This window comes from Streptomyces humidus (assembly GCF_014649655.1).
Classification (GTDB): Bacteria; Actinomycetota; Actinomycetes; order Streptomycetales; family Streptomycetaceae; genus Streptomyces; species Streptomyces humidus.
In genome coordinates, this window is the sequence record NZ_BMTL01000015.1 from 1 (window position 1) to 55,378 (window position 55,378).

52 protein-coding genes and 2 pseudogenes (1 of these 54 cut by a window edge) are annotated in these 55,378 nt (G+C 72.5%); 28 read left to right on the forward strand and 26 right to left on the reverse strand.

Annotated features, from left to right (window positions below):
- Positions 1-45 precede the first annotated feature (45 nt).
- On the forward strand, positions 46-570 hold the full coding sequence (locus tag IE239_RS18645; RefSeq protein ID WP_434095671.1) for an aldehyde dehydrogenase family protein: 525 nt from the start codon (positions 46-48) through the stop codon (positions 568-570).
- Between the two features lie 92 nt (positions 571-662).
- Here the strand turns inward: IE239_RS18645 and IE239_RS18650 are convergent, their stop codons facing one another.
- From IE239_RS18650 to IE239_RS18660, 3 genes are all read right to left on the reverse strand, one after another.
- Positions 663-1,250 (reverse strand): TetR/AcrR family transcriptional regulator, encoded by a 588-nt coding sequence (locus IE239_RS18650; RefSeq protein ID WP_190150492.1) that lies wholly within the window; start codon positions 1,248-1,250, stop codon positions 663-665.
- Positions 1,251-1,392: 142 nt separating this feature from the next.
- Positions 1,393-1,878, reverse strand: a complete 486-nt coding sequence (locus IE239_RS18655) for an SRPBCC family protein (RefSeq protein ID WP_190150493.1) — start codon at positions 1,876-1,878, stop codon at positions 1,393-1,395.
- A 127-nt stretch (positions 1,879-2,005) separates the two neighbouring features.
- Positions 2,006-3,412, reverse strand: a complete 1,407-nt coding sequence (locus IE239_RS18660) for a flavin monoamine oxidase family protein (protein WP_190150494.1) — start codon at positions 3,410-3,412, stop codon at positions 2,006-2,008.
- 348 nt (positions 3,413-3,760) lie between these two features.
- Between IE239_RS18660 and IE239_RS18665 the strand changes: the two genes are divergently transcribed.
- The 4 genes from IE239_RS18665 to dhaM all read left to right on the forward strand — a co-directional run bounded on the left by IE239_RS18665 (position 3,761) and on the right by dhaM (position 8,418).
- Positions 3,761-5,959, forward strand: coding sequence for an MMPL family transporter (locus IE239_RS18665; RefSeq protein ID WP_190150495.1), 2,199 nt, complete (start codon positions 3,761-3,763; stop codon positions 5,957-5,959).
- A gap of 402 nt (positions 5,960-6,361) precedes the next feature.
- Positions 6,362-7,354 carry a dihydroxyacetone kinase subunit DhaK gene (gene dhaK / locus IE239_RS18670; RefSeq protein WP_190150496.1) on the forward strand — a complete coding sequence of 331 codons (993 nt, stop codon included), beginning with the start codon at positions 6,362-6,364 and terminating at the stop codon, positions 7,352-7,354.
- 46 nt (positions 7,355-7,400) lie between these two features.
- Positions 7,401-8,000 (forward strand): dihydroxyacetone kinase subunit DhaL, encoded by a 600-nt coding sequence (dhaL, locus tag IE239_RS18675; RefSeq protein WP_190150497.1) that lies wholly within the window; start codon positions 7,401-7,403, stop codon positions 7,998-8,000.
- 7 nt (positions 8,001-8,007) lie between these two features.
- A complete protein-coding gene (dhaM, locus tag IE239_RS18680) occupies positions 8,008-8,418 on the forward strand; it encodes a dihydroxyacetone kinase phosphoryl donor subunit DhaM (RefSeq protein WP_190150498.1) in 411 nt (136 codons plus the stop codon).
- Between the two features lie 492 nt (positions 8,419-8,910).
- Here dhaM and IE239_RS18685 read toward each other — a convergent pair.
- A pseudogene (locus IE239_RS18685) lies at positions 8,911-9,609 on the reverse strand (glycoside hydrolase family 75 protein); the annotation flags it as partial.
- Between the two features lie 324 nt (positions 9,610-9,933).
- On the opposite strand from IE239_RS18685, the gene IE239_RS18690 reads away from it, so the two are divergent.
- The 3 genes from IE239_RS18690 (at position 9,934) to IE239_RS18700 (ending at position 13,086) form a co-directional block, all read left to right on the forward strand.
- Complete coding sequence (locus tag IE239_RS18690) at positions 9,934-10,344, forward strand: cupin domain-containing protein (RefSeq protein ID WP_190150500.1); 411 nt, start codon at positions 9,934-9,936, stop codon at positions 10,342-10,344.
- 125 nt (positions 10,345-10,469) lie between these two features.
- Positions 10,470-12,020: a hypothetical protein gene (locus IE239_RS18695; protein WP_190150501.1), complete on the forward strand. Its 1,551-nt coding sequence runs from the start codon at positions 10,470-10,472 to the stop codon at positions 12,018-12,020.
- A gap of 526 nt (positions 12,021-12,546) precedes the next feature.
- Entirely contained in the window at positions 12,547-13,086 is a 540-nt protein-coding gene (locus IE239_RS18700) for a hypothetical protein (RefSeq protein WP_190150502.1), read from the forward strand.
- A 104-nt stretch (positions 13,087-13,190) separates the two neighbouring features.
- Here the strand turns inward: IE239_RS18700 and IE239_RS18705 are convergent, their stop codons facing one another.
- Positions 13,191-14,042, reverse strand: a complete 852-nt coding sequence (locus IE239_RS18705; RefSeq protein ID WP_229878178.1) for a LysR family transcriptional regulator — start codon at positions 14,040-14,042, stop codon at positions 13,191-13,193.
- Between the two features lie 81 nt (positions 14,043-14,123).
- Between IE239_RS18705 and IE239_RS18710 the strand changes: the two genes are divergently transcribed.
- Entirely contained in the window at positions 14,124-14,618 is a 495-nt protein-coding gene (locus IE239_RS18710) for a cupin domain-containing protein (protein WP_190150503.1), read from the forward strand.
- Between the two features lie 109 nt (positions 14,619-14,727).
- Positions 14,728-15,087 carry a DoxX family protein gene (locus tag IE239_RS18715; protein WP_190150504.1) on the forward strand — a complete coding sequence of 120 codons (360 nt, stop codon included), beginning with the start codon at positions 14,728-14,730 and terminating at the stop codon, positions 15,085-15,087.
- 111 nt (positions 15,088-15,198) lie between these two features.
- Here IE239_RS18715 and IE239_RS18720 read toward each other — a convergent pair whose 3' ends face one another.
- The 4 genes from IE239_RS18720 to IE239_RS18735 form a co-directional block, all read right to left on the reverse strand.
- Entirely contained in the window at positions 15,199-15,756 is a 558-nt protein-coding gene (locus IE239_RS18720; protein WP_190150505.1) for a PadR family transcriptional regulator, read from the reverse strand.
- Between the two features lie 29 nt (positions 15,757-15,785).
- Entirely contained in the window at positions 15,786-17,801 is a 2,016-nt protein-coding gene (locus tag IE239_RS18725) for an NADPH-dependent 2,4-dienoyl-CoA reductase (RefSeq protein WP_190150506.1), read from the reverse strand.
- Between the two features lie 130 nt (positions 17,802-17,931).
- Positions 17,932-18,300, reverse strand: a complete 369-nt coding sequence (locus IE239_RS18730) for a hypothetical protein (RefSeq protein WP_190150507.1) — start codon at positions 18,298-18,300, stop codon at positions 17,932-17,934.
- Between the two features lie 133 nt (positions 18,301-18,433).
- Positions 18,434-19,336: a hypothetical protein gene (locus IE239_RS18735; protein WP_229878179.1), complete on the reverse strand. Its 903-nt coding sequence runs from the start codon at positions 19,334-19,336 to the stop codon at positions 18,434-18,436.
- Between the two features lie 242 nt (positions 19,337-19,578).
- On the opposite strand from IE239_RS18735, the gene IE239_RS18740 reads away from it, so the two are divergent.
- On the forward strand, positions 19,579-21,672 hold the full coding sequence (locus tag IE239_RS18740) for a SpoIIE family protein phosphatase (protein WP_190150508.1): 2,094 nt from the start codon (positions 19,579-19,581) through the stop codon (positions 21,670-21,672).
- A 207-nt stretch (positions 21,673-21,879) separates the two neighbouring features.
- Positions 21,880-22,617, forward strand: a complete 738-nt coding sequence (locus tag IE239_RS18745) for a hypothetical protein (RefSeq protein ID WP_190150509.1) — start codon at positions 21,880-21,882, stop codon at positions 22,615-22,617.
- Here IE239_RS18745 and IE239_RS18750 read toward each other — a convergent pair.
- Positions 22,610-23,425 carry a putative protein N(5)-glutamine methyltransferase gene (locus tag IE239_RS18750; RefSeq protein ID WP_190150510.1) on the reverse strand — a complete coding sequence of 272 codons (816 nt, stop codon included), beginning with the start codon at positions 23,423-23,425 and terminating at the stop codon, positions 22,610-22,612. The genes IE239_RS18745 and IE239_RS18750 overlap by 8 nt on opposite strands.
- Positions 23,426-23,674: 249 nt before the next feature.
- On the opposite strand from IE239_RS18750, the gene IE239_RS18755 reads away from it, so the two are divergent.
- From IE239_RS18755 to IE239_RS18780, 6 genes are all read left to right on the forward strand, one after another.
- On the forward strand, positions 23,675-24,154 hold the full coding sequence (locus IE239_RS18755) for a MarR family winged helix-turn-helix transcriptional regulator (protein ID WP_190150511.1): 480 nt from the start codon (positions 23,675-23,677) through the stop codon (positions 24,152-24,154).
- A 53-nt stretch (positions 24,155-24,207) separates the two neighbouring features.
- Positions 24,208-24,813: a sulfite oxidase-like oxidoreductase gene (locus tag IE239_RS18760; RefSeq protein WP_190150512.1), complete on the forward strand. Its 606-nt coding sequence runs from the start codon at positions 24,208-24,210 to the stop codon at positions 24,811-24,813.
- On the forward strand, positions 24,806-25,603 hold the full coding sequence (locus IE239_RS18765; protein ID WP_373308115.1) for a ferredoxin reductase: 798 nt from the start codon (positions 24,806-24,808) through the stop codon (positions 25,601-25,603). The genes IE239_RS18760 and IE239_RS18765 overlap by 8 nt, the downstream gene beginning before the upstream one ends.
- A gap of 314 nt (positions 25,604-25,917) precedes the next feature.
- Positions 25,918-26,505, forward strand: coding sequence for an Rv1733c family protein (locus tag IE239_RS18770; protein WP_190150513.1), 588 nt, complete (start codon positions 25,918-25,920; stop codon positions 26,503-26,505).
- Positions 26,506-26,591: 86 nt separating this feature from the next.
- Positions 26,592-27,560, forward strand: a complete 969-nt coding sequence (locus IE239_RS18775; protein ID WP_190150514.1) for an acetylxylan esterase — start codon at positions 26,592-26,594, stop codon at positions 27,558-27,560.
- A gap of 159 nt (positions 27,561-27,719) precedes the next feature.
- Positions 27,720-28,886 (forward strand): serine hydrolase domain-containing protein, encoded by a 1,167-nt coding sequence (locus IE239_RS18780; RefSeq protein ID WP_190150515.1) that lies wholly within the window; start codon positions 27,720-27,722, stop codon positions 28,884-28,886.
- 175 nt (positions 28,887-29,061) lie between these two features.
- On the opposite strand, the gene IE239_RS18785 is transcribed toward IE239_RS18780, so the two are convergent.
- Positions 29,062-29,877 carry a class I SAM-dependent methyltransferase gene (locus tag IE239_RS18785; protein WP_190150516.1) on the reverse strand — a complete coding sequence of 272 codons (816 nt, stop codon included), beginning with the start codon at positions 29,875-29,877 and terminating at the stop codon, positions 29,062-29,064.
- Positions 29,878-29,882: 5 nt separating this feature from the next.
- Positions 29,883-30,446, reverse strand: coding sequence for a PadR family transcriptional regulator (locus IE239_RS18790; RefSeq protein ID WP_190150517.1), 564 nt, complete (start codon positions 30,444-30,446; stop codon positions 29,883-29,885).
- A 77-nt stretch (positions 30,447-30,523) separates the two neighbouring features.
- Between IE239_RS18790 and IE239_RS18795 the strand changes: the two genes are divergently transcribed.
- Positions 30,524-30,931, forward strand: a complete 408-nt coding sequence (locus IE239_RS18795) for a nuclear transport factor 2 family protein (RefSeq protein ID WP_190150518.1) — start codon at positions 30,524-30,526, stop codon at positions 30,929-30,931.
- 2 nt (positions 30,932-30,933) lie between these two features.
- Here IE239_RS18795 and IE239_RS18800 read toward each other — a convergent pair whose 3' ends face one another.
- Positions 30,934-31,824, reverse strand: coding sequence for a hypothetical protein (locus tag IE239_RS18800; RefSeq protein WP_190150519.1), 891 nt, complete (start codon positions 31,822-31,824; stop codon positions 30,934-30,936).
- Between the two features lie 474 nt (positions 31,825-32,298).
- On the opposite strand from IE239_RS18800, the gene rho reads away from it, so the two are divergent.
- Together rho and IE239_RS18810 are read left to right on the forward strand one after the other, a co-directional pair.
- Positions 32,299-33,438, forward strand: coding sequence for a transcription termination factor Rho (gene rho / locus IE239_RS18805; protein WP_190150520.1), 1,140 nt, complete (start codon positions 32,299-32,301; stop codon positions 33,436-33,438).
- A gap of 125 nt (positions 33,439-33,563) precedes the next feature.
- Positions 33,564-34,418, forward strand: a pseudogene (locus IE239_RS18810) (D-alanyl-D-alanine carboxypeptidase family protein); the annotation flags it as partial.
- Positions 34,419-34,606: 188 nt separating this feature from the next.
- Here the strand turns inward: IE239_RS18810 and IE239_RS18815 are convergent.
- On the reverse strand, positions 34,607-36,151 hold the full coding sequence (locus tag IE239_RS18815; RefSeq protein ID WP_229878180.1) for a glycosyltransferase 87 family protein: 1,545 nt from the start codon (positions 36,149-36,151) through the stop codon (positions 34,607-34,609).
- A complete protein-coding gene (gene mptB, locus IE239_RS18820; RefSeq protein ID WP_229878181.1) occupies positions 36,148-37,554 on the reverse strand; it encodes a polyprenol phosphomannose-dependent alpha 1,6 mannosyltransferase MptB in 1,407 nt (468 codons plus the stop codon). The genes IE239_RS18815 and mptB overlap by 4 nt, the downstream gene beginning before the upstream one ends.
- A 150-nt stretch (positions 37,555-37,704) precedes the next feature.
- Between mptB and IE239_RS18825 the strand changes: the two genes are divergently transcribed.
- Positions 37,705-37,884: a hypothetical protein gene (locus tag IE239_RS18825; protein ID WP_190150635.1), complete on the forward strand. Its 180-nt coding sequence runs from the start codon at positions 37,705-37,707 to the stop codon at positions 37,882-37,884.
- A gap of 74 nt (positions 37,885-37,958) precedes the next feature.
- Here the strand turns inward: IE239_RS18825 and IE239_RS18830 are convergent, their stop codons facing one another.
- The 11 genes from IE239_RS18830 to IE239_RS18880 form a co-directional block, all read right to left on the reverse strand.
- Complete coding sequence (locus tag IE239_RS18830; RefSeq protein WP_190150521.1) at positions 37,959-38,897, reverse strand: glutaminase; 939 nt, start codon at positions 38,895-38,897, stop codon at positions 37,959-37,961.
- Between the two features lie 47 nt (positions 38,898-38,944).
- The gene (aspA, locus tag IE239_RS18835; RefSeq protein ID WP_190150522.1) at positions 38,945-40,369 is read right to left on the reverse strand and encodes an aspartate ammonia-lyase; all 1,425 of its coding nucleotides are present in this window, start codon (positions 40,367-40,369) and stop codon (positions 38,945-38,947) included.
- 345 nt (positions 40,370-40,714) lie between these two features.
- Positions 40,715-41,731, reverse strand: coding sequence for an asparaginase (locus IE239_RS18840; protein ID WP_190150523.1), 1,017 nt, complete (start codon positions 41,729-41,731; stop codon positions 40,715-40,717).
- A gap of 43 nt (positions 41,732-41,774) precedes the next feature.
- On the reverse strand, positions 41,775-43,214 hold the full coding sequence (locus tag IE239_RS18845) for an amino acid permease (RefSeq protein ID WP_190150524.1): 1,440 nt from the start codon (positions 43,212-43,214) through the stop codon (positions 41,775-41,777).
- Positions 43,211-43,888 carry a FadR/GntR family transcriptional regulator gene (locus IE239_RS18850; protein ID WP_190150624.1) on the reverse strand — a complete coding sequence of 226 codons (678 nt, stop codon included), beginning with the start codon at positions 43,886-43,888 and terminating at the stop codon, positions 43,211-43,213. Before IE239_RS18850 ends, IE239_RS18845 begins: the two co-directional genes overlap by 4 nt.
- A 163-nt stretch (positions 43,889-44,051) precedes the next feature.
- Complete coding sequence (locus IE239_RS18855; protein WP_190150525.1) at positions 44,052-44,888, reverse strand: undecaprenyl-diphosphate phosphatase; 837 nt, start codon at positions 44,886-44,888, stop codon at positions 44,052-44,054.
- A gap of 106 nt (positions 44,889-44,994) precedes the next feature.
- A complete protein-coding gene (gene crcB, locus IE239_RS18860; protein ID WP_190150526.1) occupies positions 44,995-45,360 on the reverse strand; it encodes a fluoride efflux transporter CrcB in 366 nt (121 codons plus the stop codon).
- Positions 45,357-45,737, reverse strand: a complete 381-nt coding sequence (locus tag IE239_RS18865) for a DUF190 domain-containing protein (protein ID WP_190150527.1) — start codon at positions 45,735-45,737, stop codon at positions 45,357-45,359. Before IE239_RS18865 ends, crcB (IE239_RS18860) begins: the two co-directional genes overlap by 4 nt.
- On the reverse strand, positions 45,734-46,189 hold the full coding sequence (gene crcB, locus IE239_RS18870; protein ID WP_190150528.1) for a fluoride efflux transporter CrcB: 456 nt from the start codon (positions 46,187-46,189) through the stop codon (positions 45,734-45,736). The genes IE239_RS18865 and crcB (IE239_RS18870) overlap by 4 nt, the downstream gene beginning before the upstream one ends.
- 264 nt (positions 46,190-46,453) lie before the next feature.
- Entirely contained in the window at positions 46,454-48,022 is a 1,569-nt protein-coding gene (locus IE239_RS18875) for a glycoside hydrolase family 53 protein (RefSeq protein WP_190150529.1), read from the reverse strand.
- A 104-nt stretch (positions 48,023-48,126) separates the two neighbouring features.
- Positions 48,127-50,148: a beta-galactosidase gene (locus IE239_RS18880; protein ID WP_190150530.1), complete on the reverse strand. Its 2,022-nt coding sequence runs from the start codon at positions 50,146-50,148 to the stop codon at positions 48,127-48,129.
- A 231-nt stretch (positions 50,149-50,379) separates the two neighbouring features.
- On the opposite strand from IE239_RS18880, the gene IE239_RS18885 reads away from it, so the two are divergent.
- From IE239_RS18885 to IE239_RS18910, 6 genes are all read left to right on the forward strand, one after another.
- Entirely contained in the window at positions 50,380-51,711 is a 1,332-nt protein-coding gene (locus tag IE239_RS18885; protein WP_190150531.1) for an ABC transporter substrate-binding protein, read from the forward strand.
- On the forward strand, positions 51,708-52,634 hold the full coding sequence (locus IE239_RS18890) for a carbohydrate ABC transporter permease (RefSeq protein WP_190150532.1): 927 nt from the start codon (positions 51,708-51,710) through the stop codon (positions 52,632-52,634). The genes IE239_RS18885 and IE239_RS18890 overlap by 4 nt, the downstream gene beginning before the upstream one ends.
- Positions 52,631-53,536, forward strand: coding sequence for a carbohydrate ABC transporter permease (locus IE239_RS18895; protein ID WP_190150533.1), 906 nt, complete (start codon positions 52,631-52,633; stop codon positions 53,534-53,536). Before IE239_RS18890 ends, IE239_RS18895 begins: the two co-directional genes overlap by 4 nt.
- Positions 53,537-53,538: 2 nt before the next feature.
- Positions 53,539-54,567 carry a LacI family DNA-binding transcriptional regulator gene (locus IE239_RS18900; protein WP_373308116.1) on the forward strand — a complete coding sequence of 343 codons (1,029 nt, stop codon included), beginning with the start codon at positions 53,539-53,541 and terminating at the stop codon, positions 54,565-54,567.
- A 242-nt stretch (positions 54,568-54,809) separates the two neighbouring features.
- Positions 54,810-55,160: a VOC family protein gene (locus IE239_RS18905; RefSeq protein ID WP_190150535.1), complete on the forward strand. Its 351-nt coding sequence runs from the start codon at positions 54,810-54,812 to the stop codon at positions 55,158-55,160.
- 74 nt (positions 55,161-55,234) lie between these two features.
- Positions 55,235-55,378 carry the start of a MarR family winged helix-turn-helix transcriptional regulator gene (locus tag IE239_RS18910; RefSeq protein WP_190150536.1) on the forward strand. It continues 249 nt past the right edge of the window, so 144 of the gene's 393 nt are visible here — the first part of the coding sequence; it begins with the start codon at positions 55,235-55,237; its stop codon lies off the right edge, out of view.

Here is a 55,378-nt window from a genome sequence, read left to right on the forward strand (position 1 = left end):
CCGCGAACGCCTCCAGGTCCTCCCGGACCCCGGCCATCTCCTCAGGTGTCACACCATCCCAACGACACCCGCACACCAACAGACACGCCACCCACGAGTGAAGCTGACCAAGCTCTAATAGTGCAGCCGACCATCCTGGTCGACGTGCCGGAGGACTCGCCGGCGGTGCAGGAGGAGACCTTCGGACCGACCATGACCGTGGCGAAGGTGCGGGACATGCACGAGGCCGTCGAGCTGACCAACGCGACCGCCTACGGTCTCGGGAACACCGTCTTCGGCAGGCGCCACGGCATGGCCGTCGCCGAGCGGGTCCGCTCGGGCATGTCCGCGGTCAACGGCGTGATCAGCTTCGCCGGCATACCGGCCCTGCCCTTCGGCGGCGTCGGCGGATCCGGCTTCGGCCGCATCCACGGGCCCGACGGCCTGAAGGAGTTCACCTTCGCCAAGGCGATCGCCCGGCAGCGGTTCAGGCCGATGCTCGCGCTGACCACCTTCGACCGCACCGAGAGGACCGACAGGCTGTTCGCTCGGGTGATCGGCCTTCTCCACGGGCCCAGGACGTGGAGATAGGACCGGCAGCCGGTGTCCCGGCGCCCGGGGCGGTCCGGCGGCAGACCCCGCCGGGGCGCGGCCGCGGTGCGGCATCGTGACCGGGCGCGACCTCAGGCCATGGCCAGGACGGCCGAGACCAGGGCCCGCAGACAGGCGCTCTCGGCTTCCTCGTCCGGCAGGGAGAGGTGCTGCATCGTCAGTCCGTCGAAGCCGGCCAGGAAAAACCTCGCGATCGTCCCGGCGGGCTTGCCGAGCTGGTGACCGGTGCGCTCGGCGGCCTCGTCGACCAGCTTCGTCGTCACCGCCAGGACCTCGCCGTAGTGGCTCTGCAGCGCCTCTTTCAGGTGTGGCGTACGCAGGGCGAGCATGCTCAGCTCGGTGAGCAGCTGGTGTGAGGCGGGTTGTTCGAGCACGGTACGCCAGAGCGCTTCGGCGAGCGTGACGACGGTGTCCTCGAAGCTCGCGTCCGCGGGCGCGGCACGTGTCACCTGCTCGACCAGGTCGTGGGTGAGCTGTTCCATGACGGCCCGGTACAACTCCTCCTTCGTGCCGAAGGTGTAGTGCACGGTCGCCTGTGCCACGCCGAGCTCGGCGGCGATGGCACGGGTGCTGCCGGCCGCGACGCCCTCCCTGGCCATAAAACCGATGGCCGCCTTGATCAGTTGTGGGCGGCGCTCTGCCGCGGATACATGAGCCATGACACGGATCCTATTCGACTCAGTCTGCCGAACAGGTCGCTCGACAAAGCGGCGGGCACATCGGGGTGCTGCCTGCTGACGGCGGCTCCCGGGCCGGGGCCGGACGGGCGGGCCGGCCCAGGCCCGGGAGCGTTCGCGCCCCTCAGAGAGCGTTCCTCGAAGTCTCGGAACGGAGCAGGGTGTTGAGGTCGGCCATGGACGCGCGCATGCCGGCGCGCATCGCGGGCTGCTGTATGGAGTCGAGGAGGAGTCCCAGCGGACCGAGAGCGATGGCGTACTCGACCTGGTAGAGCATCTCCGTGACCTCACGGCCGTCGATGCTCTGGGCCGGGCGGAACTCGAAGACGACGGTCATGTCGCGGAGCGGGGCGAAGCCGGTGCCGGTGTCGACGCGGCGCTTGAGAGGCTCGATCTCCCTGACGGTCCAGACCGAGTCGGTCCTGAGCGGGCCGAGGGTGCGGTTGCGCTCGGCGTAGGTCTTGCCGACCGTGGCGACGCCGTGGTGGTCGGTGACCTCGATGGCTCCGGCGACCCACTCGGCGTACCGGTCGGTGCGGGAGACGACGTCCCAGACCCGCCCTATGGGGGCGTCGATGACGGCGGTCTCGGCGACGACGAAACGGTTCATTGCAGGGTTCCCTTGCTCGTGTGTGCTTCTTGCCTGCCGGTGCTTCTTGCTTGCCGGCTTCGTGCGTGTCGGCTTCCTCGGTGCCGGCTTCCTGCATGCCGGCTTCTCGCCCGTCGGCTTCCTGGGCTCAGCTCTGGTGGAGGAGTTCGGCGGCGGTGTGTCCGCCGGAGCGGACCGCGCCGTCCATGTAGCCGTTCCAGTAGGGGGAGAACTCGGCGCCCGCCCAGTGCACGCGGCCGTGGGGGCGGCCCATCCACCGGCCGAAGTCGCTGAGCACGCCGGGTGCGGCGACGGAGGTGGGTCCGCCCTGGGTCCACTGCTCGGCGGTCCAGTCCTGCTCCAGGTAGTCGGCGGTGTCGAAGGCGCGGTCTCCGACGACCCGGGCGAAGCAGCGCAGGACGGCGCCGCGGCGCTCGGCGGCCGGACGATGCGCCCACCTGCGCCATTCCCTGCCGCCGAGGAAGCCCATGAGGACGCCCGGTCCGCCGTCGGGCGGAGTGTTGTCGAACATCTCGCGGATGGGGGAGCCGCCGCGCAGCAGGCCCATGCCGGACAGTCCGTCCTCCCGCCAGAACGGCTTGTCGTAGACGGCGACGCACTTCATGAGCGTGCCGAACGGCAGCCGCTGGAAGAGCTGGTCCTGCTGGGCCGGCAGCAGCGGGTCCCACACGATCCGCGACGCCACCACGGGCGGTACGGCGACGATCACCCGGTCGGCCCGCCACTCGCCGGCGTCGCAGACCACCGTGACACCGGTGGAGTCCTGGCTGACGCGCCGCACCGGTGCCGAAAGGTGGACGCGGCCGTCGAGTTCCTCGGCCAGCCGCCGCGCGACCAGCTGCGAGCCGCCGACGAACCGGCTGTCCTGGGCGCCGCCGGTGGTGCCGGTGCCGCGCTCCATCGTGCCCGGATGCGTCTCGTCGCCGAACGTCGAGACGTACCAGAGGCTGAACAGCGCGGAGGCGTCACGGGCCTCCCCGCCGTAGGCGGAGTTCAGGAACATGTTGATCATGTCGACCGCGTCCCCGGTGATCTCGGCCTTGCGCAGCCAGGTCTCGTAGGTCATGCCGTCCAGTTCGCGGGCGTGCGGGGCTTTCCAGGGGGCGGCCGGGTCCACCTTGGCCGCGGCCTGGCCGATGCGGGCCAGGGCGATGCCGATGTCCGGCAGCGCGAACAGGTCCGGCGGGGTGTGTCCCGTGAACCGCCTGGTCCTGCCGTCGTTCACGTAGACGGCCTCGCCGGGGACCGCGGCCCGGTAGGTGGCCACGCCGACCTCCTTGGCCAGCGCCAGGATGTGGTCCTGGGTGGGACCGACGAACTGTCCGCCGATCTCGGTGACCCGACCGTCGCCGAGGTCGTGGTTGAGCAGCCGGCCACCCACCCGGTCCCGGGCCTCCAGCACGGCCACCGACTTTCCCGCCGCCACCAGTTCCCGCGCCGCCGTCAGACCGGCCAGCCCTGCGCCGATCACCACCACATCCGTCCTGCGGGCCCGGTGCGGCGTGGCGATGTCCCTGGTCTGCGTGCTGCTCATGATCACTCCTTGTCATGGGGGTCCCCGCGCCGCGGGGGTATTCCGCGGGGGAAAGCGGCACAGGTCCGTGACCTGGCTCTTCGCCAAGCCGGTGTGCTCCGGTGACCGCAACCATACAGACGACATGGTCAAGTGACAATGTCGAGCGTCTCAGTTGGATGATTTGTTCGAACGACTTGAGCAGCTGATAAAGTCGGTGCCCGAAGCAGCTCGGACGCCGCCCACGGCAACGGGATGCCTCGTGCCCGCAGCCGCTCGACGGCGCGGGCCGCCCGCCCCGCGTCTCGTCCCGCGTCCGCGACGTGACGTGACGTCCGGGAAGTCCCCCACCGACCTTGGGAGTTCGCCATGGCAGTCCTGCTCCATCGGCTGGGCCTCAGCGCCTACCGCCATCGCAAGCTGGTGCTCGGTGTCTGGCTCGTGGTCCTCGCCGCGCTCATCACGTGCGCCGGCGTCTTCGGCGGCAAGCTGGACGACCGCTTCGCCGTTCCGGGCACCGAGTCGCAGCGCGCGTTGGACACACTCGGCAGGACACTGCCCGAAGCATCCGGAACGGGCGCCCAGATCGTCTTCACCGCACCCGCGGGGCACCACGTGACCGAGGCCCGCTACACCGCCGTCATCGCCGCGACGGAGGCTGCGGCCGCGAAGGCGCCCCAGGTCAAGGCCGTCATGGGCCCGGACCTCTCAGGGGCCGTCTCGGCCGACCGGAGCACGGCGATCGTGCAGGTGCAGTACTCGGTGCAGCGGGCCGAGGTGCGCCCCTCGTCCCTGGACGTGATCGAACGGGTGGCCGACGCGGCCGAGAAGAACGGCCTCAGGACCTCGGTCGGCGGCAGTGTCTACGGCAGCAACGGCGTGCACATAGGCCCGTCCGAGATCATCGGTGTCGCCGTCGCCCTGCTCGTCCTCGTCGTCACCTTCGGCTCCCTGCTCGCCGCGGGCATGGCCCTGCTGCCCGCCCTGCTCGGAGTGGCCGTGGGACTCGCCGGACTGCTCGCCCTCACTCCGGCGGTCGGCATCTCCTCCACCGCCGTCACGCTCGCCCTGATGCTGGGGCTGGCCGTGGGCATCGACTACATCCTGTTCATCCTGTCCCGCCACCGCCAGCAGCTCGCCCGCGGCGTCGATCCGCAGGAGTCCGTCGCGCTCGCCAACGGCACGGCCGGCAGCGCGGTGGTCTTCGCCGGCAGCACCGTGATCATCGCCCTGGCCGCACTCGGCGTCATCGGCATCCCGTTCCTGACCGTGATGGGTCTCGGCGCCGCCGGAGCCGTCCTCGTCGCGGTCCTGGCCGCGATCACCCTGCTCCCGGCCCTCGCCGGGTTCGCCGGCGCCCGGTTGACCCCGAAGTCCGGCAGCAAGGAGGCCCGGCGGGCCACTGATCCCGACGGATCCGCCGGCAGTTCGGCCCTGGGCGCCCGCTGGGTGCGGACCGTCGTCGCCAAGCCCCTGCTCACCCTCCTGGCGGCCGCCGGAATCCTCGTCGCACTCGCGCTCCCGGCGGCGGACCTGCGCCTGGCGCTGCCGGACAACGGATCGGCCCCGGTCGCCTCCACCGAACGCAAGGCGTACGACACGGTCAGCGACAAGTTCGGCCCCGGCTTCAACGGCTCCCTCCTGGTGCTGACCGACACCGGCGGCCGGCCCGGGGCGCAGGCGGGCGCAGAGGCCGCCCGCCGGCTGCGGGACCTTGAGGGCATAGAGGCGGTGCTGCCGCCGCAGCCCACCCACGATCCCGCGCAGACCGTCGTCCAGGTCATCCCCGAGACCGGTCCCGACAGTGCCCGCACCGCCCGGCTCGTCCGCGACATCCGTGCCGCCGCCCCGGACATCCGCCGGAGCACCGGAGCGACCGTCGCGGTCACCGGCGCGACCGCCGTCAACATCGACGTCTCCGACCGCCTCAGCGACTCCCTGCTGCCCTTCATGGCGATCGTCGTCGGCCTGAGCCTCGTCCTGCTCACCATGGTGTTCCGCTCTCTGGTCATCCCCTTCAAGGCAGCCGTCGGCTTCCTGCTGTCGGTGGCCGCCTCGCTCGGCACGGTCGTGGCCCTGTTCCAGTGGGGCCGGCTGGCGGACGTCCTCGGCCTGCCCCACACCGGTCCCGTCGTCAGCTTCCTGCCGATCATCCTGATCGGCGTGCTCTTCGGACTCGCCATGGACTACGAGGTGTTCCTCGTCTCCGGAATGCGGGAGGAGTGGGTCCGCACCGGCGCGGCCCGCGCTTCGGTGATCGACGGGGCGCGGCACAGCGTCCGGGTCGTGACCGCGGCCGCCCTGATCATGTTCACCGTCTTCGCCGGCTTCTTCCCGCTCGACGACGCCCTGATCAAGCCCATCGCCTTCGCTCTCGCCGTCGGCGTGGCCATCGACGCCTTCGCCGTCCGCCTGACCCTCGTCCCGGCGGTCCTGGCCCTCGCCGGGCGACACGCCTGGTGGCTCCCCGCCTGGCTCGACCGCGTCCTGCCGGACCTCGACGTCGAGGGCACGAGCCTCCACAAGGCGCCGAAAGCGGAACACAAGGAGCCCGAGACCGTCTCCTGAACCGGCGGGGCGCCCGGCGGATCCGCACGGCGCCCCGAGGCGTCCGGGCCCGGAGGCGGCGCCGGCCCGGGGCGGGTCGGCCGGGGGGGCGGCCCGGTCGAGGCCCTCATGGGCTCTCTCACGTGCCCTTCGCTGCCGCAAGGCAGATACTGCCGACAGGAGCAGATCAGCCGATACGCACCCGATCGCCCGACCGCCCTGACGGCCTGTCACCATTGTCGGCATCAAGTCAGCGCCGGTACCGCGGGAACCCGCCCGCGACCGCCACGGACAGCGACGGACAGGCACGGACGGGCACGGACAGACACGGAAGCCGAGGTCAGAGCCCCCGTACCCCTTCTGAACAGCGAAGAAGCAGGACAGGACAGGCACCCCATCCGCCGGCCGATCCAGGAGATACCCATGAAGATGCTGATCAACGTTCCCGAGACCGTCGTCGCGGACGCGCTGCGCGGTATGGCGGCGGCTCATCCCGAACTGACCGTCGACGTGGAGAACCGGGTGATCGTACGGCAGGACGCTCCGGTGGCCGGGAAAGTGGCGCTGGTCTCCGGCGGCGGCTCGGGGCACGAGCCGCTGCACGGCGGATTCGTCGGGCCCGGGATGCTCTCCGCCGCCTGCCCGGGCGAGGTGTTCACCTCGCCGGTGCCGGACCAGATGGTGCGTGCCGCCGCGGCCGTCGACAGCGGAGCCGGTGTGCTGTTCATCGTGAAGAACTACACCGGTGACGTGCTCAACTTCGACATGGCGGCCGAGCTCGCCGAGGACGAGGGCATCCAGGTCGCCAAGGTTCTCGTCAACGACGACGTCGCCGTCACCGACAGTCTCTACACGGCCGGACGGCGCGGTACCGGCGCGACGCTGTTCGTGGAGAAGATCGCGGGGGCCGCGGCGGAGGAGGGGCAGCCGCTGGCGCGGGTCGAGGCGCTGGCCCGGCAGGTCAACGAGGGTTCCCGCAGCTTCGGGGTCGCGCTCAGCGCCTGCAGCACGCCGTCCAAGGGCAGCCCGACCTTCGACCTGCCGGCCGGTGAGCTGGAACTGGGCGTCGGCATCCACGGCGAGCCCGGGCGCGAACGGCGGCCGATGATGACGTCCGGCGAGATCGCCGACTTCGCCGTCCAGGCGATCCTCGACGACCTCACCCCCCGCAACCCCGTCGTCGTCCTGGTCAACGGCATGGGCGCGACGCCGCTGCTGGAGCTGTACGGCTTCAACGCGGAGGTGCAGCGGGTGCTGGCGCAGCGCGGCGTGGTCGTCGCGCACACGCTCGTGGGCAACTACGTGACCTCCCTCGACATGGCCGGCGCCTCGGTGACCCTCTGCGAGGTCGACGAGGAGCTGCTGCGGCTGTGGAACGCTCCGGTGAGGACCGCCGGCCTGCGCTGGGGCGTCTGAGGCAGGGGCAGACGCCCGGACCGTACCGACCATGCAAGGAGACCCAGTGCTCGACACCGACTTCTTCCGCCGTTGGATGACGGTGACCGCCGCGTCGGTGGACCGTGAGGCGGACCGGCTCACCGCCCTCGACTCGCCCATCGGCGACGCCGACCACGGCAGCAACCTCCGGCGCGGATTCACCGCGGTGACCGCGGCGCTGGAGGAGGAGTCGCCGGAGACGCCGGGCGCCGTCCTGACGCTCGCGGGCCGCCGGCTGATCTCGACGGTCGGCGGGGCCTCGGGTCCGCTGTACGGCACGCTGCTGCGGCGGACCGGCAAGGCGCTGGGCGACGCGGCGGAGGTGGACGAGCGGCTGTTCGCCGAGGCGCTGCGCGCGGGTGTGGACGCCGTGATGCAGCTCGGCGGCGCCGCCCCCGGCGACAAGACGATGATCGACGCGCTGGTGCCGGCCGTCGACCGCCTCGCCGACGGCTTCGGCGCCGCCCGCTCCGCCGCCGAGCAGGGCGCGGAGGCGACGACGCCGATGCTGGCCCGCAAGGGGAGGGCCAGCTATCTCGGCGAGCGCAGCATCGGCCACCAGGACCCGGGCGCGACCTCGTCGGCGCTCCTCATCGCCGCGCTGGCCGAGGCCGAGGGGAAGTGAGGCGCCCATGAGCAACCGGGAACCGGTCGGGGTCGTGCTGGTGTCGCACAGCGCGCAGGTGGCCGAGGCGGTGGCCGAGCTGGCGCGGGCTCTGGCGGGCGGCGGCACGTCGGTGCCGGTCGCCGCGGCGGGCGGCACGGAGGACGGCGGGCTGGGCACCAGCGCCGACCTGATCGCCGCGGCCGCGGCTTCGGTGGACCGGGGCGCCGGGGTCGCGGTCCTCGCCGATCTGGGCAGCGCCGTCCTCACGGTCAAGGCACTGCTCGCGGAGGGCGACGAACTGCCCGACACCGCTCGTCTGGTGGACGCCCCGTTCGTGGAGGGGGCAGTGGCCGCGGTGGTCACCTCGGCGGCAGGCGCCGACCTCGACGCGGTGGAGGCGGCGGCCGGGGAGGCGTACACCTACCGCAAGGTGTGACACGGACGGCCGATGCCCCGGCCGGGTGCTCCCCCGTCGTGGAGGAGCGACCGGCGGGGCCGGCATGGTGCCTCGCCCGGCGGCGGCCCTGTCGGTCGCGGTCGGTCGCGGTCGGTCGCGCCTCGGCCGCGCTTCGGCCGGGCTCGGCCCCTGGGCGTCATGCGCGTCCCGGACGGAGCCGCTGTCCGGCCGGCTCGGCGCCGGGCGAGGGGCGGCCGCGTCGGACGGTCGCCGCCGGTCTTCTCACCAGTCCCCGTCGTCCTGTCCGGGTTCTTCGTCCTTCCCGGCGTCCGTGGCGGCGTGCGTCCCGGCGCCCTCGGCCTGGCCGGTCAGGGTCTCGTCCGCGCCGTCCGGGAGACCGGAAGCCTCCTCGGCGTCCGGTCCCGCCGCGGCCGCCCAGTCGTCCTCGGCGGTACCCTCCTTCGGCGTCGGGCCGGCGTCGGCCGCCGGCTTCCCGGACGGCGGGGGCGTGGCCGGCCCGCCGGTCTCCGCTCCCCGTGCGAAGGTCCGCGCCAACCGCTCCCCCACCGCCACCGCGGACGCGTGGCTCTCGATGGGCGTCGCCCGGGAGTTCTTGAAGACGATGTACGTGACGCCGGAGGGCGCGCCGCCGCCGTGCGGGTCGGAGCGGATGCCGAGCGCCTTGGCGGTGGCGTAGGACGCCTCGCCGATGATCTCGCGCGGCCCGACGTCGCCGACGACGGCGTACTCGACCCGGTCGCCGTAGACCACAGCCGCGACCGATCCCCCGCCCACCCCGTGCGCCCGGTGGTCCCACAGGGCGCTCACCCCGGGCACCACGATGTAGGGCAGCGCCTCGGCACTCAGATAACGGCCGTCTGACTGCTGGTAGGCGGTGGCCTCGGAGAACAGCGGGTCGGTGCTGCTGTTGCACCGGGCGCTCGGGCGGCCGTCGCAGTCGATGTCCATGTCGGCCGTCCAGAAGACCGCCTCGTCGGTGCCGCAGACCGGGACCGTGGCGGGCGTGCCCTCGTCGGTGCGGTAACGGCCGGATGAGACGGGCTTGCAGTCGCGGACCCGGGCCAGCAGGTCGGCGGCGCGCACCGAGCCCTCCTGCCGGGACGGGGAAGCTCCGGCAGCGCCCGGCGACGGGCGCGCCGCGACGGACGGGGTGGTCGGGGCCAGCAGGGCCAGGCCGGCCGCGGCCAGCGTCAGCGACTTGACGCGCACGATGTGGACCCTCTCGTGAGGACGTTGACGGACACGCAGAACAATCTGGTGTCGACCCCACCACGGGGCCACTTCGAGGGGGCCGTACGGTGCACGACGCGCGGTACGCGGCCACCGGGAGGCCTGAGGGCAGGTGACGGCAGGTTCGTTGACCGCGCAGGTCAGGGCTCGGTTCGGGTTGTTCCGTCGACACGGCCCGACGCGGCCGGGCGGGCCCGCGCCGGTCGCGTTCGGCCTCCCGCCCCGGCGGTCGCCCGGCACGGCGCGGGGACGCCCGGGTCGGGCGCGGAGTGCTCGTGCGGCCTGCTGCTACCTTGCCGGACCATGAACGACAGTGTGTACGTGGGCCATGCGGGCAAGGACGCGGCCCTGGACCGCGGATGGCTGCTGGGCCACTTCAAGGACACCTCCGATCCCCGGCACAGCGAGGCCGTGGAGATCAAATGGGGCCTCCACCCCAGGGGCGACGAGCGGGGCGAGTGGGTGACCGGTGAAGAGCGCACCGCCCTGCTGGTCCTCATCAGCGGGCGCTTCCGGGTGCAACTGCCCGGACGCAGCGTTCTGCTGGCCCGGCAGGGGGACTACGTCGTGTGGGGCCACGGCGTCGATCACTCCTGGTTCGCGGAGGAGGAGTCCGTGGTGCTGACGGTCCGCTGGCCCTCGGTCCCCGGCTACGGGGTGAGCGACGAGCACGGTTCCGCCTCGAGGGAACGGCCCCTGCCCCGGTTCGGGTGAGCGAGGCGGGTTTTCCGGCCGACGCGCTCGCCTGCCGCATACCGTGACCCCTGCCGAGCGCCCTGCCCGTGACGCCGGGACCGGCGCGGGCGTTGGGCACATGGGAAAACGGGAGGAAGTGCAGAATGACGGAGGCCGTGGCGAGCGAGCCGGACGAGCGAGTCCCGGGACGACGGTGGACCGTGCGCCTGGACGCCGCCGAGCGAGGCAGTAACGCGGTGCGTGTCACGTGCAGCCGCCCGTCCTGTGCGCCCCAGCGGCTGCCGTCCCCGGCCGCCGGCCGTGCGGCCGCGGTCAGCCATCTGAAGGCACACCTGAAAGCCACTGCGGGTCCTCGCGAACGTGCGTACTGCGCGTGCCGGGCGGAGAGCTGCCACACCCACATCCGTTCCGCCGACCGGCAGGCGCGCGCCCAGCCCTGGCGGTGCGGCGGGGCGGTCGTCCTGGCCGTGCTCACCGACCGGGAGGGCCGCTGGTGGCAGGTGCTGGAGTGCTGTTCACGCTGTGCGGCGGCCACGCCGGGCGCGCAGATCGTCTCCCCCGCGCAGGCCCCCACCCCGCAGGCCCCCACCGCGCCCGCCCCGGCCACCGCCGGCCGGCCGGCGACCACGGCTGCGGGCGCGCCCCGCTTCTCCGACGCCGCCGCGCCCGACGGCGGCCCGCGCCCGGTGCCGTCTCCCCGCTCCGTCCCCGCACGACGCAGGCGGACGACCGGGAAGATCGCTCAGCGGGTCGTCCCCCACGACCTGCAGCCCGTCGTCCTGCGTGACGAACTCGTCGAACTCGGCGATCTGTTCCGCGCCTACCAGCAGCGCGCCGAACCCGACCTGGCGCTCCTCGCCGACCTGCACGAGCGCAAAGCGCGCGCCTTCCACACCTGGGCCGAGGTCACCGGCGACGTCGATCTGGGGCTGGAGGCCCGGCGCGCCGAGCAGGCCTCCGCCGCCGCCCGCGCCCAGCACCTGCAGCGCGTCGGCGGCGGCCCGGTCGGCGACGGGCCGGCCGTGGCCCGCCTGCTGACCGTGCCGGCGCAGTGGCAGCACGCGCGCTCCGTCCTCGCCCACGCGGGCGACCACAGTCCCCTGCCGGGCCCGGAGGCACGGCTGCTGACCGTGATGCTGACCCTGCGCACCGCGCACACCGGCGCCGGCAATCTCGTGGGGCAGGACATCACCGCACTGGGCCTGACCGACCCGGAGGCCCTGGTGGAGCGGCTGACCGGCTGCGACTGGCTCCGCGTCCCCGGCACGGCCGCCGACCTGCTCGCCTCCCGGCCGGAGAACCCGACCCCGGTCACCGTCCCGTCCCTCGTGCCCGGGGAGGACGGCGACGGACCGTTCGCGTTCGGCAAGAAGGTGCGGCCCAAGCTCAGCGGCTGGGCCCAGAAGGTCGTCTCCGACAAGAAGCTCCGCAAGGCCAAGGCCCCCGCGGGCGCCCGGCTGCTCGCCCTGACCCTGGCCGCCCTGACCCTGGCCGACGGACGACTCGGGCCGGGCGGCCGGGGCGTCGGCCTGGAGTCGCTCGCGGCCTGGTGCCCGGTGGATCCCGGCGAGTTGCCGAATCTGGTGGACCTGCTGAGCGCGGCGGACTGGGTCGCCGAGGCCGCCCTGACCGACACCTGCCTCACCGGCCGCCTGACCGAACGCGTCCTGCCTCTCACCTGCCCCCTCCTCTAGCGGGGACGCTCGGGCCGGGCGGCTCCCGTGGCGGAACCCGGGGGCCCGGAGGGCGGCAGGAAGCCGGGGGCCCGGCGGCCGTCTCAGCCTGGGCCCCCGGGCGACTGCGGCGCGGGATCAGCGACGACAGCGGTCCGCGCCACCGGCATGAACTTCCGAGCCCTCAGGGAGAGTTCAGCCGCGAGGACCTTCAGCATACGTAACGTCCGGGTGCGGTCGCCAACGGCGGCCCCCGCCAGGTGATGGCCGCCTTCTTCGCGAAGCCGGTGGCGGGGGTCGGGCGCCGAATGCGGCTGCGGGCCAGGCTGCCGGACAGGGCCCGGGGCGGGTTCGCGGCGGGGCGGACGGGCGGGCGTGAGCGGGGGCCGTATGGGCCGTCCGAAGGAATCCGTCACCTGCCCGGGGGCCGCCCGGGTGCGGGGCGGACGGAGGGCGCATTGGCTGACCGTGAGGCAGCACGGGCGTACCCGACCCTCGGCGGCGCAAGGGATGTACCGCCAACCGTGCCGCCGCCGGAGGACATCCGATGCGCACTTCCCGTCTCCTCGTCCGCTCAGGGCTGACCGTGGCAGCCGCCGCCGCACTGCCCCTCACCCTGGCTTACGGGCCGGCCGCCGCCCGGGCTTCGGGCATCTCCGTCAGCACGACAGGCTCCACGGTGTCGGTGGTGACCAGCGTCTGCACGCAGACCAACGGGAGCTGGGGCACGGCGGCGCTGCTCGCCGGCGGCCAGGCGAGCTTCTCCCAGGGACGTCAGGTGGCCCTGTCGGGGACGACCGCCGGGCAGTCCGCCGCCTGGTCGGCCGTCTCGCCGGGCACCTACACCGTCGTCGTCATGTGCTCGCGCGGCGACACCGCGGGCACCCAGTCCGTGATCGTCTCCGCCCCCTCCACCCCGACGATCTCCGCTACGGCCTCGCCCTCGCGGGGAGTCATGGGCGGGCTCGGCGGCGCGGCCCGCGAGTACGGCACCGTCACCATGGCGGTGGGCGGGGCGCTGGTGGGGGCGGGCGTCATCGCGGCGGCCTGGTTCCTGCGCCGCCGCTCGAAGCCGCACCGGCTCTGAGGGGGACCGCCGAGGTCTCCGAGGACGCCGAGAACAGGTCGACAGCGGGGAACTGCTGCGGCGTTCGCTCGGGTCATGAGTCGCGGCGGCGCCGTTGCCGGTGGTCAGTGGCGGTACGCGGCTGTCGCGATCTCGATGAAGGATCGGATCAACGGGTTCGTGTCGCCCTTGTTCCACACCGCCACCACCCGGCTCGGCGGCATGTCCGTCAGCGGGACCATGGCCAGCTGCGCGGGCAGGTCGTGCCCGAAGGGGGCCAGGCCGACCGTGCCGTTCCACAGCACGGCCTGCAGACATTCCTGGACGGCACGCACCACCGGGCCTTCGCGTGGACTGCCGCCGTGCCAGTACGACTGCCAGACGGGATCGGTGCCCCGGGGGAACCGGAACCAGCGGCGGTCGCTCAGCTCGGCCAGCCGCAGCCCGTCGCGGCGGGCCAGCGGATCGTCGGCGCGCAGCACCACGCCGACCGGATCGGTCCGCAGGACACGCACCGTCAGCGCAGTCTCGTCGAACGGCGCCCGAGTCAGTGCGACGTCGACCAGTCCGGCGCGCAGCCCGCAGGTCGGGTCGGTCAGATCGGTGTCGCGGATCCGGATGTCGATGGCGGGGCGGTTTCGGCGGTAGGCGGCGGCCAGCCTGGCCACTCCGGGGTCGGTGCCGTCGCCCAGGATGCCGATGGTGAGGGTCTCGGCGCCGGCCGCCGCTCTCACGCGTACCCGGACGCGGTCGGCATGGTCGAGCAGGGCCCGCGCCTCGTCGAGCAGGACGGTGCCCACCGGGGTGAGCGTGACCCCTGTGGGCGAGCGGGCGAACAGCAGGGCGCCCGCGTCGGCCTCCAACTGCTTGATCGCCCGGCTCAGCGGCGGCTGACTCATGTGCAGTCGGGTGGCGGCCCGGCCGAAGTGGAGTTCTTCGGCGACCGCCACGAAGTAACGCAAGGTCCGTAGCTCCACGCTGCAACGATACCGATGAGGTATCGGCGCTGCGGGACGGGTCTTGGACACCGGCGGGGTCCCGGCGGTGCACTCGTCCACATGACCGCAGAAACGAAGAGCAGCGAGCCGCACGACCGTCCCTCCGTGTCGGTGGTGGGGCCCCACGACGGCGAGACAATCGTTCTGGGCGCCACGCGCATGCGTGTTCTGGAGGACGGCAGCCACACCGGGCACCGCCTCGCGATCGCCGAGTCCGTCCTCGCCCCGCACACGCAGGGTCCGCCGCAGCACCGCCACGGCCGACACGACGAGGGCTTCTACGTCCTCTCCGGCACCGTGCGGTTCACCGTCGGGGACGACGACCACGACGCCACCGCGGGGACGCTTGTCATGGTTCCGCCCGGCACGCCGCACACCTTCGCGAACCTGACGGACCGACCCGCCGTCATGCTCAGCACGTTCACCCCCGACCTGTACGTGCAGTACTTCCGAGACCTCGCGGAGGTGCTCGCCGACGGGCGGCCGTTGACGCCCCAGGCCAACATCGACGCGATGAGCCGCTACGCGACCCGGCCCGCCACCGACCCCGCCTGAAGGATCTCGCGTCCGAACCCCCGGACGACCGACCGGCCGGCCCCAGGGCTTCCCTGGCACTCGGCGCAATCGACGGGCCCTGCGAACCGGGGCCCCATGAACGGGAATCATGAACATCGCCTACTGGATCGTCGCGGGACCGCTCGCGCTCTTCTACTTCTACGCGGGCACGCTGAAGGTCATCCGCAGCCGCGATCAGCTCCGACCGATGATGACGTGGGTCGACCGCCTGCCCTTGCCCGCTCTCAGGGCGCTGGGGACGGTCGAAGTACTCGGCGCGACCGGTCTTGTCCTGCCACCGCTGACCGGCACCGCTCCCTGCCTGGCGTCGGCCGCAGCCATCGGCTTCGTACTCCTGCAGGCCGGTGCGATCGCCGTTCACCTGACCGGCGACGACCGTCGCATCGTCCTCAATGTCGGACTCACCGCCGCCGCGGCCGTGACCGTCTGGTCGGCCACCAGGGCGTGATCGTGGCTCGGTCCTCGACCGACGGCGGCGACCGTCAGGTCACCGTTCCACGGCCGCTGTCGCGACTCCCGATCACGCGAGGTCGCCCGTCCGGTTCCCGTCCGAGGCCCGTCAGCTCCCCCGGGGCCGGTCCTCCGCGTCGGGCAGCCCGGCCAGGGCCTCGGTGAGCCAGTGCGTCCAGAAGGTCTCCAGCTCGATGCCGGCGCGCAGGACCAGGTGCTGCAGCCTGGCCTGCGCGCTGTCCTCGCCGGGCGGGAAGTCGCGCTTCTCGATCTCCTCGTACTCGGCCAACTGCCTCCGGTGCAGCTCCAGATGGCGGCGCAGGTCGGCCTCCAGGCCCGCGGTGCCGACGACGGCCGCGGCGCGCAGCCGCAGCAGCATGGCGTCGCGGTGCGGCTTCGGGTCCTGGGCGGCCGCCGTCCACCGCGCGAGTTCGGCGCGGCCCGCGGGCAGGACCTCGTAGGCCTTCTTCTGCCCGCGGGCCGGCTGCTCGGCCGGCAGGGCGCGGATGTGGCCCTCGGCCTCCAGTCGTCCCAGTTCGCGGTAGATCTGCTGGTGCGTCGCCGACCAGAAGTAGCCGATCGACCTGTCGAACCGGCGGGTGAGATCCAGCCCCGACGACGAGGGACGCTCGAGCAGGGCGGTGAGGATCGCGTGCGGGAGTGACATGGAGTCATCCTAGGGACGCGCCCGAGGCCCTACAGGGCGGCTGCCAGCTCCGTGCCCTGCTGGACGGCGCGCTTGGCGTCCAGCTCGGCGGCCACGTCCGCGCCGCCGATGAGGTGCACGGATCCGCCGGCGGCGACCAGGGCGTCGTACAGGTCGCGGCGCGGGTCCTGGCCGGTGCACAGGACGATCGTGTCGACCTCCAGGACGGTGCTCTGCTCGCCGACGGTGAGGTGGAGTCCGGCGTCGTCGATGCGGTCGTAGCGCACGCCGGGGACCGTCGTGACGCCGCGGTGCCTGAGCTCGGTGCGGTGGATCCAGCCCGTGGTCCTGCCGAGGCCGGCGCCCACCTTGCCGGTCTTGCGCTGCAGGAGGTGGACCGCTCGCGGCGGGACGGGGTGTTCGGCGGCGGCGAGGCCACCGGGGCTCCGGTAGTCCATGTCGACGCCCCACCGGCGGAAGTAGGCCGCCGGGTCCTCGCTCGCCTTGTCGCCGCCGTCGGTGAGGAACTCGGCGACGTCGAAGCCGATGCCGCCCGCGCCGAGGATCGCGACGCGGTCGCCGACGGGCGCGCCGTCGCGCAGGACGTCGAGGTAGCCGACGACGCTCGGGTGGTCGACGCCCGGGATGTCGGGGGTGCGGGGGGTGACGCCGGTGGCGACGACGACCTCGTCGTAGTCGGCCACGTCCTCGGCGGCGACGTGCGTGTCGAGCCGTACGTCCACGCCGTGTGCGTCGAGCTGGTGGCGGAAGTAGCGCAGCGTCTCGTCGAACTCCTGCTTGCCGGGCACCTTGCGGGCGACGTTCAGCTGGCCGCCTATCTCGCTCGCCGCGTCGAAGAGGGTGACGTGGTGGCCTCGTTCGGCCGCGCTGACCGCGCACGCCAGACCCGCGGGCCCCGCGCCGACGACCGCGACGCGCTTGCGCAGCCGGGTGGGGGCGAGGACCAGCTCGGTCTCGTGGCAGGCGCGCGGATTGACCAGGCAGGAGGTGATCTTCCCGCTGAAGGTGTGGTCGAGGCAGGCCTGGTTGCAGCCGATGCAGGTGTTTATGGCCTCGGGCGTGCCCGCCGCCGCCTTGTTGACGAAGTCGGGGTCGGCGAGCATCGGGCGGGCCATGGACACCATGTCCGCACAGCCGTCGGCGAGCAACTGCTCTGCCACCTCGGGGGTGTTGATGCGGTTGGTGGTGACCAGGGGCACGGAGACCGCGCCCATGAGCTTCTTCGTCACCCAGGTGTAGGCGCCGCGCGGCACCGAGGTGGCGATGGTGGGGATACGCGCCTCGTGCCAGCCGATGCCGGTGTTGATGATCGTCGCGCCGGCCGCCTCGACCGCCTTCGCGAGGGCGACGACCTCGTCGAGGGTCGAGCCGCCGGGCACCAGGTCGAGCATGGACAGCCGGTAGACGACGATGAAGTCCTCGCCGACCGCCTCGCGCACCCGTCGGACGATCTCCAGCGGGAAACGCGTGCGGTTCTCGTACGAGCCGCCCCAGCGGTCCGTACGGTGGTTGGTCCGGGCCGCGATGAACTCGTTGACGAGGTAGCCCTCGGAGCCCATGATCTCGACGCCGTCGTAGCCGGCCTGCCGGGCGAGGCGGGCGGCGCGGGCGTAGTCGTCGATGGTGCGCTCGACGTCGGCGTCGGTGAGTTCCCGGGGCACGAAGGCGCTGATCGGCGCCTGCAGGGGGCTCGGCGCGACCAGGTCCGGGTGGTAGGCGTACCGGCCGAAGTGGAGGATCTGCATCGCTATACGGCCGCCCTCGCGGTGCACGGCGTCGGTGACGATCCGGTGCTGCTCGGCCTCCGCGTCCGTGGTGAGCTTGGCGCCGCCCTCGCCGGGCCGGCCCTCGTCGTTGGGGGCGATGCCGCCGGTGACGATGAGGCCCACTCCGCCGCGTGCGCGGGCGGCGTAGAACTCGGCCATGCGCTCGAATCCGCGCTCGGCCTCCTCGAGGCCGATGTGCATCGAGCCCATCAGGACGCGGTTGGGCAGCGTGGTGAAGCCCAGGTCGAGCGGGCTCAGCAGGTGGGGGTAACGGCTCATGGCAGGCCTCCGTGCGCGGCGGTTGTCCCCTAGTTCTAGAGGACCGCACCCGGGTTATGCAACTAGTTGCACAATAGACTCGGCCCATGTGCCGCAGGTCACCGTCTCGACGGCGTGCCCGTTCCCGTGCTCACCGGCTCTCGAGCAGCACGTGCAGCTCGCACTCCTGGTCGCCGGAGGCCGAGGACAGGTCGCGCACCGAGAACACCGAGTCGAGCGTCGAGCGGAGCCGCTCGATCGCCCAGTAGCCGCCCTGCGCGTCGGCCTCGACGGACGACGAGAGCCGGGCGGGCTCCGCGCAGTCACGCGCCTCGGTGACCTCGAAGGTCCCGAGCCACACCATCGGGCGCGACTCGTGCAGTTGCTGCGGATCCTCGTCGCTGCCACGGTCGGACTCGAAGCACGCATTGAGCGCGTCGAACACGATCCGGGCGTCCTCCTTGCTGCATCCGCTGATCTCGACGGAGACGGACTCCTCGTGCGATCGCTCGCGATCCATCGTGATCGCTCCTCTCGTGGGGTGGCGCGGCTGCGCGGGTTCCCCGCGCACCGCTCCACATCCCCAGAAAAGCACCCCTTTCCGTGCGGGACCAGCGACGGGCCGGCGACGCGTGCGGCCGCCGGCCCGGGGCTCAGCCGCGGGTGAAGCGGTACGTCTTGCTGTCGGTCAGCACACAGAAACCGGGTGAGACGACGATGACGCGCAGGGTGCCGCTGCGACGGTCGTAGTCGACGCCCTCCGCCTCGAACGCCCCCGAGCAGGAGCTGCGCAGCGGAAGCTGACGCAGGGCCGTGACATGGCCGGTGACGTCGGAGCCGCCGTTCGGCTGCGCGGACAGGTCGATCTGCAGCAGGGGTTTGGTGATGCCGAAGAGGGTGCCGGCCGGGTCGTCCGAGGAGCACAGCAGGGTCGTCGGTCCGGTGAAGTCGCAGCCCTGGACATCGCGCACGGCATGGTCGAGGCGGACGGTCGACGCCTGCGGCAGATCGGCGGACGGCGAGGTGCTCGCGTTCGCGCCGGGGGTCGGGAAGACGAGGAACCGGGTCATGGTGCCCCACTCGCCCGAGAGCATCCACTGGCTGTCCGGCGTGATCGCGACCCAGGAGTTGTTCAGGGCCTCACCAGGTGCGAGCGCGTGGACGTACTCGGACCAGGCGCCGCCGGGCGCCTGCACGCGGTACATCTTCGCGCCGTTCGAGTCGCTCTGGTAGGGCTCGACGTAGTAGCCGCCGTAGGAGGCGTCCGGGTCTCCGACGTGGTTCCAGCCCCGGACCGACAGGGACAGGGGGATGGTGCCGATGCCGGTGTAGCGGTTGGCGCTGCCCGCCGGGACCTCGACCGAGGTCAGCCCCTGGCTCTCGGTCAGCGGATCGGCCCGGTCGGAGCCGATCTCGGTCCAGGCGTCCGCGGCCGCGGCCGGCGGGGCCGCGGACAGGGCTGTGACGGTCGCGACGGCCAGCGCGACGAAGGAGGCGCGGGCGATGCGGGCTGCGTCGGCCAGGGCGACGCGGCGACGGACGGGGGGCAGGGGCATGGGTCTCCTCGTGCGGGGGGGGGCGGGACGCGCTCGGCGCACAGTCTGGCCCGCGATGATGGTCATGTACAGACCAACTACATGGACGGCGGCGGACCCTGAGGAGAACGGCGCGCCGAGCCGTACTGGAGGACCATGGGGAGGGGAGTCCGGCATGGGAGAAACGGGTTGAGCGCCAGAGAACAGGGGGAGTCGACATGGGGGACGGCGTGCCGCATCGACGCGCGGAGGCGGTGCGTGGCATGAGGGCAGACGGATCGTCCGCAGCCGACAACGCCGGCCCGACCGGGCCGGCCGACAACGCGGGCCCGGTCGGGCCCAGCGGGCTGCTGGACGTGCTGAACGTGGCCTCGGTGGTTCTCGACGCCGAAGGCCGTATCGCGCTGTGGAGCCCCCAGGCCGAGGAGCTGTTCGGCTATTCGGCGCAGGAGGCGCTGGGCAGGTACGCCGCCCGGGTGATGGTCCACGAGCGCCACATCGACCTGGTCGTCAAGCTGTTCGCGGACGTCATGGCCACCGGCCAGAGCTGGGCGGGGGCGTTCCCCGTCCGGCACAAGGACGGCACCACCACGCTGGTGGAGTTCCGGAACATGCGGCTCACGGACGACCGGGGCGAGGTCTACGCCCTGGGCCTGGCCGCCGACCGGACGACGGTGCGCCGGCTGGAACGTGACCTCGCCCTGTCCACCCGGATGGTCGCGCAGTCCCCCACCGGCCTCGCCGTGCTGGACACCGACCTGCGGTACGTGTCGGTCAACGCCGCGCTGGAGCGCATCAACGGCGTGCCGGCCGCGGAGCATCTCGGGCGCACGGTCCGCGAGGTGCTGCCGCTGCTGGCCGCCGACGCCCTGGAGGCCGCGGCACGTCAGGTGCTGCGGACGGGCGAATCACTGGTCGACCGTGTCGCGGCCGGCCGCACCCCGGCCGACCCGCAGAGGGACCACACCTGGTCGGTCTCCCTGTACCGCCTGGAGGACGCGCGCGGCACCGTGCTGGGCGTGGCCGCCTCGGTCAGAGACGTCACGGACCGCCACCAGGCGGCCGTCGAGGCCGAGACGGCGCGCCGCCGGCTGGCGCTGGTCGCCGACGCCTCGGCCCGCATCGGCACCACCCTGGACCTGGAGCGCACCGCCCGCGAGCTGGCCGAGGTGGCCGTGCCGGAACTGGCGGACGTGGCCGCGGTGGATATGCTCGACGCGGTGGTGGCGGGCCGGCGCACCAGCCTCGGGCCCGCCGAACCCGCCGTCATACGGGCCCTCGCGGTGCGGGCCGCCGACGAGCCGGACGCCCTGCGAGCGGCGGACCAGCCCGGGGAGGTGGCCAGCTACGCACCCGACCGGCTCGTCACCGAGTGTGTGCGCTCGGGCCGCCCGGTCATGCTGGCGCAGGTGACCGAGGCCGACCTCGCCCACATCGCCGGCTCCCCGGAAGCGGCCGCCCTGCTGGCACGGGCGGGGGTGCACTCCTACCTGGCGGTGCCGCTCATCGCGCGAGGCGAGGTGCTGGGCGCCCTCGACCTGAAACGGACCCGCAACCGGTTCCCCTTCAGCCAGGACGATCTGCTGCTCGCCCGTGAACTGGCGTCGCGCGCGGCCGTGCAGATCGACAACGCCCGCTGGTACCAGAACGCCCGCAACACCGCGCTCACCCTCCAGCGCAGCCTGCTGCCGAGCCATCCGCCGGTCACCGGCGGTCTGGAGGTCGCCTCCCGCTACCAGCCCGCAGGCGCCACCACGGAGGTCGGCGGCGACTGGTTCGACGTCATCCCGCTGCCGGACGGCAAGACGGCGCTCGTCGTCGGCGACGTCATGGGCAGCGGTATCGACGCCGCCGCCACGATGGGCCGGCTGCGCACGGCGACGACCACGCTGGCCTCTCTCGACCTCGACCCGGCGGTGCTTCTGGAGCACCTGGACCGCATCACCCAGGGCCTGAACCACTCCATCGCCACCTGCGTGTACGCCGTCCACGACCCGCGGTCCGGAACGTGCCGGATCGCCAACGCCGGGCATCTGCCGCCGGTCCGGGTGCGCCCCGGCCGCCCCCCGGAACTGCTGGAGCTGCCGACCGGCGTGCCGCTGGGCGTGGGCGGCGTGGCGTTCTCCACGACCGACGTCGACTTCGCGCCGGGAGACCAGCTGGTGCTGTACACGGACGGGCTGGTCGAGACCCGCACCCACTCCCTGGACGAGCGTCTGGAAGCGCTGCTGGCACTGCTCGACGATCCCGCCCGGCCGCTGGAGGAGCTGTGCGACCTGCTGCTGGAGTCACTGCACCACCCGGACAACCAGGACGACGTCGCCCTGCTGGTGGCACGGGCGCTGGTCACCGAATAGACGGGCGGACGCCCCGTTTCACAGCAACCCGTTTCACACGGTTTCACAGGTTTTCGTTACCGCTTCCTTAGCCGTTTCCCCGGACAATCACAGAGAGACGCGATCAGGACGTCACCGTTCGATGGTTTCCGATCATTTTCACTACTTTCAGCTCGTTTCAGCTCGTTTCCATTCGCTGCCGTTCGTCGCCGAGGAGAGTGAGCCGCCATGCAGGAGCACCGAGAGCCCCAGGAACCGCACGGCCCCCAGCGGCCGCCCGAGGCCGAACCGCTCCCGGGACCGGCCGACGGCGCCGGGGCACGCGAGGGGGGCCCGGTGCGCACCCTGTGGCGGGGCCGTTCCGCCCGCGCGCGGACGCTGATCGCGGCCACGACCGTCGCAGTCCTGGCGCTGGGGGGCACCGTCGCGTACGCGGCCACGTCGAACGGCTCCGGCGGCTCGCCGTCCGGCACGCCGTCCGCCTCCTCCTCCGAGGGGCCGGGCGGGCGGCACGGCCGGGGCGGGCCGTGGTTCGGCCTCGGCGGCGACGCGGTCCACGGCGAGGCGACCGTCAAGGACCCCGGCACGGGTGACTGGGTCGTCCGCGTGTGGCAACGGGGCTCCGTCGAGAAGGCGGACGACTCCCACCTCACCGTCAAGAGCGAGGACGGCGTCTCGTGGACGTGGACGCTCGGCCCGGACGCGCGCGTCTCCGTCGGCGGCGCCTCCGGCTCCGGGGCCGCCGCGCCGACGAAGGGCGACACCGTGTTCGTCGTCGGAACGCGTTCCGGGGACACGAACACGGCCGACCGGGTCCTGTCCGGCTCCTTCGGCGACCGCGGCCGGGACGACCGCGACCACGGTCACGACCACGACCGCCACGACGGCTTCCCCGGACACGGCCCGTGGGACCGGGGCGGCCAGAACCGCTCCCCCGGCCCCATGGACAGCGGCGCCGCTACCTGAGTCCCGTCCCGAGGATCACGTGGGCGGACAGCTCCCCGTCCCTCGCCACCCGCACCGCCAGACCACTGCGGGTGAACGCCTCCACGGCCGCCGGAGCCTGGCGCCCGCTGGTCTCGACGAGGAGGCAGCCGCCGGGGGCCAGCCAGCGCGGCGCCTCGGCGGCGACCCGGCGCAGTACGTCCAGCCCGTCGCCGCCGCCGTCCAGGGCGGTGAGCGGCTCGTGCTCGCGGGCCTCGGTCGGCAGCAGGGGCACCTCGCCGGTGGGCACGTACGGCACGTTGGCGGCCAGGATGTCGACGCGGCCGCGCAGCCGGGCGGGCAGCGGCGCGAACAGATCGCCCACGTAGGCCTGTCCGCCGTGCCCGGCGAGGTTGCGCCGTGCGCAGCCGACCGCCACCGGGTCGATGTCCGCGGCGTGCAGTTCGACCGGCCCGAGCGAGGCGGCCAGGGCCGCGCCGACCGCCCCGGAGCCGCAGCACAGATCGACGACCACCGACGCGTGCGGCGCCGCGGCGAGCGCCTGGTCGACGAGGAACTCGGTTCGGCGGCGAGGGACGAAGACGCCCGGCTCGACGGTGATGCGCAGACCGTGGAACTCGGCCCAGCCGACGACGTGTTCGAGGGGCAGGCCCGCCGCACGGCGTCGTGCCATGGCGGCTGCCTCGTCCGCGGTCGGGGCGGCGTCGAGGATCAACTCCGCCTCCTCCTCCGCGAAGACGCACCCGGCGGCGCGCAGGGCGATGACGAGCGCGTCACGGGAGGACGAAGGCTGCGAGGAGGAAGAAGCGGTGGGGATGGAAGGAGGCATGGAGCCGAGGAGCCTTTCGAGAAGTCGAAGGGCGCTCCCGCGGTCGCCTAGACGCGGCGGTCCACGCCGTCACGAGAGGAGAGCACCCGACCTGACACAGCGGTAATGGGTCTCACCTCCCAAGGCCTCGCGCGACCGGGAACCTCCGCGGCCGTCGGCCACCCTACCCCAGCGCCCGCCCTCTGTTCATGACGTCTCCGCACCTCAAGTTGTATTATGCAACTGAGCTACCAGGGAGGGTGAGGACCGGTGGGAGCAGCCGACGCCGTGGAGACGATCCAGCGGGAGATGACGAGCTTCGCCCGGCGGGCCCGCGCCTCGGCGGGCCGGCTGCACCCCGAACTGTCGCTGGTGTCGTACACGCTGCTCGGCCACCTGGAGGAGAGCGGCGGCTGCCGGGCCACCGACCTCGCCGCGCACTACGCCCTGGACAAGTCCACGGTCAGCCGGCAGGTCACCGCCCTGGAGCGCGCCGGCCTGATCGGCCGCCGCCAGGACCCCGAGGACCACCGCGTCCAGGTCCTCCACCTCACCGACGCCGGACGGCGCATCCTGGCCCAGGTCACCGAGAGCCGTCGCGCCGCCTTCCACGAGCGCCTGGCCGGGTGGCCGGTCCGGGACCTGGAGCGGTTCGCGGCGTACCTGGTGCGGTACAACGCCCGGCCCGGCCACGCCCCGGACGGCGACCGACCGACGAGCGGGGGACCACCCGGTGCGGGGAGCCGCTGACTTGCACGTACGGTGGACCGCGTCAGCAACCGCCGCCCTCACGCTGGAACCGCATGAACGTCACCCGAGGCTTCACCGGCCGCCCCCGCGTCGCCGATCCGGGACTGCCCCCCGGCCAGTACGACGCCGGCGACGACTGGCCCGTGCTGTCCGCCGAGGTCACGCCCGACCTGGCGCCCGCCGACTGGACCTTCCGCGTCGACGGACTGGTGCGGGCGCCACGCACCTGGGACTGGGAGGAGGCGCACACGCTCCCGGAGTCCGCCTACGAGGGCGACATCCACTGCGTCACGAGCTGGTCGAAGTTCGGGGTGCGGTTCGGGGGCGTCTGCCTGGACGCGTTCCTGGCCGCCGTGCGGCCCGAAGCGGCCGCAACACACGCGGTGGCGTACTCCCACACCGGGTACACCACGAGCCTGCCGCTGGCCGACCTGACCGGCGGACGGGCCTGGATCGCCTGGGAGTACGACGGCGAGCCCCTCGCGGCCGAGCACGGCGGTCCCGCACGGCTGCTGGTGCCGCATCTGTACTTCTGGAAGAGCGCCAAGTGGATCGCGGGCCTGCGCCTTCTCGACCACGACGAGCCCGGTTTCTGGGAGCAGAACGGCTACCACGCGCGGGGCAACCCGTGGGAGGAACAGAGGTACTCCGGTGACTGAGGCCTTCGTCGCCCCGTCCCGGGCCGCCGCTCCCCCGTCCGGGACGTTCGTCCCGGCGACCCGGTTCGCCGTGCCCGGCCGGATCGCCGTCAACGGCCGCCAAGCCTCCGAGTGGCAGACGGCGACACTGACCGAGATCCGCCGCGAGACCCCGCTGGCGTCGACCTTCCGGTTCGCGGCGCGGGCCTGGGCGGGCCATCTGCCCGGCCAGCATCTGATGCTCCGGCTGACCGCCGACGACGGCTACACCGCCCAGCGCCACTACTCGATCGCCTCCGCGCCCGACGACGACGGACACATCGAGCTGACGCTGGACCACGTGGACGGCGGCGAGGTCTCGGGCTGGTTCCACACCACGGCCGAGCCGGGCGACGAGGTCGAGGTGCGCGGCCCGCTCAGCGGCTTCTTCGCCTGGCCCGGCGACCGGCCCGCACTGCTGATCGGCGCCGGGTCCGGGGTCGTCCCGTTGATGTCGATGGTCCGCCACCACCGGGCGCGCGGCCTCGACGTGCCGCTGAGGCTGGTGGTGTCCGCCCGCGCCCCCGAAGAACTGATCTACGCCCGCGAGCTCGGCGCGGAGACGACGCGCGTGTTCACCCGGAGCGCGCCCCTGGGCGTGCCCGTGGGCCGCCTCGGGGCGGCGCACCTGGCGCCGCTGCTCGCCGAGGAGCCGGAGGGCGGCTGGGAGGCGTACGTGTGCGGTTCGAACGGGTTCGCCGAACACGCGTCACGGCTGCTGGTCGAGGCCGGGCAGCCGGTGGACCGCATCAGGATCGAACGCTTCGGCTGACCTGAGCCGAGCCGAGTCGACCTGGCCTGCCCTGGGCCGACCTGGCCTTCCCTGAGCCGAGCCGGTCGGCCGGGCCCCGCCGACCGGTCCGCACCCGGGCCCCCGTTCACCGCCGTCCACCGCTCCCCGATCGCTTCTCCCGTCCCCCTCATGCCCGTTCCCGGCTCCCGCTTGCCGATCGCTGCCGAGAGGCGCCGCCGAGGGCCAGAGGGCGCTGTCGAGGGGCCGTCGTGAACGATGCGTGAAACGATGTAGTCCGAACGGGGTACCTCCCTCCGGTGGGCACTCGTACGCGTGACGGCGAGGAGGTCGACATGCGAAACGGGGTGCGCGGCTGGCGTCGGCGGAGCAATCCGCTGCTGCGCCGGTCGGACGTCGTCGAGGCGTGGACGGCGCTGATCGTCGCCGCGCTGCTGTTGGTGGCCGCGCCCCTGGCCGGGGCGCTCGCGGGCCGCTGGGCCCATGACGACGCGCAGGCGGCCGCGGTCCGGCAGCGGACCGAACGCCATCACGTGAGCGCGCAGGTGGTGAGCCGCCCGCCCGAGACCATGCCGGCGGTGGAGGGCGGCAGACAGCAGACCGTCCCGGTTAGCGTGCGCTGGACGCCGCAGGGCGGGCAGGCGCGGACGGCCACCGCACGGGTGCCGGTGGGCACGCACCGCGGAGACGTGGTGGACGTGTGGTTCGACGACCACGGCCGCAGCGTCGCGCCGCCGCCGAACGACACGATGGTGTGGCAGCACACGCTCACCCTGGGCGTCTGCGTGGCCGGTGGCGCAGCGGCCTCGGTGCTGCTCGCGCACGCCGCCGTACGCCGGGTGGCGATGCGTCACCGGCTGGCCGAGTGGGAACGGGAGTGGGCGCGCACCGAGCCGCAGTGGACCCGGCGCAGGCCCGCCTGAAGCTTGCGACGTGGTCTGGCGAGGCCTCCCGGCCCCCACGTACGGTGTGATCATTCGTATGGACAATTGACAAAAGGCGGTTCTTGATGGCCCTGTTCGACCTGTCCCGCGACGAACTCGAGGCATACCGCAGCGTCTCCACCGAACCCGAGGATTTCGACGCGTTCTGGTCCGAGACCCTCCGGGAAGCCCGCGAGCACGACCTGGACGCTCGCTTCGAAGCGGTCGACACGGGCCTGACCACGGTGCAGGTGTACGACGTGACGTTCGCCGGGTTCGGTGGCCATCCGGTCAAGGGCTGGCTGACGCTGCCCGCCCGGGCCGACCGACCGCTGCCGCTGGTCGTGGAGTTCGTCGGGTACGGCGGCGGACGAGGGCTGCCGCACGAGCACCTGTTGTGGGCGTCCACCGGCCGCGCGCACTTCATCATGGACACCCGCGGCCAGGGCAGCGCCTGGGGCGGCGGGGGCGGCACCGCGGACCCGGTGGGCGGCGCGCCCTCCTACCCCGGTTTCATGACCCGGGGCATCGACGCCCCCGGGAACTACTACTACCGGCGGGTGTTCACGGACGCGGTCCGCGCGGTCGAGGCCGCCCGTTCGCATCCGCTGACCGACGCCTCGCGGACCGTGGCGGTCGGCTCGAGCCAGGGGGGCGGCATCACGATCGCCGTGGGCGGTCTGGTGCCCGACCTGGCGGCGGTGGCGCCCGACGTGCCGTTCCTGTGCGACTTTCCCCGGGCCGCGACGCTGACGGACCGTCATCCTTACCGGGAGATCGGCCTGTTCCTCAAGACGCACCGGGGTCGTACCGAGGACGCGCTGCGCACGCTGTCCTACTTCGACGGCGTCCACTTCGCCGCGCGCGGCTCGGCGCCGGCGCTGTTCTCGACGGCGCTGGAGGACCAGACCTGCCCGCCCTCGACCGTGTTCGCCGCCTTCAACGCGTGGCCGCACGAGGACAAGGCGATCGAGGTGTACGAGTTCAACGACCATGAGGGCGGCGGCCCTTACCACGAGGCGGCCAAGTTGCGCTGGCTGCGCTCGTACACCTGAGCCGCCGTCGGAGCGGGACGGCGTCACCGGGGTGATCCGCGCCCGCTCCCCGGGTGATCTGCGCCGACCGCCTTCCCTCCGGTCCGACCAGTCGGTATGTTCAGGGCGTCCGGGCCGCACCGTCGCGGTCCGGACGTTCCGGCGGACCACGGAGGCCTCATGTCCGAGCACATGTCACAGGTTCACGGGCACTGCGACCCACGGTTCGCCGCGGTGCGCACCGCCTTCCAGGAGAACTTCCGGGACCGCGGCGAGCTGGGCGCCGCCGTGAGCGTGACGGTCGACGGCGTGACGGTGGCCGACCTGTGGGGCGGCTGGGCCGACCCGGCGCGCACGCGCGCGTGGGAGCGGGACACGCTGGTCAACGTGTGGTCCACGTCGAAGGGACCGACGGCCCTGTGCGCGCACGTCCTCGCCGACCGGGGCCTGCTGGACCTCGACGCGCCGGTGGCCGCGTACTGGCCGGAGTTCGCCGCCGCGGGCAAGGAGGGGGTGCTCGTGCGGCACCTGCTGTCCCACCGCGCGGGCCTGGCCGGGCTGCGCGAGCCGCACTCGCTCGAGCAGCTCTACGACTGGGAGCTGACGACCGCGCGCCTCGCGGCCACCGAGCCCTGGTGGGAACCGGGCACCCGGTCCGGGTATCACGCCCTCACCTTCGGCTTCCTGGTCGGCGAGGTCGTGCGGCGGGTGTCGGGGCTGCTGCCGGGGGCCTTCCTGGAGCGTGAGGTCACCGGTCCGCTGGGCGTCGACTTCGCCATCGGGCTGGCGGAGAAGGAGGCCGGGCGGGCGGCGGAGCTGGTGCACCCGCCCGCCGCCTCGGCGAGCGAACAGGCCACGGTCTTCAGCCAGTTGACGCCCGCGGCCATCGCCGCGCTGACCAACCCCCTGGTGGGCGCGGCCGAGGCCGGCTCACCCCGGTGGCGGGCCGCGGAGATACCGGCCGCCAACGGTCACGGTACGGCGCGAGCCGTGGCCGCGCTCTACGGCGTCTTCGCCGGCCGGGGCTCGTACGGCGGCCGGCGCGTCCTGTCCGCCGAGGCGGCCGAGCGGGTGCGCGAGGGGCAGGGCGCCTGCCGGGACCTGGTCCTGGGGGCCGGGTTCGAGCACGAGACGGAGATCGGCCTGGGGCTGTGGCTCAGCGGTCCGAACGGCTCGTACGGTCCGAACCCGCGCGCTTTCGGTCATGACGGGTTCGGCGGCTCCTGTGGTCTCGCCGACCCGGAGGCCGGGGTGTCACTGGGGTACGTGATGAACCGGATGGGGCCGCGCATCGCCGACGATCCGCGCAAGACTGCGCTGATCGAGGCCCTGTACAGCGCCCTGTGAACCCCCTCACGGCGAGGCGGGGCGCCGAGGGGCGGAGGCCAGGACGGCGGGCGGGCCGGAACAGCGGACAGGCCGGACGGGCCCTGCACCATGACGGCCGTCACTCAGCCCGACGACGTTCCCTCGATGCGCGGTGACCCGTCGGGCGCACGACCCGTGCGCGGCCCCCTGAAGATCACCGATCTGCCGGTGGACGCCCTGCGCGAGTCGCCGGTCCACGCGTTCGCTCTCCCGGCGGCGTGACGGCGCCGTCCAGGTCGTCGCCGTCGGGCGCCCGGAGCGCCTCGACCATCCGCACCCGCGGGCTGCCGTCCCTCCTCGTTCCGAATTCGGGCAGGGCGCGCAGGGTCACGGAGAATCCGGCGTCCTCCAGCGCAGCCCTCACCTCACCGAGCCGGAAGGCCCGGTAGTACATCACGAACGGAGGCCGCCACACGGCGTTGCGCACACGCATCGCCGCGTCGAAGCCGAGGAGCATCCAGAAGGCCGGGGAGGACGGCCGCGGCGGCGCGAGGACGGGGAACGCGAAGCACCCCCCGGGTCGCAGCGCACCGTGCACCTGGGCGAACAGGCCCGGCAGCTCGCGGGGCAGGAAGTGCCCGAACGCCCCGAAGCTCACGACGAGGTCGAAGGCAGCGGTGAACGGCAGGGCGCGGGCGTCCGCCCGTACCCAGGACATCCGCGGGCCCGGCGCGGGCGTCCGCCCTCGTGCCACCTCGAGCATGCCCGCGCTGAAGTCGACCCCGGTCACGCTGGTGCGGCACACCGTGGCCAGGACGTCGGCCCCGGCGCCCGTGCCGCAGCACAGGTCGAGGCCGTCCTCGTACGGGCCGGACCTTTTCAGGGCCGAGGCGACCGCGTCCAGGACGGAGTCGGGGGTGCGGAAGGGGGTGTGGTCGAACTTCGGCGCCAAAAGGTCGTAGCCGTGCTCGACGGACGAGAGTGCCTGGACGGCGAGTTCGCGCAGGGTGGGGCCTTCGGGGCTGAACATCGGTGTCAGCCTACGGCGGCGCGCCGCCGCAGGAGCGCCAGGGCGCGCTCGCACCAGCCCAGGACGCTTTCCTCGAAGGCGATGCCGCCCATCAGGGTCAGATAGGGGCCGATACGGTCGGCGACGGCCAGGTACTCGTCCTCGCTGCGCCCGTCGAGCAGGCGGTCGCGGAGTCGCTCGTAGCGGTCGAGCTTGCCGCGCGACCAGGTCATCCGCTCCTCGATCAGCGCGCGAGCGGCCTCGGGACCGCCGGCGTCCATGGCCTGGATCTTGACGAGGAGTTCGTCCCGGACGGCGGTGGGTCTGCGCGGCGGGGTCACGGCGAAGGACCCCAGGTCCTCGCGGCCCGCCTCGGTGAGGGTGAACATCCGCTTGTTGGGGCGGCGTTCCTGCTGCACCACCCGCGCCTCGATCAGGCCGTCCCGAGCAAGGCGCTCCAGTTCGCGGTAGAGCTGCTGCGGGGTGGCGGGCCAGAAGTTCGCGAGGGAGACGTCGAACACCTTCGACAGCTCGTAGCCCGAGGCCTCGCCCTCCAGCAGGGCGGCCAGCACGGCGTACTTGAGGGACATATGGACACGGTAGCAGCGGATGATTATTGTCATCCGCACCTACTCAACAATTTTACTGTCTACGATGAGGTGATCCGATGCGCGCGTTCCGTGAGGCGGTCGAGGCCGGCGATCTCGACGCCGTCGAGGCGCTGCTGGCCGACGACGTGGTGTTCACCAGCCCGGTCGCGTTCAAGCCCTACCCGGGCAAGGCGATCACCGCGTCCGTGCTGCGCGCGGTGTCGCAGGTCTTCGAGGACTTCCGGTACGAGCGGGAGCTCGACGGGGGCGACGGCCGCGACCACGCCCTGGTGTTCACCGCCAGGGTGGGCGAACGGCGGCTGAGCGGCTGCGACTTCATCCACCTCGACGAGAACGGGCTCATCGACGAACTGACCGTCATGGTGCGCCCCCTGTCGGGTGCGCAGGCGCTCGCGGCGGCGATGGGCGCGCGCTTCGACGAGATCGCGAAGGAGGCGGAGGCACGGTCCGCCTCCGCCTCGTGACGTCAGCTCCGCAGGTCGCGCAGGGTCGCCCGGGTGTCCGTCTTCAGCCAGGCCGAGACCTCGGCGAGCGTCGGCGGATCCGTGTCGGCGGCGTATGACGTGTAGTAGGCGCTGTAGCTCATCGTGTAGGTGACCCAGCCGTCCCGGACGGCGAGCGTCGCGTAGAGCGAACCGCTCGACGAGCCGGAGGTGGTGTCCTCGCTGACGAGGTAGGCCTCGTCGCCGATGCCCGCGACGCTCTCCACGTCGTAACCCTTGTGGCTGTCCCCGTAGTTCTTCCAGGAGGCGGTGAACTCGGGCCCCGGATCGGTCTTCTTGTGCAGGTCGAGTTGGGTGTAGAGGTAGGCGTCCGAATAGCTCGAACCGGACTTCTTCAGACTGAGGTTGCACAGACCCTCGTCGAGGGCGTCGTCCTTGATGCCGTTGTGGGCCGGGGCGCTGTCCTCGGTCGTGTACTCCGCCTTGAACGAGGAGTAGTCGGTGGAGGTGCACAGGTTCGTCGGCGCCGTGTAGCCGCGCAGGTCCGCGTCGGCGCCGGACGCGGTCAGGAAGACTCCGGCCGCCCACGCGGCCGAGGCCGCCACCGCGCCGGCCACGGCCCACAGGACCGCCCTTCCCGCTCCGCCGCCCCCCGTGGGCGGCGGTCCGACGACGGGGTACGGGCCCGGCTGGGCGTAAGGGTTGCCCGGCTGGGGCTGGACGGGGTGGCCGACGAGCGTGGGCTGCGCGTAGACGCTCTGCGGACCGGTCTGGGTCGCGTGGGCCGCCGGCGGGAAGCCCATCGGCCCGCCGGCGGCCGGCGACTGCGGATTCGGATAGGGGTACGCGCTCGGCTGGGCCGGCGACCCGGACGGCTGCTCCGGCTGCTGCGGAGGCTGAGGCGGCGTGGACATGGCGTGAAGATAGGGCAGATTCGGTGGTCAAGTCCGCTGCCGTAACAGATCGTTACTTTCTGGGGACATCAGCGGTAAACATCGAAGAGGCCGGATTCCTCACCCTCTCCATACCTCACCCCTCCGCAGCTCACCCCACCGCACGCAACGCCCTCGGGCGCCCCTCCGGCAACGACGGGCTCAGCCGCGGCCGACCCCTGTGCTACAGTGCAAGCGGCACTTGTGTACGCCCCATGCCGGGCGCCGGTGCCGGTCTCTCAGAACCGCCGCGGTTCACCCGCCGTCTCCGGCCTGTGCAGCGGCCTTCCCGCACCATCGTCCACGGCTCGACTCGGCCGTGCCGCGGCGCCGTTCCCGCCGCCCGAGGCGCGCCGTGCGCCCTCCCCTCGCGGCTGATCCCCCCTACTTCCTTCGCTTGACCTCGCATGACTTCGCATGACTCATGCCCTCCGTCCGTGAAAGGACCGCCCCACCATGACCACCACGCTCGAACACCCCCCTGTGCGGCAGCCTCCGGCCCGGATCGCCGCCGGCGTTCTCGACGTCGACGCGAGCGGCAAGGGGCGCCTGCGCCCTGCGGACTTCCTGTCCACGCCGAACGACCTCCAGGTCCCGGCCGCGCTGATCCGCCGTCACGGTCTGCGCAAGGGCGACCTCGTCGAAGGGGTGCGCGGAGCTCAGCGCACCCTGACCGAGGTCACCCGCGTCGACGGCCTCACCCCCGACGCACTCCACGGCCGCCGGCACTTCCGCGACCTCACCCCCCTGCACCCGCACGAGCGGCTCCGCCTCGAACATCCCGGGTCGGGTCTCGCCGGACGGGTGGCGGACCTCCTCGCGCCCGTCGGCAAGGGCCAGCGCGGGCTGATCGTCGCACCGCCCAAGACCGGCAAGACCGTGCTGCTCCAGCAGATCGCCGCCGCCGTGGCCGGCAACCATCCCCAGGCTCGGCTGATGGTCCTCCTGCTCGACGAGCGGCCCGAGGAAGTCACCGACATGCGGCGCTCCGTGCGCGGCGAGGTGTACGCCTCGACGTTCGACCGGGCGCCGGGACAGCACATCGCCCTGGCCGAACTCGTCGTCGAACGGGCCAAGCGGCTCGTCGAGGCGGGCGAGGACGTCGTGATCCTCCTCGACTCCCTGACCCGGCTGTGCCGGGCCCACAACAACGCGGCGGCCGCCGGGGGCCGCACCCTCAGCGGCGGCGTCGACGCGACCGCGCTGATCGGCCCCAAGCGTTTCTTCGGCGCGGCGCGCGCGGCCGAGGAGGGCGGTTCGCTCACCATCCTCGCCACCGCCCTGATCGAAACGGGCTCCCGCGCCGACGACTTCTACTTCGAGGAACTGAAGAGCACCGGCAATATGGAGCTCCGCCTCGACCGCGAACCTGCCTCCCGGCGCGTCTTCCCGGCCGTCGACGTCAACGGCTCCGGCACCCGCCGGGAGGAACTCCTGCACTCCCCCGCCGAGTCGACCGCCGTACGCGGTCTGCGCCGGGCCCTGCAGACCCGGGACGGCCAGGCGAACCTGGAGACCCTCCTGGAGCGGATGCGCGAGACGCCCGACAACGCGTCCTTCCTGCGCCGCGTCCAGCCCACGCTGCCCAGCGCCTAGAGACGACCGCCCGGACACCACCGGCCGAACCGCCCGCCGCGGAACGTGCGGCATCCGGGTGCTCGCGCAGGCCCGCCCGGCACGGGAAGCGCGGGGAAACCGCCACGAGTTCCTACGTTGATCAGATGACGATCGGATTCTCTCCCCGAGCCGCATCGGCGGTCTGCGCGTTCTGTGTGGCCGGCGTCCTCGCCCTCGCCCCCGCCGCGGCCGCCGCCCAGGCCGACGCGGGCCCAGGGCGTACCGGCGCAGCGGGCGAGGCCGGCGCACCGGGCGTGACGGTCCCTCGACCGTCGCTGCTCTACCACTCCGGCACGCAGGTGAGGCCGCACCGGGGCGCCCCCGGGATCCCGGACGTCTCCGCCCTGTCGTGGCTGGTGTCCGACGCCGAGACCGGCGAGGTGCTCGCCGCGTCGAACGCACACCGGGAACTGCCCCCCGCCAGCACGCTGAAGACCCTCTTCGCCCTGACGGTGCTGCCGGTCCTGCCCGCCGAGCTGCAGCACCGGGTGAGCGCGGAGGAACTCACGGGCATCGGGCCGGGCAGCAGCCTCGTGGGGGTCGCCGAGGACCACACGTACCGGATCGCCGACCTGTGGCGAGGCGTGTTCCTCAACTCCGGCAACGACGCCGTGCACGTACTGGCGTCGCTCAGCGGCGGCTGGCACGTCACCGCCACGCGGATGCAGGCCAAGGCGCGGTCCCTGGGCGCGCTGGACACCCATGTGCGGTCGCCCGACGGCTACGACACCCCCGGCCAGGTGTCGTCCGCGTACGATCTGGCGGTCTTCGGACGGGAGGGACTGCGCAACCCGGACTTCGCCCGGTACTGCGCGACCGCGGAGGCGCAGTTCCCTGGGGACGGAGACGCGTCCTACGGCATCGCCAACACCAACCGGCTGCTCACCGGGGCCAACGGCGTCGCACCGTACCCGGGGCTGATCGGGATCAAGAACGGCTACACCAGCAACGCCGGCAACACGCTGGTCGCAGCGGCCCGCCGGGGCGGACGCACCCTCGTCGTGACGGTGATGAACCCCCAGGCGGGCGGCGGGTTCGCCGTCTACGAGGAGGCGCGGGAGCTGCTGGACTGGGGCTTCGCCGCCGCCGGGCGGGTCGATCCGGTGGGCTCGCTGGACGCGCTGCGAGTGCGCCCGCGCCCCCACCTTCAGCACGGACCGGGGACAGCGCCGTCCACGCCCTCCGCATCCGCGCCCGGGCCGTCCGCGGCGTCCCCCGGACCGTCGACCCGGTCTGCGCCGACCTCCGCCGTGGCGACCGCGGCCGCGGTCCGGACCCGAGGCGACGACGACGTCGACGGCGGCTGGTCCGAGACGGCGTTCATCGTGGGCGCCGCCGCGCTGGCCGGGGCCGCCGTGACCCTGGCGCTACGGCTCGCGGGCCGCGGGTTCGGGGGCAGGTGACCGACGGGCAGCCGCACCAGCAGGCCCAGCGTGACCCACGTGTAGGCGTTGGCGCCGAGGAATCCGCCGACGCCTGACGCGTCGTCGAACCACAGCCACACCACGCTGGTGCACAGCACCGCGTACAGGGCGCCGGCGACACGCAGGCGCCCCGTGCGGATCAGGACGGCGAAGGACGGCAGCAGCCAGACCAGGTGGTGGACCCAGGTGACGGGACTGACCAGGCAGGCGGCCAGACCGGTGAGGGCGACGGCGCCGAGCCGGTCGCCCGAGGCCGCCGCCCGGCGTGCCCGCCACGCCCACCCGCACAGCACCAGCACGACCAGCACCGCCCAGACGGCCCGGCTCTCCACCCCCAGCCGGGCCAGCACGCCCTGAAGGGACTGGTTGGAGACGTAGTCGAGCCGGCCCACACGGGTCGTGTCCCACACGGCCCGTGTCCAGTAGAAACGTGAGGCGTCCGGAGCGACCAGAGCGGCGAACGCCGTCGCACCGGCCGCCACGGCGATGGCCACGGCGGCCGCCCGTCGTCGGCGGGAGATGAGCAGCAGGCCGATGAAGAGCGCGGGCGTGAGCTTGACCGCCGCCGCCAGCCCGATGCCGACTCCGGCCCACCTCGACCAGCCGGACCGGCACGACCACCGCAACTGCCGGAGCCGTTCGAATCGATGAGCCGGGCTGCGCCGACGAGCCGGAACGTGCCGATGCGTCGGGCTGTGCCGATGCGGCGCGGTGTGCCGGTGGAGGGGGCGAGACGGGTGGGACGAGGCGGACGACGGGGACGGGCCCACGGGCGTCGGCGGCCGGGCGTCGGCCAGGACGAGGGCCAGCAGCAGGAGGTTGACCTGACCGAAGCTGATGGTGTCGCGCAGCGGTTCGAAGAGGGCCAGCGCGCAGGCCGCGAGGCCGGCGCCGTACCAGCCGTACCGCCGCCGAGCGGGCCCGGACAGCACCCGCACGACGAAAGCCAGCGCCGCCAGGTTGAGCAGCAGGGCGGTCACGATCGCGGTGCGCAGGCCGACCAGGGCCATGGGCGACATCACGACGGCCGCGAACGGAGGGTAGGTGAAACCGTACGGCGTGCCCGGCACACGGTAGTCGTAGACCCGGCCGCCGTCGTGGATCCAGCTGTTGACGGTGCCGTAGTAGACGCGCAGGTCGAACCAGTCGCGCAGCAGCGGCACCGTCGCGGTGAAGACCGTGACGGTGAGTGCCAGGGCGAGCACCAGCAGCAGACGGCCGCGGTCGGTGCGGGGCGCCCACGCGGCGGGGACGTGTCTCGGGCTCATGCCGGCCGCCCCAGGGCGGTCGGCGCCTGTGCCGCGAGACGGGCCTGCCACAGGACGGCCGCGGCGAGCGCGCCGCCGGAGAGGGCGAGCAGCAGGCGGTCCGCGTCGGCCGGGCCGCCGTCGGGGAACACGGCCGGCGCGAGGGCGCCGGCCACGGCCGCCGTCCGATGGCGTGTCAGGGTGTCGGGGGCCGCGGCGGCGATGAGGAAGAGGCCCCACAGCGCGTACCAGGGACGGATCGCCGGACCGAACGCGGCCACCGTGGCGAGGCTCAGTCCGAGCGCGTACACCGGACGCGGGCGCAGTCGCCACCAGATGGCGACGAGGGCGACGGCGGTGATCGCGAGCCCGAGACCGTGCCAGACGGGGACGGCGAGGGGCGCCAGGTCGCTGCCGAGGTCCTCCAGGAGGGCGCGGGTGGCACGGCCGAGCAGGCTGGTGAGCGCCCAGTTGTGTGCGGAGACCGGAGTGTCGAGGGCCGTCGTCCAGCCGTATCCGGTGCCCGCGACGGCGGTCGCCACGACCGTGGTGACCGCCGACGCGCCCCCGGTCGCCAGCAGGGCCCGGACCGGACGGCGGCCCGCGTGCAGTTGCAGGACCACGATCGCGACCAGGCCCAGCGCGGCCGGCGCCTTGACCAGGGCGGCGAGGGTGACCAGGACGGCGCCGAGCGCCGGGCGGCCGCCGAGTGCGGCGACCAGGCCGACGCCGAGCAGTCCCAGCATGATCGCGTCGTTGTGGGCGCCGCCCACCAGGTGCAGCAGCACCAGCGGGTTGAGGACGCCGAGCCAGAGCGCGGCGGAGGGGTCTGCGCCGCTGTGCCGGGCGAGCCGGGGCAGGGCGGCCGTCATCAGCGCCACCCCGGACAGCGCCACGCACCGCATGCCGAGCAGCCCCGCAGAGAGCGCGCCGCGGGTCAGGGCGGACAGGGCGGCGGCCAGGGCGAGGAAGACCGGCCCGTAGGGGGCCGCGGTGTGCCGCCACAGCGGGGCGACCTCCTCGGCGAGCGGCCCGCCGAGCCGGGCCGGGCCGTGCGTGTACACGTCGAGATGCGCGTCGACCATGGCGCCCTGGGCCAGGTAGCTGTACACGTCCCTGCTGAACAGCGGCGGCGCGATCAGCAGCGGCGCGGCCCACACGGCGAGGACGAGCACGAGCGCACGCGGCGTCGGCGGCTGTGCGCCGCGCACCAGCCTGCCCAGCAGGAGCCAGGCCGCGGTCAGCAGCACCAGCCCGAAGTAGACGCCGACCAGTCCGAGGACGGCGTGCGCCGAGGAGGGGGCGAGGACCTCCCGGGCGGGCAGGGCGCCGGCGCTCTCGCCGCCGAGCGCGAGACTCGCCGTGCCGGCCAGGCCCAGCACCTGACAGCGACGGAGATCGAAGGGGAGAGCCTTGGCCGACACCCCGTCATGGTGGCGACGCCGGATGGCCGCGGAGCGACCTTCCGACCTCGGGGCGGCGGCCTGCGCGTGACCGGCTCGTGCGCTCGGGCCCCGGCGCCGAGTTCTCCCGGCCCCGGCGGTCTCTCCTGCGACGACGCCTGCCGAAGGGATGTGACGGACGTGCCGGACGGCTGCGCGCACGCCGAGGTCGACGGCCTGGAGTGGGAGGCGCCCACGGTGCCGGTGATCGGCGACGCCGACTCCGTGCGGATCGAGCACGCGGCCGAGATGCGGCGGCTCGTCCCCCGTGCGGAGCCGGCCCTCTGCCGGCCACCACGCACAGGGCGCTGACGCGGCGCGGACGCTGCCGCTCCCGCCGCTGACCGAGTTCCCTGCGGGACCGGAGGGGCCGGGCCGGGACCGGCTCAGAACACCGACAGCCCCGTGAGGGTGGTGAACCGGTCCAGGGCGGCCACTCCGGCCACCGAGTTGCCGCGTTCGTCCAGGCCCGGGCTCCACACGCACAGGGTGCAGCGGCCGGGGACGACGGCGATGATGCCGCCGCCGACGCCGCTCTTGCCGGGCAGGCCGACGCGGTAGGCGAACTCACCGGCCGCGTCATAGGTGCCGCAGGTCAGCATGACCGCGTTGACCTGCTTGGCCTGGCTGCGGGTGAGCAGCCGGCCGCCGTCGGCGCGGACGCCGTGCCGGGCGAGGAAACCGGTCGCCAGGGCGAGGTCGGCGCAGGAGGCGGTCAGGGAGCACTGGCGGAAGTACTGGTCGAGCAGGACCGGCACGTCGTTGTCGACGTTGCCGTAGGACGCCATGAAATGGGCGAGGGCGGCATTGCGGTCGCCGTGCGCGGACTCGGAGGCGGCGACGTCCTCGTCGAAGTCCAAGCCGGGGTTGCCGCTCTCGGCGCGCAGGAAGGCGAGGAGTTCGCCGGCCGCGTCCCCGGTGCGGGTGTGGAGCCGGTCGGTGACCACCAGCGCGCCCGCGTTGATGAAGGGGTTGCGCGGGATGCCCTGCTCGTACTCCAGCTGCACCAGGGAGTTGAAGGGGTTGCCCGAGGGTTCGCGGCCCACGTGCTCCCAGAGCTCGTCGCCCTCGCGGGCCAGGTCGAGTGCGAGGGTGAAGACCTTGGTGATCGACTGCGTGGAGAACGGCTCCCGCCACTCCCCCACGCCGTACACCGTGCCGTCGGGCTCCGCGACGGCCATGCCGAAACTCCGCGGGTCGCGGGCCGCGAGCGCCGGGATGTAGTCGGCGGGCCGGCCGCGGCCGGGGGTGCGCTCCATCTCCTCGGCGATGCGTTCCAGGACCGGCTGGAAGTCGGCGGACGACGTCGTTGTCATGATCACCATTGTGCCTCCGTGCCGGTCCTGACGCGTTCGTCGCTGGTCAGCGATGTTCAGGCAGGGTTCCACGCCAGAGGCGCGCCACTGCCGGCGAGGACCTCGGGGCGCAGCAGGTCGGCCAGCCGCTCGGCCGGCAAGAGGCCTTTCTCCAGTACGAGTTCGGCGACGCCCCGACCGGTGACGAGGGCTTCCTTGGCGATGTCGGTGGCCGCCGTGTACCCGATGTGCGGGTTGAGGGCCGTGACCAGGCCGATGGAGTTCTCGACGCTCGCGCGCAGCGCCGCGGTGTTGGCGGTGATGCCGTCCACACAGCGTTCGGCGAGGGTGAGGCAGGCGGCGCGCAGATGGGTGATCGACTCCGACAGGGAGTGCAGGATGATCGGCTCGAAGGCGTTGAGCTGGAGCTGTCCGGCCTCGGCGGCCATGGTGATGGTGACGTCGTTGCCGATCACCTCGAAGGCGACCTGGTTGACGACCTCCGGGATCACCGGGTTGACCTTGCCGGGCATGATGGACGAACCGGCCTGGACCGGCGGCAGGTTGATCTCGCCGAGGCCGGCGCGCGGCCCCGAGGACAGCAGCCTCAGGTCGTTGCAGCTCTTGGAGAGCTTGACGGCGACCCGCTTCAGCACGCCGGACATCTGGACGAACGCGCCGCAGTCCTGGGTGGCCTCGACCAGGTTGGCCGCGGTGACGAGGGGCAGGCCGGTGATGGCGGCGAGGTGGCGGCGGGCCGCCTCGGCGTAGCCGGCGGGCGCGTTGAGGCCGGTGCCGATCGCCGTGGCGCCCAAGTTGATCTCATGGATCAACTGGACGGCTTCGTCAAGACGGTTGCGGTCCTCGTCAATCATGACGGCATAGGCCGAGAACTCTTGACCGAGCGTCATGGGAACCGCGTCCTGCAACTGTGTACGGCCCATCTTGAGCACACTGCGGAACTCGACGGCCTTGCGGGCGAAGGAGTCCTGCAGGACGGCCATGGCCTTGAGCAGACCACGCACCGCGAAGACCGTCGCTATCTTGACGGCGGTCGGGTAGACGTCATTGGTGGACTGTCCGAGGTTGACGTCCTCGTTGGGATGCAGGTGGCCGTACTGCCCCTTGCTGTGTCCGAGCAGCTCCAGCGCCCGGTTGGCGACGACCTCGTTGGCGTTCATGTTGGTCGAGGTGCCGGCGCCCCCCTGCACGACGTCGACGACGAACTGGTCGTGCAGCTTCCCGGAGCGGATCTCCCGGCAGGCGGCGACGATGGCGGCGGCCTTCTCGGGGGCCAGCAGGCCGAGCTCCTCGTTGGCGAGGGCGGCGGCCTCCTTGACGGCGGCGAGCGCGTCGATGAGATGCGGGTAGGCGGAGATCGGCGTCCCGGTGATGGGGAAGTTCTCCGTGGCGCGCAGGGTGTGGACGCCCCAGTACGCGTCGGCGGGGACGTCCCGGTCTCCGAGCAGGTCGTGTTCGCTGCGGGTGACGGCGGCGGTCATGAGGGTGCTGCCTCTTTCTGAGGGGCGGGGTGACGGCGGTGGTGGAGGAGCGACCGGCTCGGGCGGTACGGGATGGCGTCCGCCCGAGCCGGCCGGGCACCGGCCCGGTGGTGACCGGGACGGCGGTTCATGGGCCCGGCCGCGGGAGCACGGCCGGGTGGAGCGGCCCGGCACGGCGCCGGGGCGGGCGGCACACCGCGGCCGGGCGGACCGGCGCCCCGCCCGGTCCGGACGAGGCCGGTGAACCGGCTCGCTCCAGCCTGTGCGAGCGGCGCGCCGGTGCCGCACGGGCCGTGCGGCGGGACGACCGCACGGGCGTCACGACGTCGGCGGCGGCCGGGCGCGTCAGGCGCAGGCCCGCACGGTGACCGGGTCCAGCGCGCGCACGGGGCGGACACAGCCGACCGGGACGCCGCCGCCGAGCAGCGGCTCGCCCGCGAAAGCGGTGAGCAGTGCGGGGTCGACGCCGGCCCGGGCCAGGGCCGCGGCGGTGACCGGCACCCGGGCCCGGTTCGCGCCGTCGGAGATCTTGACGGCGACGGACCGGCCGTCCGGGAGGGCCGCGACCTGCACGCCCTCGAAGCCGTCCTTGGTCAGCAGGCCCGGCACGGCGCGCATCAGGGCGGCCACGTCCCGGCCGGAGCCCGAGGCCATCTCGGCGTGGTCGCGCATGGCGTCGGCCACCCGTGCCTCCGGGGTTCCGGGCGCCGCAGCGGTGATGCGGGCGGCGGCCCGGGCGAGGCCGTGCAGGGAGACGGAGAACAGCGGTGCGCCGCACCCGTCGACGGTGACCCGGGCGATCCGCTGCCCGGTGAGGTCCTCGACGATCTCGGCGATCGCCTGCTGCAGCGGATGCGCCGGGTCGAGATAGCCCTCGAGGGACCAGCCGTTGAGCGCGCAGGTGTACAGCATGGCCGCGTGCTTGCCGGAGCAGTTCTGGGCCGGCCGGGAGGGCGCGCGGCCCTCGCGTGTCCACGCGTCGCGGACCGCCGGGTCGTAGGGCATGTCCTCGACGTTGCGCAGATCGTCCTCGCCCACGCCGCCCAGCTCGAGGATCCGCCGGACCCCGGCGAGGTGGCGTTCCTCGCCGGAGTGGCTGGCTGCGGCGAGCGCGAGCAGTTCACCTTCCAGCGGCAGTCCGGCCCGGAGCATCGCGACGGCCTGGACGGGCTTGAGCGCCGAGCGCGGATACATGGCGGCCTCGATGTCGCCGAGCTGGAGCTCGACCTCACCGTCCGCGCCGAGGACGACGACGGAGCCGTAGTGGATGCCCTCGGTCACCCCGCCGCGGACGAGGTGGGCGACGGGTGCGTGGAGGGGTTCGCGGATCGTTGGGGCCTCGGCGAGGGAACTGCTGTACATCACTGCCTGATCGCTTGTGGGTTGGCGTGGGCCGGCGCCGGGGTCACGCGTCGGCCTTGGACGAGGTGCGCGCCATGTTGCGGCGGATGGCGTACCAGCCCGCCACGAGCGCGGCGACGATCAGCGGCAGGCACAGCACGGTGGTGCGTCCGGCGCCGCCGTCGGCGTACATGAGGACCAGGACCGAGGCGAGGAAGAACAGCGTCACGAGTTCGGTCCACGGGGAGCCCGGGAGGCGGTACGACGGGCGGGTCAGCTCGCCCTTCTGGGTCTTCTGCCAGAAGAGAAGGTGACAGATCATGATCATGCCCCAGGTGGAGAGGATGCCGATCGCCGCGAAGTTCAGGACGATCTCGAAGGCGTCCGCCGGGACGACGAAGTTGAGGCCGACGCCAAGGACACAGATACCGCTGGTCAGCAGGATGCCGCCGTACGGGACCTGGCTGCGGCTCATCACCGCGGTGAACTTCGGGGCGGAGCCGGACATCGCCATGGAGCGCAGGATGCGGCCGGTCGAGTACAGGCCGGAGTTGAGCGAGGACATCGCCGCGGTGAGGACGACGAGGTTCATGACCCCGCCCGCCGCCGGGATGCCGACGTTGGACAGGACCGTCACGAAGGGGCTCTCGCCGGAGGTGTACTTGTTCCACGGCAGCAGCATCGACAGCAGGACCACCGAGCCGACGTAGAACAGGCCCACGCGCCACATGATCGAGTTGATCGCCTTCGGCATGATCTTCTCGGGGTTCTCGGTCTCGCCCGCGGCGACGCCGACCAGTTCGACGGAGGCGTACGCGAAGACGACGCCCTGGATGATCAGCAGCATCGGCAGCAGGCCGTTGGGGAAGATGCCGCCGTTGTCGGTGATCAGCGACGGGCCGGGCGTGCCGCCGTCCACCGGGTGCTGGGTGACCAGCAGGAAGATCCCGATACACATGAAGATCACCAGCGCGCTGACCTTGACGATGGCGAACCAGAACTCCAGCTCCCCGAAGATCTTCACCGAGATGAGGTTCACGGTGAGGACCACGGCCAGGGCGATCAGGGCGATCACCCACTGCGGGATGTCGGAGAACATGCCCCAGTAGTGGGTGTAGGTGGCGACCGCCGTGATGTCGGCGATGCCGGTGGTGGCCCAGTTCAGGAAGTACATCCAGCCGGCCGTGTACGCGCCCTTCTCGCCCATGAACTCGCGGGCGTAGGACACGAAGGCGCCGGAGGACGGGCGGTACAGGACGAGTTCGCCGAGGGCGCGCACCACGAGGAAGGCGAATATTCCGCAGACCGCGTAGGCGATGAAGAGGGAGGGGCCGGCGTCGGCGAGCCGGCCGCCCGCGCCGAGGAAGAGGCCGGTGCCGATGGCGCCGCCGATGGCGATCATGTTGACGTGCCGGGACTTCAGCGACTTGCTGTAGCCCGCGTCTCCGGCGTCGACGTGACGGGTCGAGGTGCGCGTCTCGTCTTTGAGGTGCTGTTCGCTCACGCCTCGGGTCCGCCTTCCAGGGGAGAGTCGGCGCGCGGTGCGCGCACGATGTCGGTGAGGGTGGTCTCGACGCGGTCGAGGTGGTGGCTCATCGCCTCCACCGCGTCGGGCTCGGAACCGTCGATCAGGGCCTCGACGATCGCCCGGTGCTCGCGGTTCGACTGCTCGCGCCGGCCGCCCAGCTCGTTGAGGAAGGCCGACTGACGCGCCAGTGCGTCCCGGATCTCCTCGATGACCCGGCGGAAGACCGGGTTCTGGGCGGCTTCTGCGACAGCCAGGTGGAACAGGGTGTCCATCGCCACCCATGCGGTGGTGTCGGTCTCCCGCTCCATCCGGTCCAGCAGGTGGGCGAGGTGGTCCAGGTTCTCCGGGGTGCGGCGCAGGGCCGCGTACCCGGCGACCGGGATCTCGACGTGGCGGCGCACTTCGAGCAGGTCGCTGGCCGCGTAGTCGCCGAAGGTGGGGTCCTCGACGGTGTTGGCGACGACGAAGGTGCCCTTGCCCGTCTTGGCGACGGTCAGCCCCATGGTCTGCAGCGCTCGCAGGGCCTCCCGCAGGACGGGCCGGGACACCTCGAGGGTGCGGCAGAGCTCCGCTTCGGAGGGGAGCTTGTCGCCGATGGGGTACTCGCCGCGCTCGATGGCGCCGCGGAGGTGGGTGAGGACCGCTTCCATGGCGCTGACGCGCCGCGGGGTCCGACCACCTGTCTGGCTGTCTGACAGGTTCACGGGAGTGATACTCCGGGTGGCCGGAGGCCCCTGTCAAGACGGTCGAAAACAAAAATTCAGGGGGCGGAGCGCCTGAATGGCGACTTCCGCCCCCTGGGGGCTCCACCGGTCAGCTGTCGAGGACCCCGGTGGCGAGCAGACCGAACAGCGCGAGACCGACCACGACGCGGTAGATGACGAACGCGTTGAAGGAGTGCTTGGCGACGAACTTCAGCAGCCAGGCGATGGAGGCGTAGGCGACGACGAAGGACACGACGGTGCCGACGGCCAGGGGCGCGGCCCCCGCGCCGGTGCCCAGGGCGTCCTTCAGCTCGTAGATCCCGGCGCCGGTCAGGGCGGGGATGCCGAGGAAGAACGACAGCCGGGTGGCGGCGACCCGGTCCAGGTCGAGGATGAGCGCGGTGGACATCGTGGCGCCGGAGCGGGAGAAGCCGGGGAAGAGCAGGGCGAGGATCTGGGAGCTGCCGACCAGCATCGCGTCCTTGAACGAGGTGTCGTCCTCGCCGCGCTTGTGCCGGCCCATCTGGTCGGCCGCCCACATCACCGCACTGCCGACGATCAGCGAGCCCGCGACCACCCACAGCGAGGCCAGCGGCCCTTCGATCAGCGGCTTGGCAGCGAGGCCCACGACGACGATCGGGATGGTCGCGTAGATCACCCACCAGGCGAACTTGTAGTCGTGCTGGTGGCGCTCCTCGCGGTCGCGCAGTCCCCTGAACCAGGCCGACACGATCCGCACGATGTCCTTGCGGAAGTACACGAGCACCGCGGCGATCGCCCCGACCTGGATGACTGCGGAGAAGCCGACGACGGCGTCGTCGTCGACCGGGATGTTCATCAGGCCTTCGGTGATCTTCAGATGTCCGGTCGAGGAGACGGGGAGGAACTCGGTCACTCCCTCGACGGCTCCGAGGACGACGGCTTGGCCGACGGAGATGGCGCTCATGGAATCCAGTTCTGAGGAGAGGAATCGGTCGACAGCGTTGTAGACGGTCCGGTGTCGTACACAGTCCTACCAGGCCCGCAGCAGGCCGGAGGCAGCCCCGATTCTCTTACGGCCACACCCACTGGCCCAGCGCCACCCCCGCGGACGCCGCCCCCAGACCCGCCGCCACGCTCGCGACGACGTTGACGGCGGCGTAGAGGCCCGCGCCGGTCTCGGTCAGCCGCAGTGTCTCGTAGGAGAACGTGGAGTACGTCGTCAGCGCCCCGCACAGGCCCGTCCCCAGGAACAACCGCAGGTCGGGGGCAACGCCGGCCGCGCCGGTCAGCGTGCCGAGCACCAGGCATCCGACGACGTTGACGACGAAGGTGCCCCAGGGGAACACCGAGTCGTGCCGGGACTGCACCGTGCGGTCGGTCAGATACCGCAGCGGGGCGCCGATCATCCCGCCCACGACGACCACCAGCCAGTTCACAACCAGTTCTTACCCTTCGTGCCCGAATCGCCCTGGTTCTCGTCGCGGCCCACGTACCTGATCACCTCGCAGGGATCGAGGGTGACCATCCCTTCCGTGACCAGTTCGTCGAGCTGGGGCAGGAAGGCCCGCACCCGGTCCTCGGTGTCCACGACGACCACCGCCACCGGCAGGTCCTCGCTGAGCGAGAGCAGCCGGGAGGTGTGGATGCGCGAGGACGCGCCGAAGCCCTCGATGCCGCGGAAGACGCTGGCGCCGGCGAGACCGGCCGCGTGGGCGCGGTGCACGATCTCCGTGTACAGGGGTTTGCGGTGCCAGGTGTCGTTCTCGCCGATGAGGACGGTCAGCCGCAGGGCGCTGCCGGTCAGCCTGGTCATCGCTGCCTCCACAGGAGAACGCGGCGGGTCGCCATGGCAGCGAGCCACACCGCGAAGAGGGCCGCGAACAGGGTCGCGGCGAGGTAGGTCAGGGCCGTGCCGGGGCGGCCCTCGCCGAGCAGCCCGCGGATGTCGACGGCGTACGTCGAGAAGGTCGTGAAGCCGCCGAGCACGCCGGTGCCGAGGAAGGGGCGCACCAGCCGGTGGGCGGTCACCGCCTCGGTGATCAGCACCAGGAACACGCCGATCACCGCGCAGCCGACGACGTTCACCCAGAGCGTGGTCCAGGGGAATCCGCCCGTCCTCGTGGGCCACCACAGCGAGGCGGCGTAGCGGGCGGCGGCGCCGATGCCGCCTCCGGCGGCCACGACGGCGACCACGGGGAGCTGCCCGGGCCCGCCGCTCGCGCGCGGGGCGCCGGTGCGAAGGCTCCCGGCCTCCGGAGCTTTCATGTCGTACCTCTCCCGCCCGGTCCGGGGCCACCGCACCTCTTCGGAGTGATCACGGCCGGGCACCAGCGTAACCCCGTCCCACGCGGCCGCAGGGGACTCGCGGACCGCCGGCCCCGCTCCGGGAGGCTGCCCGGAAGCAGCCGGCCGCCGGTGTCGCGGACGCCGGTGACCACGCGGGATGCGGAACGCCGGCGGATGGCGGGAAAGACGGGCCGGGGCCCGCCCGCGCGCTGCGGACGGGCCCCGCCCTGTCGGGCCGACGTCTCAGCGGTGGCTGAACCACGCCATGGAGGAAAGGGCCCTGTCGTCGTATCCGAACAGCGCCTGGTTCTCCCAGCCGTTGCCGGAGGCGGCGTCGGCCGGGTCCCAGCCGTTGCCGGCGACGGCGGTCCAGGTCGCCTCCCAGTAGAAGACGCCGAGGCCGCGGCCGTTCGGGACGGCCTCCACGATGTCGGCGACGGTGTTCATCCAGGCGAGCTGACCGGCGGCGGTCGCCGGGTAGCCGGTGACCAGCTCACCCGTGGTGTCGATCTGGTTGACGAGGGAGTCGTCGCTGTCGAGACGGAAGGGGTAGGCCGTCTCGGCCACGAAGACGGGCTTGGCGTAGCGGGAGGCCACGTCGTCCAGGGTGGCCTGGGCGGCGGCCACGGAGCCGTGCCAGTAGCCGTAGTACGACAGGCCGATCACGTCGTAGTCGACGCCGTAGGTCCTGGCGTTGTCGAACCACCAGCGCACGGCGCCGTCGTCGCCGGCGTTCGCCAGGTGCAGCGCGACCCGGGTACCGGAGGAGACCGCCTTCACGGCGCTGTAGCCGGAGTTGACGAGCCCGGCGAGCTGCGGCCAGTTGTCCGTGGAGCCCTCGGACCACAGCATGCCGCCGTTGATCTCGTTGCCGACCTGGACCATGTCCGCCGTCGTGCCCTGGGACTTGAGGGCGTTGAGGACGTCGTAGGTGTGCTGGTAGACGTCCGTCTTCAGCTGACTGTAGGAGTGGCCGGACCAGGCGGCGGGCTTGGTCTGCTTGCCCGGGTCGGCCCAGGTGTCGGAGTAGTGGAAGTCGACCAGCAGCTTCATGCCGGCGGCCTTGATCCGCTTGGCCATGGCCAGCACGTGCGCCTTGTCGTTGTAGCCGTCCGCGGGGTTCACCCACACCTTGAGGCGCGCGTAGTTCATCCCCGCGTTCTTCAGGATGGCGACCGCGTCGCCGGTGGAACCGGAGGCGGTCCTGTAGACGCCGCCCTTGGCCTCGCTCTTGGCGAGGGAGGAGATGTCCGCGCCCTTGACGGACAGACCGGTGGAGCCCGAACCGAAGGTCAGGTCGTCGACATTGATCCAGTTGCCGGCGTTCGCGTCACTGTTGATGCTGATGGTGCACTGGTTGTTGGTGACGTTGACCGACGTGACGATCCGTACCCAACTGCTGGACGACACCGGCAGGTCGGTGCGCTGCTCGGCGCTGCCGCAGTTCTTCAGTGCCAGGTACGCGGCTTTCTGGCCGCCGCCGGAGCGCACCCAGGCGGTGAGCTTGTAGGCGCCGTTGGGGAGGCCGGACAGGTACTGGTACGTCTCGACCTTGTAGGCGGAGGCCGACCAGTGCGAGAGGCGGTAGCTCCCGCCGTGGCCGCCGGACTCGGTGAAGGAGGCGGAGTTCTGGCCGGCCGCCGAGTACGTCGACCAGCCGGCCGGTGTCGCGGTGCCGGTCGCGTCGCTCTCGAAGCCGCCGTTGGCCAGGGTGGTGGCCGCCTGCGCGGTCTGCGCGGGCAGGGCGGTGAGAGCGAGCCCGGCGGCGAGCGGCAGCAGCAGGGCCCTGAGGGTGCGTCTGGGATGGAACATCGTCGTCCGTCGTCCCTTCGACGTGATGGGTTGGGGTTCCCTCGTGGGGGTGAGGGCCCCCTCCGCCCGCGGCTCGCGGCTCCACGGGCGAAGAGGGAGTCGGCTCAGCCGTCGAGTCTCACGACCCGGACGGCTCCGGCCGGGACCGCCAGGCGGCCCGCGGCGCGTTCGCCCGTCAGCAGCTCGGTGCCGGACGTCTCCAGCGGCACCTTGGCGTCGACGGCGGTGTGGTTGATCGCGAAGAGGTAGCTGCCCGTCCCGCCGGAGCGGCGCACGACCTCGACGTCGCGCGGCAGATCGGCGCGCGGTGCGATCCCCGCGTCCTGCGCGGCCCGGGCGAGCAGCGCGTCCAGGCCCTCCTGGCCGAGGCGTGTGGAGACGTACCAGGCCGCGCCCTCGCCGAGACGGTGCCGGGTGACGGCGGGGTGGCCGGCGGCGAGTCCGTCCACGTACGTCCAGACGGTCTCGGCGCCGCGCGGCACCACGAACTCCGTCCAGACGTCGCCGCCGAGCCCGCATCCGTCGGGGCCCGTGAGCCGCACGCTCTCGCCCTGGAGCAGCGGGGAGAACTCCTCGACGGTCAGGCCGAGGACGTCCCGCAGCGCCCCCGGACAGGCCCCTTCGTGGACGGCGTCGTGCTCGTCGACGATGCCCGAGAAGTACGACACCACCAGGGTGCCGCCGTTCTCCACGTACGCCCGGAGGTTGTCCGCGGCCGCCTCGGTCATCAGGTAGAGGGCGGGCGCGACGACCAGCGGGTACGCCGACAGATCGGTCTCGGGGTGGGCGAAGTCCACGGTGAGGTGGCGGTCGTAGAGGGCCTCGTAGAAGGCGTCGGCGCGCTCGCGCGCGTCGGCGTCCTCGCTGGGGCGCCAGGCGAGGTTCTGCGCCCACCAGGAGTGCCAGTCCCACAGGACCGCCACGTCGGCCTCGGTGCGGGTGCCGCGCAGGGCGGCGAGGGAGTCGAGCGAGGCGCCGAGCTCGACGACCTCGCGCCACACACGCGTGTCGGTGCCACCGTGCGGGACCATCGCCGAGTGGAACTTCTCGGCGCCGCGCCGGGACTGCCGCCACTGGAAGAACATGGCGCCCTCGGAGCCGCGGGCCACGTGCGCCAGTGAGTTGCGGGCCATCTGGCCGGGGGCCTTGGCGGGGTTGCGCGGCTGCCAGTTGATCCCCGAGGTGGAGTGCTCCAGCAGGATCCAGGGCGCTCCGGCGCCGACGGAGCGGGTGAGGTCGGCGGCCATCGCGAGGTTGACGTGGGTACGGCGGCCGTCGGTGATCAGGTAGTGGTCGTTGGTGACGATGTCGACCTCACGGCCCCAGGCCCAGTAGTCGACGGAGTCGCACTGGCTGAGGGCGGTCATGAAGTTGGTCGTCACCGGGACGCCGGGGGCGAGGCGGTGCAGGATGTCCCGCTCCGCGCAGAAGTTCTCGCGCATGGTGGCGTCGGCGAACCGTTTGTAGTCCAGGGCCTGGCCCGGGTTGCCGACGGTCGGGGTGGCGCGCGGCGGGTTGACGTCCTCGAAGCTCGCGTAGCGCTGGCCCCAGAAGGCGGTTCCCCAGGCCGCGTTGACCACGTCGACCGTGCCGTACGTCGTCGCCAGCCAGCGGCGGAAGTGGGCGGCGCAGGAGTCGCAGTAGCAGGCGGAGACAGGGACGCCGTACTCGTTGTGCACGTGCCACATCGCCAGCGCCGGGTGGTCCGCGTACCGCTCGGCGAGGCGCGTGGTGATGTTCGCCGCGGCGGCGCGGTAGTCCGCGTTGCTGTGGCAGATCGCGCCGCGGGAACCGAACTCGTGGCGTACGCCCTCGGCGGTGACGGGCAGGGCCTCGGGATGGTCGCGGTAGAACCACACGGGCGGGACGACGGTGGGCGTGCCCAGGTCGACGCGGATGCCGTTCTCGTGCAGCAGGCCGAGGACACGGTCGAGCCAGCCGAAGTCGTACTCGCCCGGCGCGGGCTCCAGCAGCGCCCAGGAGAAGATCCCGACGCTGACCATGGTGACGCCTGCCTCCCGCATCAGCCGGACGTCGTCCTGCCAGACGGTTTCCGGCCACTGCTCGGGGTTGTAGTCCCCCCCGAAGGCGAGCCTGGCGAGGCCCCTGGGGCTGGTCTCCGGCATGGATGTCTCCTGATTATTTCGATCATTTGGGAACGTGCACACACAGCAGCGGCGTTCGATGCCCAACATAACCGCACAGCAACAACCATTGACAAGTGTCCGGGATGTTTCTCTACTGTGAACGCTCACAGACAGCATGACGGGGCCCCGCGCGACGGTCGGGGCCCCGGTCGTGCCATTCGCATGGCAGGTTTCCGCATCGGGCGGAGACCCAGGTCAGGGGAGAGATCCATGCCCAACACGAAGCGTCGGCGGCTCCTTGTCCGAGGCGCGGCGTCCGCCCTCGCCATCACCCTCGGCGCCACCGCACTCGCCGCCTGCGGCTCGTCCGACGACGACGGCGGCACCGCGTCCGGCCCTGTCTCGCTCACCTACTGGACGTGGACGCCCGGCATGGACAAGGTCGTGGACCTGTGGAACAAGGGCCAGGGCAAGAAGGACCGGATCACCGTCACGGTGAAGAAGCAGGCGTCCGGCGACACCCTGATCACCAAGATCCTCACCGCGCACAAGGCCGGCAAGGCCCCGGACCTGGTGCAGGCCGAGTACCAGGCGCTGCCGACGCTGGTCAGCAATGACGCGCTGGCGGACATAGCGAAGAACGTCGGGGACGCGAGAGCCAAGTTCGCCGACGGCGTCTGGCAGCAGACGACGCTCGGCACGGACGCCGTCTACGCCGTGCCGCAGGACATCGGCCCGATGATGTTCTACTACCGCGCGGACCTCTTCAAGAAGTACGGCCTGACGGTCCCCGCCACCTGGGAGCAGTTCGCCGAGACCGCGCGCGCACTGAAGAAGAAGTCCCCCGGCACGGACCTGACCACGTTCTCCGCCAGCGACTCGGGCCTCTTCGCGGGCCTCGCCCAGCAGGCCGGCGCCAAGTGGTGGACCACCTCCGGGGACAAGTGGAAGGTCGCCATCGACGACGCGGCCACCAAGAAGGTCGCCGACTTCTGGGGCGGCCTCGTCAAGGAGGGCGCCGTCGACAACCAGCCCATGTACACCCCGGCCTGGAACAAGGCGCTCGACACCGGCAAGCAGATCGCCTGGGTCTCCGCCGTGTGGGCCCCCGGCACCCTGACCACCGCCGCGCCCGACACCAAGGGCAAGTGGGCCATGGCCCCGCTCCCCCAGTGGTCCGACGGCGAGAACGTCACCGGCAGCTGGGGCGGCTCCTCCACCGCGGTGACGACGGACTCGAAGCACAAGGAGGCCGCCGCGAAGTTCGCCGCCTGGCTGAACACCGACGGCGACGCCCTGAACGCGCTGGCCAAGGAGGGCGGCATCTACCCCGCCTCCACCTCCGCCCAGCTCAGCGGCGCCTTCACCACCCCGCCGGACTTTTTCTCGAACCAGGCGGACTTCTACGCCCTGGCCGCCAAGATCGCCAGGACGACGGCGCCCTCGGCCTGGGGCCCGAACGTGAACGTGGCCTACACGACCTTCAACGACGCCTTCGGCGCCGCCGCCAAGGACAGGTCGGACTTCTCCGCCGCCCTGGCGAAGATGCAGTCGGCCACCGTCGCCGACATGAAGAAGCAGGGCTTCGAGGTCTCCGAGTGACCACCGCACACCGCCGGAAGTCGTACGGGGTCAAGGGAGCCCCGTACGGCTTCCTCCTCCCGGCGACGATCCTCTTCGCCCTGTTCTTCGCGCTGCCCATCGGGTACGCGGTCTGGCTCAGCCTCCACAAGGTGCGCGTCGTCGGGCTCGGCCTGGGCTCGGGCGCCCGCAGCGAGGTCTGGGCCGGCGTCGAGAACTACACCGACGCCTTCACCGACAGCGAGCTGCTCGACGGCGCGCTGCGCGTCCTCGGCTACGGCTGCATCGTCGTCCCGGTGATGCTCGGCCTGGCACTGCTGTTCGCGCTGATGCTCGACTCCGACCGGGTGCGGCTCGCCCCGTTCACCCGGCTCGCGATCTTCCTGCCGTACGCCATCCCGGGCGTCGTGGCCGCGCTGCTGTGGGGCTTCCTCTACCTGCCGGACGTCAGCCCCTTCTACTACGTCCTCCAGAAGCTGGGCATGCCGCAGCCCGACCTGCTGGACGGCGGCCCGCTGTACCTCGCCCTGTCGAACATCGCGATCTGGGGCGGCACCGGCTTCAACATGATCGTCATCTACACCGCGCTGCAGGCCGTCCCGGCCGAGGTGTACGAGGCGGCGAAGCTGGACGGCGCCACCCCGCTGCAGATCGCGCTGAGGATCAAGATCCCGATGGTGGCGCCCTCGCTGGTGCTGACCTTCTTCTTCTCGATCATCGCCACGCTCCAGGTGTTCAGTGAACCGACCACCCTCAAGCCCCTCACCAACTCCGTGTCCACGACCTGGAGTCCGCTGATGAAGGTGTACCGGGACGCGTTCGGCACCGGGGACGTCCACCAGGCGGCCGCCGAGGCCGTGATCATCGCCCTCGCCACGCTGGTGCTGTCCTTCGGCTTCCTGCGGGGCGCGAACCGTCGCAACAAGCAGGAGGCAGCGCGATGAGTTCTCTTGCCGTCCACCAGGTCCCGTCGGCGGCCGGCGCCACGGGCGCGGCCCGCGGCCGTCCGCCGCTGCGCCGCCGGATCGCGCTGGTCCCCACCCTCACCCTGCTGCTGGGGGCGCTCTACTGCCTGCTCCCGGTGGCCTGGGTGGTGATCGCGTCCACCAAGTCCGGGCGCGAACTGTTCACCACGTTCACGTTCCTGCCGGGCACGGGCTTCGCCGACAACCTCAGGGACCTCGACGCCTACCGCGACGGCGTCTACTGGCAGTGGATGGGCAACTCCGCCCTCTACGCCGGTCTGGGCGCGCTGCTGTCGACGTGCGTGTCGGCGTTCAGCGGATACGCGCTGGCGACGTACCGCTTCCGAGGCCGCGAGACGATGTTCAACATCCTGCTGGCGGGCGTGCTGATGCCGCCGATCATCCTCGCCGTTCCGCAGTACCTGCTGATGGCGAAGGCGGGCCTCACCGACTCGTACTGGGCCGTGCTGCTGCCGCAGGTCCTCTCCCCCTACGGGGTCTACCTCGCGCGCATCTACGCCGCGGCGGCCGTCCCGGACGACGTGGTGGAGGCCGGGCGGATGGACGGGGCGAGCGAGTGGCGGATCTTCACCCGGATCGCCCTGCCGATGATGGTCCCGGGGCTGGTCACGGTGTTCCTGTTCCAGTTCGTGGCCGTGTGGAACAACTTCCTGCTGCCGTACATCATGCTGAGCGACGACGAGAAGTTCCCGATCACCCTCGGCCTGTTCACCCTCCTCGAACAGGGCGCCAACACCCCGGCGCTGTACACGCTGGTGATCACCGGCGCGTTCCTCGCGGTGATCCCGCTCGTGGCGCTCTTCCTGGTCGTCCAGCGGTTCTGGAGCCTGGATCTGCTCTCCGGAGCCGTAAAGTCGTGACCATGAACCATGGGGCCGGGGGCCGGCGCAGACCGCCGACCATCCACGACGTGGCGCGGGAGGCGGGCGTCTCGCGCGGCACCGTCTCGCGCGTGCTCAACGGCGGGCACTACGTCAGTCCGACCGCGGCCGAGGCGGTCAACGCCGCCATCCGCAGAACGGGTTACGTCGTGAACCGGCACGCCCGCTCACTGATCACCGGCCGTTCCGACTCCGTGGGCTTCCTGCTGACGGAGCCGCAGGAGCGGTTCTTCGAGGACCCCAACTTCAACGTGCTGCTGCGCGGCTGCACCCAGGCGCTGGCCGCGCACGACGTCCCCCTGCTGCTGATGCTGGCCGGGACCGAGGACGAGCGGCGGCGCATCACGCGGTACATCACCGCCGGGCACGTCGACGGGGTGCTGCTGGTCTCCAGTCACTCCGGCGACCCGATCGCGACGGAGCTGCGCGAGGCGGGCGTGCCGCTGGTCGCGTGCGGCAAGCCGATCGGGATCGGGTCCAAGGTGAGCTACGTGGCCGCCGACGACCGCGACGGCGCCCGGGACATGGTGCGCCATCTGCTCGCGCAGGGCCGTCGGCGCGTCGGCGTGGTCACCGGGCCGCTGGACACCCCCGGCGGTGTGGAGCGGCTGGCCGGCTACCGGGAGGTGCTCGCCGAGGCGGGCGTCGCGTACGACGAGCGGATCGTGGTCTCCGGCGACTACAGCCGGGCCAGCGGCGAGGCGGGCGCGGAGCGGCTGCTGGCGCAGGCGCCGGACCTCGACGCGGTGTTCGTGGCGTCCGACCTGATGGCGCAGGGCGTGCTCACGGCGCTGCACCGGGCGGGCCGGCGGGTGCCGGAGGACGTCGCGGTGGGCGGTTTCGACGACTCCCCCGCGGCGACCGCGGCCAGCCCGTCCCTCACCACCATCCGCCAGCCCTGGGACCGCATCAGCAGCGAGATGGTCCGGGTGCTGCTCGCCCAGATCGGGGGCGAGGATCCTGCCGCGGTGATCCTGCCGACGGAGCTGGTCAAGCGCGAGTCGACCTGAGGGGCGCCGCCGCCCGCCCGGGCCCCCGAGCGGCGGCGCCCGCCTCGCGCCCCTCGGGTCCGCCGCGGCACGCGCCCACGTGGCGGCCCCGTGCGAAGCGACGGGGCCGGCGAGGTGGGTTCCTGCGTCGGTTCGGCCCAACCGGTCAGGATCGGAGAAGCCGTCCGGCCCTTCCCCGGCCTAGCGTGAGACGTGCGAGCACACGGACGTGTTCGTACGCACCGCACACCGAGGAGAACGCCATGGCAGCCGGCCTGCAGACCGTCATCTACCCCGTCAAGGACCTCGACCGGGCCAAGGCCCTGTTCAGCGCGCTGCTGGAGGTCGAGCCGTACGCCGACGAGCCCTATTACGTCGGCTTCAAGGCCGCAGGCCAGGACGTCGGTCTCGACCCCAGCGGGCACGCCAAGGGCATGACCGGGCCCGTTCCCTACTGGCACGTCACGGATCTGCGCGAGCGGCTCGCGGCGCTGCTGGCGGCGGGCGCGGAGCTGCTGGAGGACGCCCATGACGTCGGCGGCGGCAGGCTGATCGCCTCCGTGAAGGACGCCGACGGCAACCTGGTGGGGCTGCTCCAGGATCCTGCCGCCTGAGCACGGTCCGCCGTCCGCCCGCACCACACTGGTTGCACCTTCAACGAATTGCCGGTCGGTGTTACCGTGCGGGTATGGCAGCGAAGACGGCCGGGGCGGGCCTCGAGGAGCGGTGGCGGGACATCCTGTCGGTGCACGCGCGCACGATGTGCCAGATCGATCGGGCGCTCCATCCGCACGGCCTCGGCGCGAGCGACTTCGAGGTCCTCGACGTCCTC

What these genes read in the sequence shown, in the direction of transcription:
- IE239_RS18710 (WP_190150503.1), top strand. Translation starts at nt 14,124, where the DNA reads ATGACCGCAGAAACGAAGAGCAGCGAGCCGCACGACCGTCCCTCCGTG.
- crcB (WP_190150528.1), bottom strand. Translation starts at nt 46,189, where the DNA reads ATGAAAGCTCCGGAGGCCGGGAGCCTTCGCACCGGCGCCCCGCGCGCG.
- IE239_RS18760 (WP_190150512.1), top strand. Translation starts at nt 24,208, where the DNA reads ATGAACGTCACCCGAGGCTTCACCGGCCGCCCCCGCGTCGCCGATCCG.
- IE239_RS18895 (WP_190150533.1), top strand. Translation starts at nt 52,631, where the DNA reads ATGAGTTCTCTTGCCGTCCACCAGGTCCCGTCGGCGGCCGGCGCCACG.
- IE239_RS18660 (WP_190150494.1), bottom strand. Translation starts at nt 3,412, where the DNA reads ATGAGCAGCACGCAGACCAGGGACATCGCCACGCCGCACCGGGCCCGC.
- IE239_RS18735 (WP_229878179.1), bottom strand. Translation starts at nt 19,336, where the DNA reads ATGCCCCTGCCCCCCGTCCGTCGCCGCGTCGCCCTGGCCGACGCAGCC.
- IE239_RS18830 (WP_190150521.1), bottom strand. Translation starts at nt 38,897, where the DNA reads ATGGTGATCATGACAACGACGTCGTCCGCCGACTTCCAGCCGGTCCTG.
- IE239_RS18785 (WP_190150516.1), bottom strand. Translation starts at nt 29,877, where the DNA reads ATGTTCAGCCCCGAAGGCCCCACCCTGCGCGAACTCGCCGTCCAGGCA.
- IE239_RS18780 (WP_190150515.1), top strand. Translation starts at nt 27,720, where the DNA reads ATGTCCGAGCACATGTCACAGGTTCACGGGCACTGCGACCCACGGTTC.
- IE239_RS18840 (WP_190150523.1), bottom strand. Translation starts at nt 41,731, where the DNA reads ATGTACAGCAGTTCCCTCGCCGAGGCCCCAACGATCCGCGAACCCCTC.
- IE239_RS18775 (WP_190150514.1), top strand. Translation starts at nt 26,592, where the DNA reads ATGGCCCTGTTCGACCTGTCCCGCGACGAACTCGAGGCATACCGCAGC.
- rho (WP_190150520.1), top strand. Translation starts at nt 32,299, where the DNA reads ATGACCACCACGCTCGAACACCCCCCTGTGCGGCAGCCTCCGGCCCGG.
- dhaM (WP_190150498.1), top strand. Translation starts at nt 8,008, where the DNA reads ATGAGCAACCGGGAACCGGTCGGGGTCGTGCTGGTGTCGCACAGCGCG.
- IE239_RS18800 (WP_190150519.1), bottom strand. Translation starts at nt 31,824, where the DNA reads ATGTCCACGCCGCCTCAGCCTCCGCAGCAGCCGGAGCAGCCGTCCGGG.
- IE239_RS18730 (WP_190150507.1), bottom strand. Translation starts at nt 18,300, where the DNA reads ATGGATCGCGAGCGATCGCACGAGGAGTCCGTCTCCGTCGAGATCAGC.
- IE239_RS18815 (WP_229878180.1), bottom strand. Translation starts at nt 36,151, where the DNA reads ATGAGCCCGAGACACGTCCCCGCCGCGTGGGCGCCCCGCACCGACCGC.
- IE239_RS18690 (WP_190150500.1), top strand. Translation starts at nt 9,934, where the DNA reads ATGAACGACAGTGTGTACGTGGGCCATGCGGGCAAGGACGCGGCCCTG.
- IE239_RS18790 (WP_190150517.1), bottom strand. Translation starts at nt 30,446, where the DNA reads ATGTCCCTCAAGTACGCCGTGCTGGCCGCCCTGCTGGAGGGCGAGGCC.
- IE239_RS18650 (WP_190150492.1), bottom strand. Translation starts at nt 1,250, where the DNA reads ATGGCTCATGTATCCGCGGCAGAGCGCCGCCCACAACTGATCAAGGCG.
- IE239_RS18720 (WP_190150505.1), bottom strand. Translation starts at nt 15,756, where the DNA reads ATGTCACTCCCGCACGCGATCCTCACCGCCCTGCTCGAGCGTCCCTCG.
- IE239_RS18850 (WP_190150624.1), bottom strand. Translation starts at nt 43,888, where the DNA reads ATGGAAGCGGTCCTCACCCACCTCCGCGGCGCCATCGAGCGCGGCGAG.
- IE239_RS18655 (WP_190150493.1), bottom strand. Translation starts at nt 1,878, where the DNA reads ATGAACCGTTTCGTCGTCGCCGAGACCGCCGTCATCGACGCCCCCATA.
- dhaK (WP_190150496.1), top strand. Translation starts at nt 6,362, where the DNA reads ATGAAGATGCTGATCAACGTTCCCGAGACCGTCGTCGCGGACGCGCTG.
- IE239_RS18875 (WP_190150529.1), bottom strand. Translation starts at nt 48,022, where the DNA reads ATGTTCCATCCCAGACGCACCCTCAGGGCCCTGCTGCTGCCGCTCGCC.
- IE239_RS18725 (WP_190150506.1), bottom strand. Translation starts at nt 17,801, where the DNA reads ATGAGCCGTTACCCCCACCTGCTGAGCCCGCTCGACCTGGGCTTCACC.
- IE239_RS18905 (WP_190150535.1), top strand. Translation starts at nt 54,810, where the DNA reads ATGGCAGCCGGCCTGCAGACCGTCATCTACCCCGTCAAGGACCTCGAC.
- IE239_RS18880 (WP_190150530.1), bottom strand. Translation starts at nt 50,148, where the DNA reads ATGCCGGAGACCAGCCCCAGGGGCCTCGCCAGGCTCGCCTTCGGGGGG.
- aspA (WP_190150522.1), bottom strand. Translation starts at nt 40,369, where the DNA reads ATGACCGCCGCCGTCACCCGCAGCGAACACGACCTGCTCGGAGACCGG.
- IE239_RS18795 (WP_190150518.1), top strand. Translation starts at nt 30,524, where the DNA reads ATGCGCGCGTTCCGTGAGGCGGTCGAGGCCGGCGATCTCGACGCCGTC.
- IE239_RS18745 (WP_190150509.1), top strand. Translation starts at nt 21,880, where the DNA reads ATGCAGGAGCACCGAGAGCCCCAGGAACCGCACGGCCCCCAGCGGCCG.
- IE239_RS18695 (WP_190150501.1), top strand. Translation starts at nt 10,470, where the DNA reads ATGACGGAGGCCGTGGCGAGCGAGCCGGACGAGCGAGTCCCGGGACGA.
- IE239_RS18715 (WP_190150504.1), top strand. Translation starts at nt 14,728, where the DNA reads ATGAACATCGCCTACTGGATCGTCGCGGGACCGCTCGCGCTCTTCTAC.
- IE239_RS18750 (WP_190150510.1), bottom strand. Translation starts at nt 23,425, where the DNA reads ATGCCTCCTTCCATCCCCACCGCTTCTTCCTCCTCGCAGCCTTCGTCC.
- IE239_RS18900 (WP_373308116.1), top strand. Translation starts at nt 53,539, where the DNA reads ATGAACCATGGGGCCGGGGGCCGGCGCAGACCGCCGACCATCCACGAC.
- IE239_RS18865 (WP_190150527.1), bottom strand. Translation starts at nt 45,737, where the DNA reads ATGACCAGGCTGACCGGCAGCGCCCTGCGGCTGACCGTCCTCATCGGC.
- IE239_RS18885 (WP_190150531.1), top strand. Translation starts at nt 50,380, where the DNA reads ATGCCCAACACGAAGCGTCGGCGGCTCCTTGTCCGAGGCGCGGCGTCC.
- IE239_RS18665 (WP_190150495.1), top strand. Translation starts at nt 3,761, where the DNA reads ATGGCAGTCCTGCTCCATCGGCTGGGCCTCAGCGCCTACCGCCATCGC.
- IE239_RS18700 (WP_190150502.1), top strand. Translation starts at nt 12,547, where the DNA reads ATGCGCACTTCCCGTCTCCTCGTCCGCTCAGGGCTGACCGTGGCAGCC.
- IE239_RS18740 (WP_190150508.1), top strand. Translation starts at nt 19,579, where the DNA reads ATGAGGGCAGACGGATCGTCCGCAGCCGACAACGCCGGCCCGACCGGG.
- IE239_RS18770 (WP_190150513.1), top strand. Translation starts at nt 25,918, where the DNA reads ATGCGAAACGGGGTGCGCGGCTGGCGTCGGCGGAGCAATCCGCTGCTG.
- IE239_RS18855 (WP_190150525.1), bottom strand. Translation starts at nt 44,888, where the DNA reads ATGAGCGCCATCTCCGTCGGCCAAGCCGTCGTCCTCGGAGCCGTCGAG.